We start from the raw sequence: 56,797 nt of genomic DNA, 5'->3' as shown, positions 1-56,797 counted from the left end.
ATATCCGAACCTCGAAAAACTGGCGAAAACCCAAGGTAACTTTCGCATGTCGGACGAGGCAGTAGAAAGCTACCTGGGCAAAAACGGGTACCTTCAGCCGATGCCTGTCAAATTTGGCCAATGGCTCGGCGTTCTGCCCGGCTGGACCCTCGAGGACGAAGGCGAAACGGTCGGCAAATGCTTTGCAAAAGGCACTCCCGAAGTGGAAAGACCTCAGTTTTGCGGCGTGTTGCAAGGGGATTGGGGGCAATCCACCGTCTTCAAAGACGATGTCGGAACCATCGTCGCCACCCGATTGGGGTTAACAGGTAAACTGATGTTCTTTGTCATGTTGGTCATGGTGCCTATGGCCTTGATCATCGGCGTGCTTGCAGGCATGCGCGAAGGCTCAAAGCTCGACAGGTCGCTGTCAACCTTTTCGATTGCCTCAACCGCTACGCCTGAATACGTGTCTGGCGTCATTTTCATAGCTATTTTCGCATCTTCAGCCTTTGGCTTGAAGTGGTTCAAGGGCTCTGCGACGTCGGCCATGGAAAACGTGACCTTCGAGAATTTCACTCTGCCGGTGATCACCATCGCGCTTTATGGGATGGGTTATATCGCCCGCATGACACGGGCATCGATGACCGAGGTGATGACCGCACAATACATTCGCACGGCGCGCCTCAAGGGTGTCAAATTCTCCGACATCGTCCTCAAACACGCGCTGCGAAACGCGCTGATCGCCCCTTTTACCGTGATCATGCTGCAATTTCCCTGGCTGTTGAACGGCGTTGTCATTGTCGAGACGCTCTTTAACTACAAGGGCTTTGGCTGGTTGCTGGTACAAGCGGCTTCAAACAACGACATCGAACTGCTGCTCGCGGTTTCGGTTGTCTCTGTGATCGTGGTGCTGGTGACCCAGCTGATATCGGATATCGGCTATGTCTACCTCAATCCACGCATCCGGATCGCATAAGGGAGGGCTGGTCATGGAAGAATTATCCTGGGGCGGCATTCTCGGTCGCATGTTTCTGCAGCTCGGTCCGGTCTGGATTGCCCTGATTGTCCTTTTCACGGTGTCGATCACCTTCAAACGGCGACTGGGCCTCTACGGCAAGCTCTTTGACAGCACCATCGGCATGATCGGTTTCGCACTTGTCATGTTCTGGGTTTTCGTCGGTGTCTTTGGAGGGCCGCTGGATATGCTGGTCACGCATGACCCGCTCAGCCAGGTATCGGGTATGAAGAACAAGCTTCCCGGCACGCCCATGCGCGGCGCGGAAGATGGCGAATATGCCTGGTTCCTGCTGGGCGGTGACAATCTGGCACGCGACGTCTTCAGCCGCCTGATCAAAGGCGCTTGGGTGGTCGTGCAGATCGCACCGATCGCCACACTCTTTGCCTTCATGGTGGGGATAACCCTGGGCCTGCCTGCCGGTTACTACGGCGGACGCCTGGACACGATCCTGTCGTTTCTGGCGAACCTCATCCTCGCATTCCCGGTTATCTTGCTCTTCTACCTGTTGGTGACCCCGGAAATCGTGTTGACGGGCATTCCCAATTACATGGCGCTATTCCTTTTTGTGTTTCCTTTGATCTTTGTGTGCATCCTGCTGAATTCCCGCTACTACACGCAACCGAAGGTTCGCACGCCGTTGCTCATCGGGGTCTTGGGCGGATTAGCATGGCTTTATCTCTCACTGGTATCCACAGATGGCACCGTGGTGGCAACGCCGAGTTACTCGATCCCGGGCATCCCGGCATTCATGGATCTGTTCGATATTGATCCGGGCATTCTGGTAGTCTTTGTTTCGGTGGTCTTTGTGAATTCACCCACGGTCTACCGTATCGTGCGGGGCCTCGCGTTGGACATCAAAACGCGGGACTATGTGGCCGCCGCGCAAACCCGGGGCGAAGGTCCATGGTACATCATGCTCTGGGAAATCCTGCCCAATGCGCGTGGGCCACTGATCGTCGATTTCTGTCTGCGCATTGGCTACACGACCATTCTGCTCGGCACATTGGGATTCTTTGGCCTTGGGCTGGAATCGGAAAGCCCGGACTGGGGCAGCACAATCAACGCCGGGCGACGTCTGTTGGCACTTTACCCGCATGCGGCAATTGCACCTGCACTTGCGCTTTTGACACTGGTGCTGGGCTTGAACCTGCTGGCCGATGGGCTGCGAGAAGAAAGTCTGCGCGATTGATAAAACATCAGGTCGGGGTTGCCCCGGTCTGACCCCGGTATTTCTGGCCAAAAGAAGCAAGACGCAACTGAGCGGCCCTCCTGAAGGAGACAACACATGCAAAAACCCGACTACGAAGGACCTATTCTCGAAATAGACAAACTGTCGATTTCGTTTTTCACCCGGTTGCGCGAAATCCCTGCGGTCATGGATTTTACGGTTCACGTCAAACCGGGCGAAGCGGTCGGGTTGGTGGGCGAGTCCGGTTGTGGAAAATCCACCGTAGCCTTGGGTGTCATGCAAGACTTGGGCAAGAACGGACGTGTCGTAGGTGGTTCAATCAAGTTCAAAGGGCGTGATCTGGGAGAAATGAGCGACGAAGAACTGCGCGACATTCGCGGGTCTGAGATCGCCATGATCTACCAGGAACCGATGGCATCCCTGAACCCGGCGATGAAGATCGGCAAGCAGTTGATGGAAGTGCCGATGATCCACCAGGGCATGAACGAGAAAGACGCCTATGAGCGCGCATTGCAGGTGGTCACGGATGTGAAACTACCAGACCCCAAACGCATCTTGAGCGCCTTTCCACACCAGCTATCCGGCGGGCAGCAACAACGCATCGTCATCGCCATGGCCTTGATGTCGGAGCCCTCGCTTTTGATCCTGGACGAGCCGACCACGGCGTTGGACGTCACCGTGGAGGCGGCGGTTGTGGAACTGGTCAAGGATCTGGGCAAGAAATACGGCACATCCATGCTGTTCATCTCGCACAACTTGGGCCTGGTACTGGAAACATGCGACCGGATTTGTGTGATGTATTCGGGTGAAGCGGTAGAGCGTGGCTCCATCGAAGATGTCTTCGACAAGATGCAACACCCTTACACGCAGGCGCTTTTTCGGTCGATCCCCTTGCCGGGAGCAGACAAAAACGCGCGCCCGCTTGTGGCCATCCCCGGCAATTTTCCCCTGCCCCATGAACGCCCCAAAGGCTGTAACTTCGGACCGCGCTGCGACTATTTTGAAGCTGGCCGTTGCGATGAGGGTTTTATCCCTATGCAACAGGTGGATCACGACGCGCGCCATGAGACCCGTTGTGTAAAGTTCCAGGAGATCGACTGGAAAGCGCCACTAGTACTGGCCGACGTGAAGACCAAAGGCGAAGTGGGCGATGTGGTCCTGAAGATGGACAATCTCAAGAAATACTACGAGGTGACAGCCAATGCGATCTTCGGCGGCGGTGGCAAGAAAGTCGTCAAGGCCAATGAAACACTCTCTTTTGAAGCGCGCGAATCCGAGACACTGGCCATTGTTGGCGAGTCCGGCTGCGGAAAATCAACTTTTGCCAAAGTCTTGATGGGCTTGGAGACCGCGACCGAAGGTGAAATCCTGCTTGGGAACAAGCCCATTCAAGACATACCCATCGAGGAGCGTGACACCAAGACGGTCTCGGACGTGCAGATGGTTTTCCAGAACCCATTTGATACGTTGAACCCCTCCATGACGGTCGGACGCCAGATTGTGCGGGCGTTGGAAATCTTTGGGATCGGTGAAAGTGATCGTGAACGCCGCGAACGCATGCTGAAATTGCTGGATCTGGTGAAACTGCCCCGTGAATTTGCGGACCGGATGCCCCGGCAGCTGTCAGGCGGTCAAAAGCAGCGCGTTGGGATTGCTCGTGCCTTTGCCGGTGACGCGCGCATCGTTGTGGCAGACGAACCAGTCTCGGCGCTGGATGTGTCGGTACAGGCCGCCGTGACCGATTTGCTCATGGAAATCCAGCGCGAGCATAAAACCACGCTCCTTTTCATCAGCCATGATCTCTCGATTGTGCGCTATCTCAGCGACCGGGTCATGGTGATGTATCTGGGCCATGTGGTTGAATTGGGCACAACCGATCAGGTTTTTTCCCCGCCCTACCATCCTTACACGGAAGCCTTGCTGTCTGCGGTACCCATCGCCGATACTTCGGTGAAAAAGAAACATATCGTACTTGAGGGTGACATTCCTTCGGCGATGAATCCTCCTCCCGGTTGTCCGTTTCAGACCCGCTGCCGCTGGAAAACAGAAGTTCCAGGTGGTCTTTGCGAAAAAGAAGTGCCGCCCGTACGTACGCTTGACGGCAATCATCAAATCAAATGTCATCTCAGCGACGCACTGCTGGCCGAGATGGAACCCGTCATCGAAGTCGGTGTGGCCGCGGAATAGCCTGACCAAAGTTCCGGGAAACGGCGCAGACAGGGGGAGTGTCTGCGCCGTTCTTTACGTCAGGCCACGGGGCGGCGACCTTCGGCAAAACCCTTACCGTCATCAAAACGGGTCACCGTTCTGATGACGGCTACTCGTTAAAACTGCGGTTAGCTGCCGGAAGAAACGTCTTCTTCGGGCACCAGTTCAATGACGCGGTCAGCGAATGTGGTCAGCATCGCTTGATAAAAATCTTCGTTGCTGGGCGGCACCGAAATGTAACCATCAGGCACAGACTGCGTGTCGGCATAGGCCGACAGCTTGATGGTTTCGACCACTTCTCGGCTCCCCCCCTGATAGGACAGAAAGCCTTCCAGCTCGTTGAATTCGGCGCTATCTGGCAGGATGGTGTCGCCATCCAGGCTCACGCGTTTGATCTTGATCGAAATCGTCGGGCCAGCCGGGTCATTGGTGGTATTTACTCGTTCGAGAATGGCACGGGTCAAATCACCTTCGATCGTGGGATAAAGGTCCAATGCGTTGCTGTCCTGCGGCGCTTCCAGCTTTGCCTGCACATCAATGTTGCTGACGCCCGTGCCCGCGACAACTGTGCCAGAAACCACGAATGCGGCTAAGCTGACGGTTGCGGCAAGGGATGTCTTCTTTAAAAAATCGAACATTGGAGTGCTCCTTTTAGTTCATTTCATAAGCACTGCAGTTCAATATCTGCGGTACTGGAGAATGAACAAAAGGCGCGCTGAAAAGGTTCCAAGATGCGTTTTTGAAAAGGTTTTACCGACTGAAACTAACGCTTCCTAAAACCAAAAATTTTAAATTAATATATTGTTTACAATGTTTTAATTGTAATTTCTCAACAAGCGGTTCCCCGCTTGTGTCAGCCTGGGTGGAATCCGTCATTGCGGCTTCAGATCACCATGGTGACAACCAATCCGGTCAAGTAGCTCAGAGAAAAAAGAGCGAACCCGGGCTTTTTGCTGGCCAGAAACAGGGAGGCAATCATCAGAATTGGTGCCAGAGCCAAACCACCCAATGCCGGGAGAAACAACATTTCATTGAGCGCAGTGCCCGGGCCCCAAAGCGCGTTTTCCGATGTCAAACCTGACAGGAGAACCGCCGCAATGCATCCCAGAACGGATCCGATAGCCATAGGTTGAAAGTGATCAAAAATGGCAAACCGTTTGGATGACCGGCGTTGCAGCGTCATAGCCACTGGTTGAGATTGCAAAGACCGGATCGGGGCCTTGGCGCGCATCGGCGCGAGGCCCTTATGCGCTTGGTTGATGCGTGCGATACGTGTTTCAAAGTTAGTTTTTGCCATGCGCATCTCCTGATCTTTGTGTCAGGATGAACTTTATACGGGATTCGGGCACGACTGTGGCGCGCTCAAGGAGCGATTGTGATCACCCCGTCATTTCGCTGCAATTATTGGGCCTCGCTTGGCGCACAAAACCAATCGACTTACTGCCCGCCAATTACTTTCACATAATTTCGGGTCTCTTTGAAAGGTGGCACTCCGCCGTATTTCTTCACCGCGCCCGGCCCTGCGTTGTAGGCCGCAAGCGCCAAACGCCAGGACCCAAATTCGCGGAATTGCTGTTTGAGGTAACGCGCCCCACCTTCGAGGTTTTGTTCTGGATCCAAAGGGTCAACCCGCAACAGACGCGCCGTGCTTGGCATCAACTGCGCCAGGCCCAAGGCTCCTTTGTGTGATTTGGCCGTAGGGTTCCAGTTCGATTCCTGCTTCACCAGCCGCAAAAAGAGATTTTCCGGCACCCCATGTTTGCGCGCGGCTGACCTGGCCATTTCGAGAAACTGACCTTTGTATTGACCATCATACTCCGGATTGGCCCATTTGCTGGGCGTATAGACCGTCGGTGGCTTGAGCCGGACCGAATTGTTGTATTGACCCGCCGCGCGGCTATCGAGAATGCGTGTTTGCGATGAAAACAGCTTTGCTCGGTTTTTGCTGGAAACGGTTTGCGCCTCTGCCGGCAAACTGACCGCGCCAACCGTCGCCGTTATCGCGCCGATGCAGACCATTCTGGTCGCTGTTTGGATCATCCTCTTCATCTCGACCGCAGATATACTGAAAACAGCTAGGTTTCCAGCATTTTGCGCGTAGCAAATGATGTTCAACCCACAGTTTAGCGAGTTTCAAATTCCAATCTGCAGGTATACATTCAGGCAAATTTGTAAAATCGGGATTCGCTCAGCGTCCGATGCACAAGGTGACAAGACATCAAAAGGGGGCACCATGGCAGGCTCAGTCAACAAGGTAATTCTCATCGGCAATCTGGGGCGCGACCCCGAAGTGCGCAGTTTCCAGAACGGTGGCAAAGTTTGCAATCTGCGCATTGCCACATCCGAAACCTGGAAAGACCGCAACACGGGTGAACGCAAAGAACGGACGGAATGGCACTCCGTGGCCATATTCCAGGAAGGACTTGTGCGTATTGCCGAACAATATCTGCGCAAAGGGTCCAAAGTTTACGTCGAAGGCCAATTGCAGACCCGCAAATGGCAAGATCAATCCGGTCAAGACCGATACTCCACGGAAGTTGTATTGCAGGGTTTCGGCGGCACCTTGACCATGCTTGATGGGCGCGACGGCGGCAGCGGTGGCGGTTATGGCGGCGGTGACGGTGGCGGTTCGATGGGATACGACGACAGAGGCGGCAGTGCGCCATCTGGCGGCGGCAGCCCTGCACCTTCGCGCGACTTGGATGATGAAATCCCGTTTTGAAGGCGCCGTAATCCGCCCGCTCAAGCAAGCGGATGCTGGCAAACTTGTCTCGCTTTATAATGAACTGACTTTTGGGCCCAAAGCGGCCCAATCGGAGAGCATATCGACTGTCATGGACCACCCGGGAACAGAGATTTACGGGGCTGAGGTCGATGATCAGATAGTCGCAATGGCTACGCTGCACGTGTTGCCAAATGTGACCTATAATGCGCGGCCTTATGCGCTGATCGAGAATGTGGCAACTGCGGCGGCGTATCAGATGCGTGGCATTGGCAAAGCGGTGATGCAATCCGCGATCAATGCGGCCTGGGATCAAAACGTATATAAAATCATGCTGTTAACGGGTCAAAAGCGCGGTGCGCGTGGATTCTACGAAACGCTCGGGTTTGGTTGCGAAGACAAGTTCGGCATGGTGCTGCGTCGCGATTAACCGCGCCCAGCCAGAGCATCCCGCAAAACCCCGCGCACAGCTTCCCCTGGGACATCGGAGGTGATAAACGCCGTGCCAATTCCGCGCGCCAGGATAAATCGCAAGGTGCCTTGCACCACTTTCTTATCCTGCCCCATAAGGTGCAAAAGACCTTCTGCGTCGGGCAGATCACCGGGAATATCCGCGATATCGGTTTTCATACCCATCGCTTTGAGATGCGCCCGTACGCGACTGGGATCTTCCTGCGCGCAAAGCCCCAAACGGGACGACAGTTCAAATGCCAGGGCACAGCCAATTGCGACGCCTTCACCATGCAGCAATCGGTCCGAGTAACCCGTTGCCGCCTCGAGCGCATGACCAAACGTGTGCCCCAGATTCAAAAGTGCACGATCCCCATGCTCTTTCTCGTCGCGGGTCACAATATCGGCTTTCATTTGCACAGACCAGCGCACGGCTTCCACACGGGCGGCCATGTCTCCGGCGGCCAATGAAGGCCCCTGCGTTTCCAGCCATTCGAAAAATGCGGCGTCGCCGAGCAATCCGTATTTGACCACTTCGCCGTATCCGGCCAGAAAATCGCGCGGTTCCAGCGTGCCCAGCACACCGATATCGGCAAGAACGAGCGAGGGTTGATGAAACGCCCCGATCAGATTTTTACCCTGCGACGCATTGATCCCTGTCTTGCCCCCAACCGAGCTGTCGACCTGCGCAAGCAAAGACGTGGGCATTTGAACAAATCGCACACCCCGGCGCAGAATAGCCGCAGCGAAACCCGCCAGATCGCCAATGACACCGCCGCCCAATGCAATGACAATATCGCCGCGTTCCACATGTTGGTCGAGCAGCCAACTGACACAGTGCTGCAATGGCCCCCATGCCTTTGTGGCCTCTCCGGCGGGCAAGGACAGTGCGTCTGCCGCAATACCTTCTGCAGCAAGTCCTGCTCTGAGCGCATCCAGATGCAATGCCGCTACTGTTTCATCTGTGATGATCGCCACTTTTGGTCGTGACAAAAGTGGCGCGATCTCAGCCCCGGCCCGTTCCAAGAGCCCGGTTCCGATCCGCACTTGGTAGGCGCGTCCCGGCAAATCCACATCAACGATTTCAAGCATCCAGACGTTCCAATACATCCGGCCTGGTCAATAGGACAGAGGCAACGCGCTCTGCCATTTTGTCCAGTGAAACTGGCGGCGCACAGGCCACCCGCAAATCTGCCTTGCTGTACTCAGGCACGCGCTTGGCAAAAAGTTCTGCTAATGTGGCTTTGGGGTCGGGCGTATGTAACAAGGGCCGCGTGTCGCGGTGGCGCACGCGGCTCCACAACAGCTCCAGATCCGCGTCAAGCCAGACCGCGACCCCGCTGCGCGAAATATTTTGCTGATTTTCCGGCGTCAGAAACGCACCCCCTCCGGTCGAGAGCACGCATTTCTGTTCGTCCAGCAAGCGTCGGATCACCTCCGTCTCACGCGCCCGGAAAAACGGCTCCCCATCGCGGGCAAAAATTTCCGGCACCGTCATATTGGCCGCCGTTTCGATTTCCTGATCCGAATCGAGAAAGCTGACATTGAGCAACTGCGCCAGTGTCCGGCCCACGGCGGTTTTGCCAGCGCCCATCATTCCCACCATCACAACAGTTTTCTTCAGCACAAACGGTCGAGTTTGGGACCCTTCGGCCACGGATTGCTGAATTTCGCTCATATTTCTCTGAATGACGTGATATTGGAAGAAAGGCCATATATAAGTTACGAAAAACCGGCAGGCAATCAAGGCAGTACTTACAATGATCCGTGTCTTTAAACTTTTGGTATATCTCATTGTTATCGCGTTGATCGGGCTGGTGGGCTATGCTTATATCGGCCCCTATTTTGGTGCCGATTTCTCAGCACCACAAAACGAGGTGCGCGTGCCTGTGACGCTGGATGCCAATTAACCCAACTGCATATTTGTCAGCGCTGACGTTCGGAATGGTGTGCGCCGCCGCTCTTGCGGCGCAGGATGGACAAGGCGAGCAGCCTTTGTCGGTCATTGACTGGGTCCGGCAAAACCCGGATCAGCCCGCACTGACGTCAGTAGCCCTTCCGGCGGGCGAACCACCTGTTGCCGCTTCTGGTCAGGTGCCTGCAATCGACGTTCAACCGCTCCAGGAAGATGCCATCAGGATCATTGGCCTGGCACCAGCGACGATTACAGGTCTGTCGCAGGACTTATGGCGCAACAGTGACCCTGCAGAACTCAGTGCAAGGCTGTCCAACCTTCCTGATTTTCGCTTGCCTGCAGCGCAGGCGCTTTTGTTTACAGCCCTTTTGACGGAGGCGCAGGGACCCGGACAGGATGCCGCAGAAGAAGACCTCTTTACGCTGGCACGGGTCGCAGCATTGCAGCGATTTGGCGCATTGGACCCAGCACTGGCGTTGATTGAGCAGGCGGATGTCACACGCGATGCAGCACATTTCTCCGCTTATATGGATCTGGCACTGCTTTCTGGAGAAGAGTGGGCCGCGTGCAATATACTGGCAGCCCACCTGTATTTGAGCCCGTCGGTCGGACATCAGATTTTTTGCGCGGCACGCAAGGGAAACTGGTCAACGGCAGCGCTGCTTTTTGACACGTCGCGCGCGCTGTCGATCATGTCCCCGGATGAAACCGCTTTGCTGGACCGCTTCCTGCACCCGGAACTTTTTGATGCCCAACCTCCTCTGACACCCCCCCGTCGCATAACGCCCTTAATGTTTCGACTTCATGAAACAATTGGCGAGCCTTTGCCTACCAGACTGTTGCCAAGGGCCTATGCGGTTGCGGACCTGCGCGATCTGGCCGGTTGGAAAGCCCAACTCGAGGCAGCTGAACGCCTCGCCAAAACCGGCGCATTGCCGGACAATCGCTTGTTAGGCCTGTATACCGAACGCCTGCCTGCGGCGTCAGGCAGTGTCTGGGACAGGGTTGAAGCTATCCAGCAATTGGATACCGCCCTTGACACAGGTTCCGCGGACGCCGTTTCGAAAACACTGCCAAAAGCATGGGCGGCCATGGAGGACGCAGAGTTGGAAACGGCTTTTGCGGGGCTTTTTTCAAATCGGCTAAACCGCTACGACTTAACCGGCAACGTCGCACGTATCGCCGAACGCCTGGCTTATTTGTCGCCCGAGTACAAAGAACAGGCCACGAAATCTGGCACGGACCTGCTGCGCGCGGTCGCCAACGGCGATCCGTCGGAGCTCGCCTCAAACGACCGGATCAGCAAAGCCATCATTGATGGTTTCGGGTCTGAAGCGGCACGTCAAGACCTTGTTGAAATGGCTGGAAAAGGCAAAATGGGTGAAGTGATTTTACGCACATTGATTTTGCTGGAAGAAGGCGCCGCCGGCGACACGTCAGCCCTGACCGAAGCATTGGGGACATTACGAGCCCTGGGTTTTGACGACACGGTACGTCGCGCAAGCCTTCAAATTCTGCTATTGGACAGGTTTGGCTGATGGCCACAAACCAATGGATTTCCGCGTTTCTCGAAGCACAGGCTGCGGAACTGGGTGCCGCGCGCAATACGCTTTTGGCTTACGGCCGCGATCTGCGAGACTATGAAAGCTGGCTTGCAAGCAACGAGACATGTTTTGACAGCGCCGCGAAATCCGATGTCGAAACCTATATGGTGCATTGCGATGATCAGGGTTTTTCCAAAGCCACCCGCGCCCGGCGTCTCTCTGCAATCAAACAACTTTACCGTTTTGCCTTCGAGGAAGGTTGGCGTTCTGACAATCCTGCGATTCAAATCTCGGGTCCTGGGCGCGCGAAGAAACTGCCGAAAACGCTCTCTGAAAGCGAAGTGGATCGCCTTTTGGAAGCGGCACGGGCCTCTGGACGGTCCGAGCAGGAAAGGGTGCGCAATACCTGCTTGATGGAACTGCTTTATGCCACAGGCATGCGGGTGTCAGAACTGGTAAGTCTGCCGGTAAGTGCCGCTCGCGGCGACCCGCGAATGCTGCTGATTCGTGGCAAAGGCGGCAAGGAACGCATGGTGCCGCTGTCTCCCCCCGCGCGGGAAGCCCTGGCGGAGTGGTTGAAACTGCGCGATGCATTGGAAGAAAAGCGCCGGCTAGAAGGCAAACCGGTCTCCAAGTTTCTATTTGCCTCACGGTCTGCCGCAGGGCATCTGACTCGGCACCGCTTCTATCTTCTCATCAAGGAATTCGCCGTCGCCTCCGATGTTTCTCCCGGCAAGGTGACACCGCACACTTTACGCCATGCTTTTGCAACACATCTGCTGGCAAACGGCGCTGACCTGCGCTCAATTCAGACGTTACTGGGCCATGCGGATGTCGCAACAACCGAAATCTATACCCATGTGCTAGAAGCCCGCTTGTCGGATTTGGTTTTGAACCATCACCCTTTGGCAAAGGACGACGCCACCACACACGGGCTGAAAAAACCGGCTAAAGACGCATAACAGCTGCACAACACAGCATGTCGATTGTGCCAAGATCATGATGCAAGGGTCGCTCTTCTCTTGATTGACAACCCTGCGGTCACCATAACGATAGTATTCCAACTCAAAGGCAACACTCTAAATGGAAACGGCGACAACAATGCTGGACAGCACGTTCTGGATGACCGGCGGTGTGATACTCTTTCTTCTTGTACTGTCCGGCTTTTTTTCGGGATCAGAAACCGCCCTTACGGCAGCCTCTCGCGGCAAACTTCGGGCGCAGGCTGACAAAGGATCGCGCGGGGCGGAACGGGCCCTGCAGATCACGGAAGACAATGAACGTCTCATCGGGTCGGTATTGCTGGGAAATAATTTGGTCAACATCCTGGCGGCTTCGCTGGCCACCTCGATCTTTACACGCGCTTTCGGCGAAAGCGGGGTTTGGATGGCGACACTGGTCATGACCTTGCTGGTGCTGATCTTTGCCGAGGTGCTGCCAAAAACCTACGCCATAACCAACTCCGAGAAGGCTGCGGCTCTGGTGTCCAGTCCGATCGGGCTGATTGTCACCATACTCTCGCCTATTGTTGCCGCTGTTCGCCTGTTGGTGCGCGGAGTGTTGAGCCTGTTTGGCGTCCAGATTGACCCCGACAGCAATATACTTGCCGTGCGTGAAGAGATCGCTGGCGCCTTGCAGTTGGGCCATTCCGAAGGGGTTGTGGAAAAAGAAGACCGCGACCGCATTTTGGGCGCGCTGGACTTGAATGACCGTGCCGTTGAGGAAATCATGTTGCACCGGTCAGGTATCGAAATGATCAATGCGGACGACGACCCGCAGAACATCCTTGAACAATGCCTGACGTCCAACCACACCCGCCTGCCCGTTTTCAAGGACGATCCGGAAAACATCATTGGCGTGATTCACGCAAAAGACTTGTTGCGCGCCATGTACAAAACCATTGGCGGCCCGGAAGGGGACGCCGCGCAGCTGCGCGACTTCAACATCATTGATGTGGCAATGAAACCGTATTTTGTGCCCGAGACTTCTACGTTAGACGAGCAAATGCGGCAATTTCTACGTCGTCACACACATTTCGCCTTGGTGGTTGATGAATATGGTTCGCTCCAGGGCCTGATCACTCTGGAAGATATCCTTGAAGAAATCGTAGGGGAAATCACAGATGAATTTGATCAGGACGCAAATCAGACGGTAACAAGCGGCGCGGATGGTCAGTTTGTCGTCGATGGAGCCATGACAATTCGCGATCTCAACCGCGCGACCGATTGGAGCCTCCCAGATGAAGAAGCAAACACGGTCGCCGGGCTGGTCATTCACGAAGCACAGATGATCCCCACTGCCGGTCAGGTATTCTCCTTTCATGGCTTTCGATTTGAAGTTGTGGCGCGGGATGGCAATCGCATTACCGAACTGAAGATACGACCACTCTCTTGATACCGGCCCCCGGCACGAAAGCGTTCAAGGGCCATCTCGCGAAGAAGTGCAAATTGCACACACTGCTGTGCTTTGATCAACTGTTTTGCAAACCACGGCAGGCCGCTTTGCAAACCTTTTTCTTCCGTTGCTTTGTCTGTGTCGAAAGTAGTTTAGTTTTCATCAACGGCGCAAACTTGGCGCCCTGCCAAGCACACGAAGCATATCGGTGGGCAGGTACGTGGCGGAGTGGCACGACCATTTGAGAAGATCGAGGTTCATGGGCAATCTGTTTCGGTCGAACGACTGATCCACTTACGCAGTCGCAATCTTGTTTCGTCGGGGTCGCGTTGGACATTCACCTCAAGCCCGAAGGCGCTTTCCCGACGGATCAAACGGCGGTTCGTGCAAAATGCGCGCCTTGTGCGGTTGTCCCAGGACCATCACTTCGACCGTATCGCCCGCAACTGCTCCTTTCACAAAACCGAGGGCCAGGCTCATGCCAACGGTGTGGCCATATGCCCCCGATGTGACCCGCCCTATTCCTTTGCCATCCTTGAAGATCGGCTCACCTCCGCTGGCGTCTGCGTTGGAGGTGTTCGTGTCCGAGGAGTCCAATGCCAGTAAAACAAGACGCTCACGCGGCTCGTTTGCCATTGTTTCCACCACGGCCGCTTTGTTCAAAAAAGCCTTATCCATTTTGCACAATCGATCCAAACCCACCTCTTGAGGCCAATACTCGGGCGAGTATTCGCGGCTCCACGACCCGTAGCCCTTTTCGATCCGCAAGCTCATCAATGCCCGCGACCCTACGAGGCTAGCGCCAAAATCCTTGCCCGATTTCAGCAGGGCTTCCAACAAACGGACCTGGTCATTGGCTGCGCAATGCAACTCCCACCCCAGATCTCCGGTAAAAGACACCCGCAACGCCAGCACGCGTATGTGCGCCAGCTCAATCCAATTCGACTGCATGAACGGGAAATCAACCGTCGAGAGCGAGGTATCTGTAAGACCTTGAAGCAGATCACGTGACTTTGGTCCCGCAACGTTAAATCCGCAAAACGCATCGGTCATACTCTCGAAATGCGTGCCTGCAGGCAGCGGTACGGCATTGAAGAAACGCTTGTGATAACGCTCCGCCATGCCGGACCCAATAATCCAGAATTCTTCCTCGCCAAGTCGCGTTACCGTAAAATCACCTGCAATCCCGCCGCGTTTGCCAATCAGGGGCGTCAGGCAGGACCGCCCGACATGCTTGGGCATGTGGTTTGCAAATATGCTATTCAACCAGGTTTCTGCTCCTGAACCTTTGCAAATGTATTTGGCGAAGTTTGCAATATCGATGATGCCCGCGTTTTCGCGCAGCATTTTGCATTCCCGGCCCACAGGTTTCCACCAGTTCTGACGGGTAAAGCCATCTGTGTCCTCGGCACCCGGCGCGTCGGAATACCACAAAGGGTGTTCCCAGCCGTAGGAAAGGCCAAAAACTGCTCCGTGTTCTTTTTGGATGTCGTAGGCGCTCCGTTTGCGTATAGGGCGACCTGCCGCGCGTTCTTCATTCGGGAAATGAATTTTGAATCTATTGGCGTATTGGTCCCCGACCCGCGCCTTGGTAAAGGCCTTGTCCGCCCAAGACCCAAATCGCGCCATATCCCATGCAAACATGTCATACCGGGTTTCGCCCGTCACAATCCAATCTGCCGCCAAGAGCCCCATGCCACCCGATTGGGAAAACCCAGGGATAATCCCGTTGCAACAGAAATAGTTCGATAACTCAGGCACAGGTCCGAACAGAACATTACTGTCAGGGGACCAGATCATTGGCCCATTGATCACCCTTTTTATGCCCGCAGTGCCAACAACCGGAACCCGGTCGATGGCGCGCATCATGTTCTCTTCGATACGCTCCAGATCATCGGCGAAAAGTTCATGCCCGAAACCCTGCGGCGTTCCCTCTTCAGCCCAAAAGCGGAGATCTTTCTCATAGGCACCAACCAGCAGACCCTGACCCTCCTGTCGCAGATAGTATTCCCCGTCGCGGTCCGCCACAGAAGGCAATCGCCGATCCAGTGATTCAATTTCCGCAATGGTTTCGGTGACGAAGTACTGATGCTCGGTCGGCTGCAATGGCAATTCAATCCCTGCCAAAGCCGCCACTTCTCGACCCCAGAGACCTGCAGCATTGATCACCCATTCGGTCGCGATATCGCCTTTGGGCGTGCGAACGATCCATGTCCCATCCGGTTGAGGGTCAGTACCTGTTACCGGACAAAACCGGATGATTTCCGCACCGTTCTGGCGTGCGCCGGCCGCGTAGGCATTGGTTACACCCGACGGGTCCACATTGCCGCCGTCCGGCTCCCACATGATGCAACGGACACCATCGAAATCCACCAAAGGGTGCAAGCGTTCTGCCTCATCACGGCTGACTTCATGAAAATTCATGCCGTAGAGTTTGGCCTTAGCAGCTTGAAGACGGAGTTGATGTTCCCGTTCGATCGTCTGCGCCAGATAGAGAGACCCTGGTTGAAAAACCCCGCAGCTTTGCCCCGTCTCTGCTTCCAACCCCTTGTAAAGGTTCATGGTGTAGTGCTGGATGCGGCTGATGTTCGTACTGTCGTGCAAACCGTGTATGTTGGCCGCCGCGTGCCAGGTTGAACCCGAGGTCAATTCATCGCGTTCCAGCAAGACTACATCGGTCCAACCCATTTTAGTAAGGTGATACAAAATGGAACAACCGATGACGCCGCCCCCGATGACGACGGCCTGAGCATGTGTACGCATGAGGAAAGGTCCTGTTTGGGTGTCCTGCCGGGCATATTGACCCAGAGAACGGCCGTCAGTTTGCGCATTCGCGACATGATCCGTCGCATGCGCACAACACAAGCGATTTCATGATATGACGCAAAATGGATTGAACAGCGACGCGAGACGCACACAAACCAATTTTTTCCAGCAGCAAGTCCCAAATACAAACCGACCGCAAAAAGCGAGCGCTGCACTTAGTACAGGCTCCCTTGAATGGTAAAAACTGTCCGGCTTAGGCGGTTACATCCACAACCACCCGGCCCTTGACCTGACCTTTGAGAATGTCACTGCCAAGTGTCGGCAAATCTGGGAGCGTGGCCAGCACAACCATCGCTTCGAGTTTGTCCATTGGCAAATCGGACGCGATACGCTGCCAGGCGCGGACTCGATTGCCGTAGGGTTGCATCACAGAATCAATGCCCAACAAATTGACCCCACGCAATAGAAACGGAATAACAGTCGCTGGTAGTCCCGCTCCTCCTGCAAGGCCTACAGCCGCGACCGACGCGCCGTATTTCATCTGACCGAGGACGCGGGCCAGCATCGCGCCGCCCACGGCATCCACGCACCCTGCCCAGGTTTCCGCTTCAAGCGGGCGTTTGACGGTTTCGTTGATCTCCTCACGCGCCACGATTTGCGACGCGCCCAGTCCTTTGAGGTAGTCTGACGTTTCCGGACGCCCGGTCACACCAGCAACTTCGTGCCCCAAGGCAGCCAGCAATGCCACCGCAACCGAGCCCACACCGCCCGCGGCACCTGTGACCAGCACAGGACCGTCTCCGGGTTTCAAACCATGATCTTCAAGAGCCATGACTGACAGCATTGCCGTGAAACCGGCAGTGCCAACCGCCATGGCCGCCCGCGTATCAAGCCCCTCCGGCAAAGGCACCAGCCAATCTGCCTTGACCCGTGCCTTTTGCGCATAGCCGCCCCAATGCGCTTCTCCGACGCGCCAACCGGTCAGAACCACCTTGTCGCCAACTTTGTAGCGCGCATCGTCAGAAGCTTCGACTGTCCCGGCAAAATCAATTCCCGGTATGTGCGGATAGTTGCGCACCAAGCCACCGCCTGGCCCAATGCATAATCCGTCCTTGTAATTGACCGTCGAGTATTCGACCGAAACCGTGACGTCTCCGGCGGGCAATTGATCTAACGTCATGTCTTGGACTGCGGCAGAGGTCTTGCCGGTTTCTTCGTCCTTGTTCACCACAAGTGCCTTGAACATCTCTGTCTCCATTCCGGGGCAATTCCCCTGTTCTGAAAGTATTACTGTTTTGCTACGCCCAAAAGCCTGGTTGCACCGTGGCCACACGCATGCCGTCAGGTGTTTCACATTCCAGTTTGGTGCCACTGTCCCAATGGGTCATCCGCACCATGCCGATGGCCACATTGGTGCTGAAATCGGGACTCCAGATCGCCGATGTGATCTGCCCGACGCGGCGACCGCCACCAAAAAGCGGCCAGACCCGATCGCAGGGCGGCACCGCATCGCCGTCAATTGCGATGGCCTGCACCTGTTGCACCGGGCCTTCCTTGGCTACGCGCAATAATGCGTCCCGTCCGATACAACCAATTGCCGTTTGCGTATCACAAAACCGGCCAAGCCCGCATTCATGCGGCGTGTTGTCATCTGTCATGTCGTTGCCATAGGACAGCAATCCGCCCTCGATCCGTTCAATCGCATTGGGACACCCTGCCCGTACGTTCAGATCTTCGCCTGCAGCGAAAAGCGCATTCCAAATTGGCATCGCCAGATCACCACTTGGTACGTAGATCTCATAGCCGCCTTGTTTGGAATAGCCCGATCGCGCAATGACCAGATCCCGACCCTGAAATTCGAAAAGACCAAAGCGAAAAAAGCGGACTTCACGAACAGATTCTCCGAAAACCCGAGCCATAAGTTCTTCGGCCTTTGGACCTTGCACGGCTAATGGCGAGACATCAGGCTCATCCACCAATACATCCAACCTGTAGCCGTTGGCGATGCCTTTGACCCAAAACAACAAGTCACTGTCGGCAATCGATATCCACCAACGGTCTTCAGCCAGTTTCACGGCAACCGGATCGTTCAGCATACCCCCGGTTTCATCCACAATCGGCACGTAGAAGCATCGCCCCGGCAACATGCTGCGCAGATCGCGCGGGGTCAGCATCTGCATCAGGCGCGCGGCATCCGGACCCCGCAATTCGACCTGGCGCTCCACAGAAACGTCCCAGACCTGAACATGGTTTTTGAGATGATGGTAGTCTGCCTCGACACTCTCAAACACTGTCGCCAAGAGCATGTGGTTGTACACGGTGTAAGATTTGACGCCGGCCGCCTCGACACCCTCCGAAAAATGGGTGCGCCGCAACCTGCGCGAAGGAGAAATTAGCGCCATTTCAGGCATCCTTTGGCATGAGAAGAAGGTCGCTCACCGGTGCCTTGTGGCCTGCTGCAGTGAGCATGGCGTGAATCTGGCCACGGTGATGGGTTTGGTGGTTGAAAAAATGAACGATGCTGGTGTCGACGGAGGTGGTTATTTCACGTCCGAACATTCCTGAGAAATAAGTCAGGTCACCTTTGAGATCCAATGCGCGCAACCCATCTGCCCAGAGCCGGATTTTACCATCCATGCGGAAGCGATCCGCGCCCCAGGATTGAATGGTCGGGTGCAGTTCGGTACTTTGCTCTGCCCCCACGGAGGGGGCGGGCACTGAGGGATCAAAACGGCTTAGCCAAATAGTATCGCCCCACAAAAGGTGATTTGCCGTAGCCATGATACTCTTGAAAAACGCGCCTCGATCTTTGTCTAACTCTGCTTGAGGCATCGCTTCAAGTATCAACGTCAATTGATTGTTCTGCCAAGTATTATACCTTGCCATTGTTCGAACGTAGGCCGGGTCGATCACGGTTTGGGACCTTTCCAATCGATCGGGCAGATCTCGGCGGACTTGCCGCCAAAGTCCCAGACACGGCCATAATCACGCACCCGACTTTTCAGACCGGTGGCCGCAATGATGTCCGCCCCCATCCAATACTTGGAATTGCTTACCATAACGGGATGTTCCGGATCTTTGCCAGCCAGCATTTCAATCTCACCCTGAATTTTGCGACCAATCATGATTGAACGGCGATTGCCCTCTCTTACGATCTCGACCGGGGCGCGTTCGGCACCTATGATCTCACTTACCAATGCGGTAAAAAGACCCGTTGTCCCGCCCGCAGCTCCACTGAAGATCTGCAAGATACCGTTATAGGCCTTGCCTGTCGCGCGTTCGTCCACATAAGCGGCAACTTTCCAGTTCCCCTCGCCCATACGCCCGGGAATATCCACCAGAAGGCCAATGTTCAGACCACTCAGATCCTCGCCCTCGTAGTGGCCCTCATCAATGGCAATCGCCATCCATGCATGGCAATGCCCTTCGGTCGGCGGGTGTGCGCCCAGGCTGACCACGCAGGGGCAGAACACGGTGCAGGAACAGTTGAGAAACAACTCGCCCTTGATCACCCAGTCCGTGGGCGTCGACTGCCGCCGTTTCGGGTTTGGCATCCGCTGATCGATCCGCTGGCTGATCGGCAGCTTATCGGCATCGGCGCGTTTATTCTTAGCCATGATCTTATCCTCCCATCAACAGAGGCCAGCCCATGACCGCGAGACCCGCGAGACACAAGGCAAAGCCCATTGGTTTCGTTACATAATGTCCAATTTGCGGCAGCTTCTCGAGAACCATAAACAGCGTGGCCATCCCCATCCACGCGAGGCTCATCACGCCGCCAACAAAGCCCAGTGCCATGAAACCCCAGCAGCAGGCAACACAGAAAGCACCCAGACCCAGACCCATCCGCAAACCGCCAGCGAAACCCGTCCGCCAGTGCCCTAGAAAATACATCGCTGGCGCGTGGCAGACACCGTGGCATATTTCCTTGGCGCGGGTAAATTGAAAGAGCCCCACAGCCAATAGCAATCCGCCCGCAAACCACGGCGATTTAGCGATGCCCAACATGTCCACCACACCACCAAATAGCAAGACAAGCTGCAGTCCGGAGATCAACGCCGCAAACCCCACCCAAACGATGAAATAGCCAAGCAGCACGCCCAGCCAGCCTGCGCGCGTGCCATTGGCGCTGATCATCAGGTCTTCGTAAGCGCGCAGGGTCGGCACAAGGGTCGGCAACATCATCGCCGCCATCATGATCGCCCACATCCAGAAAAGCGGCCCAAAACGGGCCATAGGCATATACATCGGCATACGCGGGTCCATCGCCGCCATGCGCGCGCCCATCTCCCCAGGACGGCCCAGCAGGTCCAGATCCATATCCATGCTCATGACATACATCACCCACCACGCCGCCAGAATGGCAGCGAAAAAACCGAGCCAGAGGGTGGATCGCAAAATACCGTGCACCAGGTGAGTCCTTATTCCTTGCCAATCAAATGCCAGACAATTAGAAATCGAGCAAACATTAAATGTAAGACATATGAAAATTGATCCTGACAGCCCCGCTGATCTTTCTGCCCAAATCGCCGCCGCGATCCGGGACGCAATTGTCGGGGGCTCTCTGATCGTCGACGAACGCCTGCCCTCAGAGGCGGAGCTTTCGGAGCAATTCGAAGTGTCGCGACCCACCGTGCGCGAGGCGCTGAAACGTTTGGCGGCTCAGTCTCTGATCCGCACACAGCGCGGCGCGACAGGTGGCGCATTCGTCAACCGTTTGAGTTTCGAGGACGCCTACCCTCAGCAGATCACCACATCGACTCTGTTGTTGAGCATGAATGCAGTCAGCTTCAGCACAGCCTGCGAAGCCCGCTATGCATTGGAACGCGCCTGTGCACCTCTGTCTGCGGCCCGCCGGACGGCGGATCATCTGGCCACGATGCGCGCGGAAATCCACCGTCAAAGCCAACCGGGACTGACAGACGAGGCCTTTTGTGCGTCTGACGTCGCCTTTCATCGCGCCTTGGTGGATGGCACCGGAAATCCGGTGCTGAGCTACCAGCTTGCCGGGGCCGTGGAGGCGATGCAGCCCCTTATGAACATGATCACATTCACCGCCCGCGATCGGGCCAGAATTGTAAGTCTGCACACGAATGTTACCGATGCGTTGGAAGCACAGGACGGAGCCGCCACCAGTGCGGCCCTGTCGGCTCTCGAAACAGAAACTCAAAAGCTTGCGGCCAGTGTCTTTGCCAAACGTTCCCGGCAATCGTCGATCAATACGTAATGCTCCCTTCGCTCGGACAACGGGTCACTTCCCGTCTGATTTGCCCATTTTCGATAAAGGTGTAAGCACGCCACGAATGGCTTCAGGGATTTCGTGGAACAGAGCGGCACCGCCCGCCAGAAGCCCTGCGGTCAGAAAGATGTCCGCGCCGCGAAACGCGACGCTTGTAAAAAAGTGATCACCAGGGGTCGCCATGGTTTCAAGCAGCCTGAACCCGGCGAGCGCCAATATCACACCAATGGCAAAACCCGCCTTGGTCGCATACGCGTTCGCCCGTTCCTTTGACTGCTCAGCGGCGACTTTGATCTGCCCCTCCAACTTTGGCATGTCAGTGCGGAGCGCGCCGTTGCGACCCGTCGCGTTCAAAAACACCTCCACCGATCGCTCGATCAAAACTGCCAAAACGCCAAGGTACTGCAACTGCGTCAACACATCGGCTACACCATCCACCTTCCAGGTAATCCCACTTGCAATGCGCGTACTGACAAAACCAATGATCAGGATAGCCACTGCTAACCATAGAATTTTCTGAACACGTTCAAACACTTATATCCCCTCCCTGTCGCACTATTTCCAGTGCAGTCGATCCCGCAGTGCTTGTGCAACGCTTCCAGTCGACCCACCAACCTACGAGAGAATTCATACCATGATTTATGGTTGTGCCGTCAAAAGTAATCTTTCGGACGACGATTAGGCGATTGGTCCTTACGGTGGAGCTTGCAACGATACACATGAATTTCCATCAAAGCATTGCAGATTTCACGCGCGCAGCTATCTACATGATAATATGGATATTTTAAATTTCTCAGCGACTTTACTTACGATTGGTTTCGGTCTCTTCGGTTTTCTTGCGCCGCGCTACACAGCTTCGGCACTTGATCTAGCACCCACGCATTCCACAATGGGATTATCCGAAATGCGTGCCTCCGTCGGTGGACTTTTTGTGGTGGCGGGCTGTGCGGCCTTGTGGATTGACGAGCCGGTTGCCTATGCGATGCTAGGGTTTGCCTTTGTCGGGGCCGCATTAGGCAGGGTTCTGTCCTTGTTTTTTGATCATCCCCCACGGAAAAAAGTGCTTTTGTTCGGCGGCATCGAAGCCGTGCTGGCGGCGTCATTTTTGATTGCCAATCCGTTGTGATGAGCAAGTAGCACCTTGATGTCCTTATATCAGAATGACCAGTTTTCCTTTTGTTATAAATATATTGCTTAACCTAGATTAGGTAATACTTTAATAAATACACGTTACTTTATGATATTAAATTTATTTCCTGCTTTGTCCTTCATTCGAAATTAAATCTAACTCACCTTCCCCCTTGAGAAATCAATGCCAGTGCCTTATGTCTTCCTTGTCCCTCGGGACTATGAACATAAACGCGCTCGTAATAAGCGGATCGGACCCGGGGGCGGTACCCGGCGACTCCACCAAATATCCTTCATTTGAGGATCATGGGGTCGAAACAGGATCGACGAACGTCTAAAGGGGTTTGCTTTGTTTCGGCTGTCTGCTACCGTTATCGGCGAAATATGTACAATTGCAAATGACAATCGTGCTCCAGTAGCAATGGCCGCGTAAGCGACCGGAGATACTGAAATCTAAGTCCTTTCGCTTTGCAGCGACTGGCGGGGTTCGCAGGCACCTGGCAACAGAAGCCTGCACTTTTCACAAAATCCTCTTAATGAAACTTGTTAAGCCTTTCGAAACAGCCCTGTCGTTAAGATGTTTTCGAACACCCAAGGGGATTGTTTTGACCAAGGCTGAAATACTGGACCGGTGGTACAAAGACGTCTGGGAGGATGGCAAACTTGACGTCATCGAGGATTATTTCATTCCCGAGGAAGACATGGAACACACTGCAGCCAACTTCCGCATTGTACCGAGCGAAATACGAGAATGGGTCAGTATTTTGCGAAGCTTTGTCACCGACATCAAAGTAAAAATGCTACACAGCATTGAAGACGATGAATGGCTAAGCGCCATGTTGGAAATCAAATGCACAAACGCCGCCACCGGTGCGCCAGTGAAAGTCTACCAACAAATCATGCTGCGCTTTGAAGGGAATCTCAAAGCGGAAAGCTATCCTGCTTTCGATTTCATTCGATTTTTTGAACAACTCGGACAATTGCCGGAAGACACCCATGCTCTTTTGCTCAGCGGAACCAGGCTGCACTGAGTCCATTCTCCTGTTGACGATCTCCACTCTTTCATGTCACCCCTTGCTGTATGGGGATTTCGCGATCGCCCCGTGAGGCTCTGGCCCAAGTATCGCATCCTGTTTTGACGACATAAGGATGCACCCATGGCTGATTTTGCCTCGATAAACCCAATTTCTTTGATGCGCTTGATCGGAACGCCGCAAGCTCCGATCGTGATCGACGTTTGCGTTGATGCGGATTTTGAAGATGACCCATATTTGATCCCGACGGCGCGCAGATGCCCACACCGCTCCATCGATAAACTGGCTCCTGACCTTGTCGGCAAACATGTGGTCATCGCCTGCAAAAAGGGCCTGAAGCTTGGTCACGGTGCCGCCGCCCTTCTTCGGAATTTTGGTGTTCGCGCAGAAGCCCTTGAGGGAGGAAATGTGGCATGGCGGGCCGCCGATTTGCCGAGGGTAAGGGCCGATCGTCTTCCTGCGCAAGGTAGTGGCACGCAGTGGGTCACCCGTTGGCGCCCCAAAATCGATCGGATCGCCTGCCCCTGGCTGATCAGGCGCTTTTTGGATCCAAAAGCACAATTCCTCTTTGTGCCCGCGTCCGAGGTCAACGCTGTTGCCGAAAGATTCGACGCAGTCGCCTATGATGTGCCTGGTTCTCCCTGGACCCACCATGGACCTTTGTGCACATTCGACGCGATGGTCGATGGTTTCGGGTTGCAAACACCTGCCTTGAACGCGATGGCCAAGGTCATCCGGGGCGCGGATACCAATGATCATACTCTCGCGCCGGAATGCGCCGGTCTTTTGGCGCTTTCGGTCGGATTATCGCGCGGCCATCGCGACGACCTGGCGCAACTGGAGGCTGGCATGGTCCTCTATGACGCCCTGTATCGCTGGGCGCGGGACGGGCAAAACGAGTCCCATGACTGGCAGGAGGTACCTGCGTGACAGTTCCCTCTACTCATGAGCTGATCCGTGTTTTCGGGCGCATTGGCCTGCTGTCATTTGGCGGTCCGGCAGCGCAAATCGCGCTCATGCACCGTGAGTTGGTCGAGACAAGAGACTGGCTGACTGAACAGGGGTTTTTGCGGGCCCTGTCACTATGCATGTTACTACCAGGCCCAGAGGCCATGCAGCTTGCGACCTATGCAGGCTGGCGTTTGCACGGGATCAAGGGGGGGTTGATCGCCGGGTTGTTATTCGTTGTTCCCGGCGCGTTGATCATTTTGCTACTGGCCTTGGGCTATGCCCTCTATGGACAGGTGCCCTTGGTACAAGCCGCCTTTGTCGGGGTGAAAGCCGCAGTCATTATCATTGTTCTTCAGGCCCTTCTCAAAGTCGCCCGCAAAGCCTTGACGACCCACCATGCCTGGATCCTGGCGAGTGCTGCATTTCTGGCTCTCTTCGTCTTTGGTCTACCTTTTCCCCTCATCATCGTGGGTGCCGCAACCTATGGCGCATTCCTACGAAACACCTCCGCAACGCCACTTACAATCTCCACACAAACAGCACCCAGCACTCTGATCACACTGGTTATTTGGGGCAGCCTTTGGGTCCTGCCAATCGCAGTTCTATGGCTCACTGACCAAACATTCCTGACCCAAATTGCACTCTTTTTCTCCAGGCTAGCAATTGTCACCTTTGGCGGTGCTTACGCGGTTCTGGCTTATATGACCCAGACTGTTGTTCAGGACTTCGGCTGGATCACCACAGCACAGATGATGGATGCACTGGGTCTGGCGGAAACGACACCTGGCCCACTGATCCTTGTGACTGAATTTGTTGCGCTGATGGCAGGCTTTGCGCAGGGCGGTATTGGTCTGGCTCTTTCAGCAGGGGCAGTTGCGCTATGGGTAACATTCACGCCGTGCTTTTTATGGATATTCTTGGCGGGCCCTTACCTTGACGTCATCTCCGCCAAACCAAGGCTCTCTTCAGCACTTTCAGCGATCACTGCTAGTGTCGTCGGCGTCATTTTGAACCTCGCAATCTGGTTCGCAATTCACCTGCTGTTTGCACAGATCAGCACGGCAAACAGCCTTGCGGTGCCTGTTCCCGAGATCACATCCCTGGATTTAAAGGCTGTGAGCCTGACAATTCTGGCAGCGGGTCTTTTGCTGGGATTGAAACGCGGCATGGTAGAAACGCTTGGTATTATGGCCCTGGCGGGCCTTATGGTGAGTCTGATCTAAAAGGCTGACAGATTCCGTGCGCAGCCTCTTTCTTCTGCCCGGGAATCGGCTATGGTTTGAGAACCCAACCCAGACAGCTCAGAGGAACACGATGAGCCGCAGTATCGATTATGGCAACCTGATGCATGAGGCTATGCGCGGCCTTATCAAGAATGTTCTTGAGGATGTATCCGCCAACGGACTGCCCGGTGCTCATCACTTTTTTATCACCTTCGACACCAGTCACCCAGACGCCGAACTGGCGGATTGGCTGTCCGACCGGTATCCCGGTGAAATGACTGTGGTCATGCAGCATTGGTATGAAAATCTCGAGGTTGGTGTTGACGGATTTTCCGTCACATTGAATTTCGGCGATGCACCTGAGCCATTGTACATCCCCTACGATGCCATCAAGACATTTGTTGACCCGTCAATAGAGTTTGGTCTGCGCTTTGAGACTCAAGACGGCAGCGAGGTCTCCGCGCCTTCTACCGAACTCGCAACCTTGCCGAAGACACCGGTTCCTGCCGTTACGCCGACAGAAAAGTCCGAGAACGTTTTGGAAGAGACAGAAAAAGATGATGGAAAAGACGCTGAGGTCGTCTCTTTGGACAGCTTCCGCAAGTAGATCGGCCAGCAACGGACCCTCTGTGCTTCCAGTCTATTCCTTCCTCAAAAAGGTCGAGACCGTGCGCTGTATTTCGCCATTTCGGACGCTTTGGTATTCCAGCTTTAAGCCGCCATCAGCCAGAGTCCGGTTGAACTGTTGGATTTCGTAGCCGCCGTCTTCAGCCACAAAAAGTGAATACACACTGAGCGTTTCCCCATCTATGCGGCTCCAGACATAGGGTTCGCCCTTCATCGGGTCCAGTTGCACGTCATGGCCAAACACATTGCGTTTCATTGCAGAGGCGTAGACATCGCCGCGATCCGAAGGCACAAATTCAATCGAATATGATTTGGCTTTGCTGGACCCGTCCGGACGATACGTTGTCGATGTCCAGTTTACTTTGAACCCATCATCCGTCTCAAATATTTCGACGTTCATGTCGCGCTGCCGTTGACTGCCATCTGCAGAGGTCACGGCGGCTGAGCCTTCGTAACTCCCGACGAAACGTGAGATATCCGCCAGAGCCACGTTGACAGTTGTCAAAATGCCGACCACCAGCACAACCTGAAAAACGAACCATCTGATCGCCCGGTCAGTTAGTACCATTGGAAGCTGTCCTTTTGACGTCGCTGTCTTGCGTTTCATTGGGGTCGAAACGAACATTCGCTTGTTTCAAGATAACACCATACCCGATCTATTCAATGATGGTTTGCATTTGCACACGCACATGTTGTGCCTCAGCAGTTGCAGGGATACACCTTAGGCAGCTCAAAAACATGGAAGACATCATGGCTCAGACTCGCACCGAAACCGACAGCTTTGGCCCCTTGGAAGTTCCCGCAGAAAAATACTGGGGTGCGCAGACGCAACGATCCATCATCAACTTCCCCATTGGTTGGGAAAAACAACCCGTAGCGATCGTACGTGCGTTAGGTGTGATTAAGCAAGCCTGCGCTCAAGCCAATATCGCCTTGGGAAAGCTCGATGCAACACGCGGCGACGCGATTGTGGAGGCCGCAGGCGAGGTGGTTGCGGGCAAATTTGACGATAATTTCCCGCTTGTGGTCTGGCAGACCGGGTCCGGCACCCAATCGAACATGAACGCCAACGAGGTCATCGCCAATCGTGCAATTGAAATCCTGGGCGGCGTGATTGGATCAAAAGATCCGGTGCACCCAAATGACCATTGCAACATGGGACAGTCTTCCAACGACACTTTCCCTACTGCCATGCACATCGCCAGCGCGATGACGGCAAGGGATGTTCTGTTGCCCGGATTGGAAAAACTGCATGCCGCTCTACAATCTAAAGTCGAAGAATTCGATGGGATTATCAAAATCGGGCGTACCCATACACAGGATGCGACGCCGCTGACATTGAGCCAAGAATTCTCTGGCTATACGCATCAGGTTGCAATGGGCATCCAGAGGATCAAGGACGCATTGGGCCGTATTTATGAGTTGGCGCAGGGCGGCACGGCAGTTGGCACAGGGCTCAACACCCCAAAAGGCTGGGACGTCACGGTCGCAGCGAATATGGCCGACATTACCGGCCTGCCCTTTATCACCGCGCCGAACAAGTTCGAGGCCTTGGCTGCCCATGATGCAATGGTCGAAATCTCAGGCGCTTTGAAAACCGTGGCAGCCTCGCTGTTCAAAATCGCGAACGACATCCGATTGTTGGGGTCCGGACCCCGATGCGGTCTTGGTGAACTGGTTCTGCCGGAGAATGAACCAGGGTCATCGATCATGCCCGGAAAGGTCAATCCAACACAATGTGAGGCGCTTACGCAGGTCTGCGCACATGTTTTTGGCAACGACGCTGCCGTTGGGTTTGCCGGGTCGCAAGGGCACTTTGAGTTAAATGTCTACAAGCCAATGATGGCTTATAACGTGTTGCAATCCATGCAATTACTGGGGGATGCAGCGTCCGCCTTTACCGATAATCTGGTGGTCGGTTTAAAAGCCGACCCGGACCGGATAGAACGCCTGATGCGCGAGTCGTTAATGCTGGTGACCGCACTGGCCCCGGAAATCGGCTATGACAACGCAACCAAAGTCGCCAAAACGGCCCACAATAACGGCACGACTCTCAAAGAAGATGCCATTGCTCTTGGGTTTGTCGACGCTGAGACCTTCGAGCGTGTGGTACGCCCTGAAAACATGATCGGACCCAAATGAGTTCACCAATCAACCTCAACAAGGCCAGAAAAGAACGCAACCGGACTTCGCGCAAGGCTCAGGCGGATGAAAACGCCGTCAGCTTTGGCCAAACCAAAACCCAAAAAGAGTTGCTTAAAGCCAAGGCCCAAAAAATATCGCGCAATCTGGACGCGCATAAACGAGAGACATGAGCGGGCGACCTGCAAAACATTCGGTGACCTTGAAGGGTCACCGTACGTCGGTTTCGCTTGAGGATGAATTCTGGCAGGCTTTCCGCGAGATGGCATTTGAGAAACAAAGGCCGATCAACGATTTAATCGCCGAAATTGATGTAGATCGCGGCGACACAATGGGTCTGGCATCCGCGATCCGTCTCTATGTATTGCGCAACTTGCAGGAGCGTTTGGCGGGCTCTTAGATCGACGCGCGGTAAATCTTGTCAATGTTACCACCGAGAGCGGCCCCGAACTCCGCATCCGACATTTTCACGTTCAAACCCTCTGTCAAAGCGCGGCTGAAACTCGCGATCATATGTTTGTTGTGGGACAGTTTCTCGGAAGCGACGTCAGTTGAGTACCCACCCGACAGTGCCACGACCCGCAGTACACGCGGATGTGCTGCCAAGCCATCATAAAGACCGGGTTTGTTGGGTAGTGTCAGCTTAAGCATAACATCAACGCCTTCCTCCAACATATCGAGATGCTTTTCAATTTCAGCTTCCAGCATGTTTTCGGCTTCGGCTTTTGTTTCGGAGTGAATGTTAACTTCGGGCTCCAGTATTGGCACAAGACCTGCAGCGATAACGGTGCGCGCGACATCAAACTGCTGTGCCACAATATCGGCCACGCCTTTTGCGTTGGCCTCGTTGATCACGGAGCGTTCCTTGGTGCCAAAAATCCCTTTGGACTTGGCGTCGGCCAGCAATTCTTCAAGACCGGGCATCGGTTTCAACAGCTGAACACCGTCGGCCTGATCTTCCAACCCTTTGTCGATTTTCAGAAAAGGCACAATGCCGCGGTCTTGCCACAAAAGTTCTGCCACCGGTTTGTCATTGATGGTGTCATGCATCGTGCGCTCAAACAGAATCGCACCAATAACTTTCGTGCTGGTGAAATCGTCAGCAAGAATAATCCGGGCGCGCATATCATGCATCGCGGCAAACATTTCGGCATCGCCAGAATAGTCTGAAGGTTCAACACCATAGAGGCTCAAGGCTTTTGGGGTAGATCCCCCTGACTGATCTAAAGCTGCGACAAACCCCGCACCAGATTGCATTTGTTCGCGCATCGCATTGTGGTCTGACATATGTGATTTATCCTTGTGATTCCGGCTCTTGGGCAATCTTTAAAACAGGCGGACGCAAGATGGTACATGTTAGCGCCGGACAATGCGCAACCAAATGCCATCCTGCGACCGGACTGTGAGGTGAGCGACCGGAACAGGCGGCGCATGACCGGTCAACTCAACACGTAGATCGCGCAAGATAAAGGCCAGCATCATGACCCCTTCCATCATGGCAAATCCTGCGCCGGGGCAGACACGCGGCCCGGCACTGAACGGCAAATACGCATCCCGTGCGCAGGTCTTGCCGTTCTCAGTGTCCCACCGTGTCGGATCAAAAGCATCCGGTGCGTCCCAAAGACGGGTTTGCCGGTGCAGATGCCACGGGCTCAGCACCACCTGCGCCCCTTTTTTGACACTGCGGTTTCGAAAAACCTCTGGTTTTTGCGTCTCTCGCACCATCATCGGGACAGGCGGATAGAGCCTCAGAGTTTCGCGAAAGACGTCTCTCGTCACTTTCAGCTTTGACATTTGACCAAAATCACGCAGATCCACAGACCGGGCTTCGTCGGCGACGCGTCTCTGCCATTCCGGGTGAAGCGCCAGAAGATAAAGAGCCCACGCCAAGGCAGATGCGCTTGTCTCATGCCCGGCCAGAAAAAAAATCGCCACCTGATCTACCATTTCGCCCAGGTCGAAAACCATACCCGTCTCGGGATCGCGCGTTGTCATGATCTTGGTAGCAAGGTCATTTGGTGCCGTTCCTGCGTCGATCTCTGCTTGACGCGTCTGCGTAAGTCCCTGGATCAACGCGCGAATATGTGCTGCACTCTGACGGGTCCGGCGCCTATAGCCGCGCGGCATCCACTGCGGCAACGGTACAAAAGCGGAGAGGTTCAAGATTGGCTGGCTGCGCTGGTATGTCTTGAAGGCCTGAAAAACATCCTGCGCGACATGGGCCTCGATCGGCATGGAAAACAGGGTCCGAAAGATCACATCGGCCGCTGCATGGCTTGTCTCGGACTCGATCTCAACGTCTTGATCCATGCGGTTCAGCAACCGTGCCACCGTGGTTTCCGAGGCATCACAGATCGACGGGAAGCTCTGGCGCAGGCGACCGCCTTCGAATGCCGGGTCAATGATGCGCCTTTGACGCTCCCAATGATCCCCATTGGTCAGGAATACAGAGTTCCCCAGCAAGGGCCGCAACCCCGACCCAACACGGTTGGATTTGGGAAAATCCCTGGGTCGCTCTTTCAAAACCGTTTTGATCAAGTCGGGATCATTGATCATGTAACTGCGAAAAAAAGGTGTGCGGAACTCGGCCATCCAAGCCCGGTAGAGCCGTTCAGGTTGTGAGGAAAGGATGTCACGCCGGAACAGACGCAGGTAGCGCCAGAATGTCACCTTCTCCGCGCGGCTGGACGGTTTGGGTGGAAGTGTCATGACGCGGTGGCGGTGAATTTGGTCACGGAGCGGGTGATACGGGACGGCGATTGCGGCCTGCCCTTGTAGCGCTCTGCCAGGGTCAAAGCGCCACCTGTGATCTGGAAGTAGTCATAGTCTTTTGGCTGATCGAACGCACAAAGATACTGAAAATGAAGTCTGAAAAATCGCCATCTGAGCGCGCGCCATCTCTCTGGCGAAAGGCTTTGGGTGAAGGCCGCAGACATCACCAGAGGCGACTGTTTTTGCGGTGTGGTCTGACCGGAAACTCCGACAGGATCACATAAGGCAAAGGAACATCCATCCCCCGGGGCCGTCACATCCACCCATGTGAGGTCACTGCGGGTAGACAGAAACCGCAAGTCACGCCTCAATTCATCTGCGGCTGGCAAAAATGACACCATGGGGACCACATGACCAAGAGACAGAAAGCTCAATGCCGACTTTTGAGCGGCATCGGTTTGACGCATAACTTGCGCAAGCGCCGTCACCGCCAAATGCGCGCCCGATGAATGGCCTACAACCAGAACTTCATCCACTTCCGTTTCCAAGGCCGCCGAAATCTGATCGGAAAAAATCTTCAAACGTTCAGAGAGTTGATCTGGATAAGCGCCCAGTTTGGATGCGCTGTAGGCAAAATCAAGCATCAGGTAATGGGCGAAGACTTTACCGTCATGCTTTTGAAACATGCGCAGTATCCAGACCGCGCCGAGTATGGCAACGCCATATACCAAGACCTCCACCGTACTTCTCGCAACCCAACCGAAGGCGACAAGCCCATCGTTCGCGAGGGCCAATGCGACTTTGGAAACCCACCAAGTCAAACCAACCGAACCCGCCAGTTGCAATAGCAGCACCAGAACCGGGTAAAACGCCGCAATGACAGGCCCCTTGCGCAATCGCATCAGGCGCCAAATCGCACCTGTCGAGAAGTAGACCCATGCGGTTCGCACCATAGCCCAATAAGTCATCCAGACCGCGCTGCCGAAACTGTCCTGCACGATGTCAGACCAGACCAGCACTTCGATCTCAGTCTCAGTAACCGCGCCATCGATCTCCATGTCGACACACCAGCCAAAGCCGTCGCCGGCAAGACCATGGGTCATCGACAGATGGTAACCGGACAAAGCTGCCTGAGACGCGCCTTCGCTGCGATAGAGCTCACGGTATCGGCGCGGTGGAAACGGGTCATACCCCGGAATGTAGAATACCTTGCGGCGCTTGACAGAAACTTCGGACGTGCTGCGCATGACCAGACCTTTTTCGCGCCCGGCAGCTTAGCAGGGGTTGAAAACAGTTTAAGTCGATCAGCCCAGCGTTGCCAAGGCCGGGAAACGCTCCAACAGCCACCACGAAAATGTTGTGAAGGCGCCCGTGACCAGTGCAAGACCCACTATGACCAACAATCCGCCCATCACCCGTTCAATCATTTTCATGTGCCGCTTGAGGCGGTTCATCAAACCAACGGCACGGGTAATGAACATCGCTGTCACTAGAAAGGGGATGCCCAAGCCCGCGGCATAGATCCCAAGAAGCAACGTCCCACGGCTGACTGAGGCCTCTGACGCCGCAAGCGACAGGATCGCCCCCAGTTGGGGGCCGATACAAGGCGTCCATCCGAAAGCGAAGGCCAGACCCAGTACATAGGCGCCAAAGCTTGATCCGCCTTTGTCGCCTGCATCCAAACGCGCTTCCTGGTCGAGAAAGGGAATGCGGAAAAGCCCCAGAAAATGTAGCCCGAAGACAATCACAACGAGCCCGGAGGCCTGCGCAAAGAGCACCTGATTTTGTAGGAAAAACGCCCCAAACACCGATGCGGTGAATCCGAGAATCAGAAAAACCGTGCTCAACCCAAGAACAAAACATAACGCGGCGATCACCGCGCGACGCCGTGCGACCGCCTCGCCGGACATTTCATTCAGGGTAACGCCGCTCATGTAAGCCAGATAGGGCGGCACGATGGGCAGTACACAAGGGCTTAGAAAGCTGATGATCCCCGCCAAAAGGGCCACAACCATGGCAGGGACGAGGCCTGCGTCGATGATCTCAATTCCAAACATCGCTCACTCCTAGCCCATAAGAATTGGCAGGTCACGCGACCCTTGGTCACAACCTTGTGGACAGACTGAAACATCACGCCTATCTGGAGCGTATGAGCGATGCCGAAAACACATTGGATGCCACCGGGCTGTTATGCCCCCTGCCCGTTCTCAAAGCACGTAAACGCCTGCAATCCCTGGCGTCAGGCGACACACTCACGGTGCACGCGGATGATCCTGCCGCGGTCATAGATGTGCCGCATTTCTGCGCAGAGGCGGGCCATACTCTGGTCAAGACGGACACAGACGGGTCTGTTCAGATTTATATTATCCGCAAGACCTAACCGCACAAAAAAGGCGCGCTCCGAGGCACGCCTTTTTCTTGATCAAAAACCTTGGTCTAACCGCCAAGAGACCACCACCCTCGACGTTTAGGTTTGGCTGGTTCCGGTTCCGCAGCAACAGGCTGCGCGGCCACCGGTTCCGCGGCTCTGGGTTCTGCAGCCACAGGTTCAGGTTCCGCGATTGGCTCTGGTTCTGGCGCTGCCGGTGTTTCGGGTACCGCAGCTTCGGGGACATTTTCAGGAGCAACAGAAACCTCCTCAGGAACAGTTTCTGCAGCCACAACCTTAGGCTTCTTGGCACGACTCGCACGCTTTGGTTTCGGTTTCGGTGCAGGTTCGGTATCCTCCGACGCGGCGGCCACGGTCTGTGTTTCAACCGCCTCGGCATCTTTGGGAGACGCATTTTCCGCTTCAGCCTTGGCCTTTGTGGACCGCGACCGACGCTTTGGCTTGGGTTTCTCTGCTTGAGGTTCTGGCGCCGCTTCGACAGCCGCTTCAGGGGTCGGTTGCGCCTCGGTTTGCGCATCAGCTCCGTGTTCGGCAGGTTGAGTTGGCTCGCTCGGTTGCGGCGTATTTTCCGCGTTTTCTGCTGTTTGTTCCCCGTCAGAGCCATTATTCTTGTTACGGCTGCGACGGCGACGGCGACGGCGGCGTTTGGGCTTGGTTTCACCCTCCCCCTCGTCGCTTGTGGGGCGCGATTGCTCCGACACTTGCGGCTCGGGGGCTTCCTCAGCTACAACTGATGCATCATCATCCGCATCCACCTGATCCATCAGAGATGTATCTACTGACACCACGTTCGATGATGCCACCGGCACAACACGGGTCGCTGTCTTGAACTTCTCAAGGCTGAAATCCGGGCTCACCAGCATGGGGTCCCCTTCGATTCGCACCGACAGTCCATAGCGCCCTTCGATCTGAGCGATATGTTCGCGCTTCTGGTTCATCAGGAAGTTGGCAATACCAACCGGCGCTCGAACAAGCACTTCACGTGACCGTTTGCGCGTGCCTTCCTCTTCGATCTGGCGCAAAATCGACAGCGCCAGATTGTCATCTGAGCGGATCAACCCGGTGCCATGGCAGGCCTGACAAGGCTGCGTCGTCGCCTCAATCATGCCCGGACGCAGACGCTGACGGGACATTTCCATCAACCCAAACCCGGAGATTCGGCCCACCTGGATACGCGCACGGTCAGTCTTGAGCTTGTCCTTCATGCGCTTTTCGACGGCAGCGTTGTTCTTGCGCTCGTCCATGTCGATAAAGTCAATTACGATCAGCCCGGCCAAATCCCGCAAACGCAATTGGCGCGCAACCTCATCAGCAGCTTCAAGGTTAGTCTTGGTGGCGGTTTGCTCAATCGACCCTTCCTTGGTGGCCCGGCCCGAGTTGACATCGATAGCGACGAGCGCTTCGGTCACGCCGATCACGATGTAGCCACCCGATGGCAGTTGTACGGTCGGATTGAACATACCCGCCAGGTAGCTTTCCACCTGATAGCGCGCAAAAAGCGGCAGGCTCTCCGCATAAAGTTTCACGTTCTTGGCATGACTAGGCATGATCATTTTCATGAAGTCCTTAGCGATGCGATAGCCACGCTCGCCTTCCACGAAAACCTCATCAATGTCACGGTTATAAAGGTCACGGATCGATCGTTTGATCAGATTGCCTTCTTCATAGATTTTTGCAGGCGCAACGGACTTCAGCGTCAGATCGCGGATCTGTTCCCACAAGCGCTGCAGATATTCATAATCGCGCTTGATCTCCGCCTTGGTGCGTTTTGCCCCGGCGGTACGAACAATCAACCCGGCGCCTTGTGGCACCTCGATCTCGTTGGCGATTTCCTTGAGCTTCTTGCGATCCACGGCATTGGTGATTTTCCGCGAAATGCCGCCGCCCCGCGCAGTATTCGGCATTAGCACGCAATAGCGACCGGCAAGGCTCAGGTAGGTGGTCAGAGCCGCGCCTTTATTGCCACGTTCTTCCTTGACGACCTGTACCAGCAGGATCTGCCTTACCTTGATGACTTCCTGAATCTTGTACCGACGCGGGCGTGGTTTACGCACTGGGCGGATGTCTTCATGGTCGTCTTCATCTGCTACAGATTCGATAGAATCATCTTTCGAGGATGCATCGGATTTGCGCGTTGGCGCATCGTCATCTTCGTCGTGCTCTTCATCAGCAGCGTCATCAGATGCGTCTGTCGTTTGATCGTCGGCAAGAGCCTCGACAGGAATGTCTTCATCCCGGGCAAGAGCTTCACCTGACGCTTCTTCACCATCCTGAATGGCATCAGTCTCAGGCGTGTCCAAAGGTTCTTCTACGGGTGTTTCGGCCACCCTCTCCATCGGAGAAGAGCCCTCTTCGTCATCAAGGTCGATGGTCTCCATGCCGCCGATCTGATCCGTATCTACATCACGGGATACGGTCGCATCTTCGCTGGTTGTTTCCGCCGCTTTGGACTTGGATCGACTGCGGCTGCGTGACCGACGCTTGGGTTTTTCGTCTTCATCTTCCTTGGCCTTTTGCGCTTCGGCCTCGGCGCGTTCTTCTTCCATCAAGGCCTGACGATCCGCAACAGGGATTTGATAATAGTCAGGATGAATTTCAGAGAACGCAAGGAACCCGTGACGATTGCCGCCATAGTCCACAAAAGCCGCCTGTAAAGACGGTTCGACCCGCGTTACTTTTGCAAGGTAGATGTTGCCAGCAAGCTGGCGTTTATTCTCGGATTCAAAGTCAAATTCCTCAACTTTGTTTCCGTCCACCACCACAACGCGAGTTTCCTCGGCGTGGGTGGCATCGATAAGCATTTTCTTAGCCATAGTTCCAATGTGCACAGCCGCGATTCCGCTGTCCCTGGAGGATCAGTCAGATGCGGATTATGTCTTGTCAGGGCGATCTGTGACGCACGGCGTTCCCGGCCCGAATGGGCCATGGCGTATCTGCTCAATGCATCTGCGCGCGTCATCGCGTTTCTTCTCCGACACGGGCGCGTCATAGCAGCCTCGTATCCATTATTTAGCTGAGTGTTTTGGGGCTCTTCGCCTTGTGCCACATCAGCAGTTCGTTGGCCGTTCCCGGCCCAATCGGCCTGCTTTGGTGGTGTGATACGTCCCACACCGCGCCCAAAGCAGCGAAACTCATAAAGAGACGATGCGTCAGCTTATGACGTGTCTCTACATTCTTAAATAATGCGAGAGTGCCGCAAAACACAATGGGCAATGTGACGGAGCGCGCATAAATTGCCCCTATCCTCCCGGTTTCACGACATTTTTCGTTTTCGATGCCCGTAAAAAGACCAGCTAGAGGTAGTCCGAACGCTGCAGACCGTATTTTGCCATCTTCTCGTTTAACGTGCGGCGCGGCAGGCATAACTCGTCCATGACACTGGCAATGGATCCGCGATGGCGTCGCATGGTGTTATCGATGAGCATGCGCTCAAATGCTTCAACATATTCCTTGAGCGGCTTGCCTTCAGTGGTCATGACGGGTTGCATGTCTTCGTGATCGTTCATCAACAACGACGCGATGGTGCCGGAACCACGACGGGATTGCAAAACCGCGCGCTCAGCCACATTGATCAACTGGCGCACATTCCCGGGCCACGGAGCTTGCAGCAGTTGTGCGGCTTCCTGAGCGGAGACTTGCGGCGCGTCGCAGCCGTATTCGTCGGAAAACTGTTCGCTGAGGCGTGTAAACAGCGTCAGAATATCCTCGCCACGCTGGCGCAGGGGCGGCACAGTGATCCTCAAAGCCGCCAAACGGTAGAACAGGTCGGCGCGCAGCGCATCTTCGGAGGTGCGTCCGGCCTCTTGCAGATTGGAAATGGCGACGATGCGGGTCTCTGCAGGCGCACCTTGCTCGTTGATCACACTCAAGAGGCGCGCTTGCAGGGTTTCGGTTAAAGCTTCAACGTCTTCCAATACCAAAGTGCCGCCACGCGCCTCTTCAATCGCGGGCAATTGCGCATCCTCAGGGTTCATCGGGCCGAAAAGCCTTTTGCTCAACGCTTCCTCTTCGTAGGCCCCGCAGCTGACCAAAACGAATTTCTTGCCTGCCCGCGAACCCACTGCATGCAAAGCATGGGCAACCAGTGTTTTACCAGTACCTGTTTCCCCGTCGATCAGCACGTGACCGTCAGCTTGCCCTAAATCGAGGATGTCTTCCCGCAGGCGTTCCATGACCGGGCTTTGCCCGATCAGTTTCTTCATCAACTGACCGCCATCGCTGAGTTCACGTCGCAGCACGCGGTTGTCCATCACCAGACGTCGGGCGCCCGTGGCTTTTTTGGCCAGCTCGTTCATGCGATCCGGATTGAATGGTTTTTCCAGAAAATCAAAAGCGCCAACACGCATGGCTTCAACCGCCATCGGCACATCACCGTGTCCAGTGATCATTATGACAGGCAACGCGCTATCATTTCCCATCAGTTTCTTGAGAAATTGCATTCCGTCCATGCCCGGCATCTTGATGTCGGAAATGACAATTCCAGGGTATTCCGGACCAAGCACTTTGAGCGCGTCCTCCGCGCTGCCAAAAGTCTCTGTGTCATACCCGGACAGCGCCAGCCACTGGCTGATCGACTGTCTCATGTCTTGTTCATCGTCCACGATCGCGATTTTCATTGCTTGAGTCATGGGTTACTCCGCCGCTTGTGTGTTTTGCGCGCTATCCAGTATCGGTAGCTGCATCTCAAAGACGGCACCGCCCGCTTGCCCATTTCGCGCGGTCAGCCGTCCTCCTAGATCGTTTACAATACCCGAAGATATGGCAAGACCCAACCCGACGCCGTCGCCAGGTTGCTTCGTCGTATAAAATGGCTCGAACAACTGGTCCAAGTCCTCGATACCCGGGCCGTTGTCGCGCACCGTCAATGTCGCCGTCTCTCCCGCCGAAAGCATGATATCCACCTTTGGGTTCATCTCAGATTTGGTCGCATCGAGCGCATTGCGCAAGAGGTTCACCATAACTTGTTCAATCCTCAAGCGGTCCCCAAACACTTCCACCGGAGCATCCGGCACCATTCGGGTGATTTGTACATGCCGCTGACGCAATTGCGGCTCCATCATTGAAAGTGCCGAGGCGAGCGCATCGCTTACATCGACCGACGAAAACGCCTCCTGGCCCTTGCGCGCATAGGATTTGAGCTGACGGGTAATACCGCCCATGCGTTCGATTAAATCATCAATACGTCCAAAGGATGACAGTGCCTCCTCTTGACGGTTTCTGCGCAGCAAAAGCCGCGCACCTGCCAGGTAAGTTTTCATAGCCGCCAAAGGCTGATTCAACTCATGGCTGACGGCGGCAGACATCTCGCCCAAAGCGGCGAGTTTACTTGATTGTTCAAGCGTTTGCTCAGCGACTGCCAATGTTTCCTGAACCCGTTTTCGTTCGGCGATTTCTCGCTGCAGGGCCACATTCAAGGCGCGCAGCTCGGCAGATTCGCGCTGAAACAATGCCATGCGAAGAGCATTTCTGCGGCTCAGTGCATAAAAACTGAGCGCCAAGAGAATCGCGAAACCCATGATTTCGAGAGCGAGCACCCCGTTTACCCGTTCACGGACCGACGCATAGGTCGTGAAAGATGCCATTCGCCATCCCCGAAACGGGATACGCGACTCCAATCGCATCACCGCTTCGCCTTCCAGATAAGCATCCGGTGGCAGCGCTGTCCAATCTGCCGTCGCCTGAATGGCCCTTTGGATCGCGCTGGCAGGGGTTTGTCGCGCCAACGCTTCTTCTTCGGTACGCCCGCGCCAACGCGGTTCCGTGGTGAGGATGATCTCTCCGGTGCTGTCAGTTACGATGACCGCATCCGAGATGCCCGCCCAGGACCGGCCAAATTTCTGCAAATCCACCTCAACCGCAATGACGCCCAAAGTATCCTGACCAGACTGGACGCGGCGCGAGTAAACAAAGCCGTATCCACCAGATTCCTTTTTCGCGACGGTGAAAATCGTTCCATTCGAACGCAGAGCATCGACAAAGTACATTTCATTGCGATGCAGTGAGCCCAACCGATTGCGATCTGTCGCCGCCACCGTGCGGCCATCAATATCGAACAAGATCAGCGAAGCTGCGCCAATCTCTTCCACAAAGGAGATGAGACGGCGCGTGGACGCGGTGTAATCAGCCGAATTCAATGCGCCAATCAGCTCGGCATCGCGGGCAAGCAACTGTGGCACAATCGCGTTTTGCCTCAGCTCGGAAAGCAAGTTGCCGCTGTAGAGCGCCAAACGCAATTCGGCCCTATTTCGTGTGCTTTCCGTGAATCGGTCAGTCAGCAGCTTGTTGGTCACGGAGACCACAACAACTGCCAAAGCGAGCAGAAGTCCCAAGGCGACGCGCACCCGCCAATTTACGGGTTGGGCTTTGGTTTCTGAACTGACCTGTCTTTCCATAGGAATAGACTACGCGAAAGCGCTGTCCGTGCTCAAGTCACGCAGTCACAAAAGCGTTTGTCAATGCGCGGAAGAGCGCTTGCCCATCCGTGCCTCCGTGGCCGACGTCCGCCGCCCGTTCCGGGTGCGGCATCATGCCAAGTACACGGCGGTTTTCAGACAGGATGCCTGCGATGTTCGCCCGGGCGCCATTGGGGTTGTCGGTATAGGTGAAAGCGATGCGATCCTCCCCCTGCAAGCGCAGGATGGTGTCGTCATCGGCGTAGTAATTGCCATCGTGATGCGCAATCGGAATATTGACAACGTCACCGGCGTTGTACCCATTCGTAAAAACTGAATCAGAGGTTTCCATCTTTAAACCAACGGTTTGACAGATGTACTTCAATCCAGCATTGCGCAAAAGCGCCCCTGGCAGCAAACCTGTTTCCGTCAACACCTGAAATCCATTGCACACCCCTAACGCATAGCCACCGCGATGAGCGTGATCGGCCACGGATCGGCATATCGGAGAGTTTGCAGCAATCGCGCCGCAGCGCAGATAGTCCCCGAAGGAAAACCCCCCGGGAATGCCAACAATATCAACATTCGCGGGCAACGCGCTGTCTTTGTGCCAGACCAAACTGACCTTTGCACCAGCGGCCTCAAAAGCGACAGCAAGATCACGATCACAGTTCGATCCGGGAAAAACGACAACTGCGGCGTGCATCAGGCCATCTCCACCGAATAAGATTCGATCACCGTATTTGCCAGCAGCTTTTCACACATGGCGGTCACATCTGCCTCGGTGGCGCCCTCCGCGAGGTCCAGTTCGATGACTTTGCCCTGCCGTACACCATTAACACCCTCAAAGCCCAAGGCTCCTAACGCGTGCCTAACCGCCTCACCCTGAGGGTCCAATACACCGTTTTTCAGCATGACATGTACCCGTGCTTTCATCGCGATTTCCATTCCTGCTCTTGTTGGTCAATAAAAGTTACGTCTGAATTTGGTCAATTGATCAATGTAGGCTTGCTGATTGGGGCTGCATTTTTCGGCATGACACCCAAACGGCGCGCCACTTCCGTGTAGGCATCTTTGAGGTCACCCAAGTCGCAACGGAACACGTCCTTGTCCAGTTTCTGGCCTGTTTCGATATCCCAGAGGCGGCAGCTGTCGGGGCTAATTTCATCCGCCAGGATCAATCGCTGAAAGTCGCCGTCATAAATGCGGCCGACTTCGATTTTGAAATCCACCAAGCGAATTCCAACGGCCATCATCACACCAGACAGAAAATCATTGACCCTCAGAGCAAGGCTCAAGATGTCTTCCATGTCTTGCTGGCTGGCCCACCCGAAGGCTGCGATATGCTCTTCGGTCACCAGCGGGTCGCCCAGAGCATCATCCTTGTAGCAATATTCAACAATCGGACGCGGCAACTGTGTGCCTTCTTCAATGCCCAGCCGGGTAGACATGGTGCCAGCGGCGTAATTGCGCACAATGATCTCCAGCGGTACGATCTCGACCTGGCGCACCAATTGCTCGCGCATGTTCAGACGTTTGATGAAATGGTTTGGGACCCCGATTTGGCCCAAACCTGTCATGAAAAATTCCGACAGGCGGTTGTTCAACACGCCCTTGCCTTCAATCACGGCCTTTTTTTCGGCGTTGAAGGCAGTTGCGTCGTCTTTGAAATATTGCACGATTGTCCCGGGTTCGGGGCCTTCATACAGTATTTTCGCTTTACCTTCGTAGATTTTTTTGCGCCGGGCCATAGGCGTCCTTTCGCACTCGTGCCGCAGATATTGCGGTCTGTAATGCGCCCCTCTTAGTGCATGCCCTATGCCGCTGCAAGCCAGCGGGACTTGCGCAATGCGTTATGAAACCGCATATCAAACATAAGTTCCATACGTTCATCAGGAGACCGCCACATGACAACCTTCGACGATCGCGAAAACGCTTTTGAAAACAAATACGCGCATGATGCAGACATGCAGTTTCGCGCAGAGGCGCGCCGGAACAAGCTGCTGGGCTTGTGGGCAGCAGAACTGATGGGAAAATCCGGCGACGATGCCGCCGAATATGCCAAAGAGGTGGTGAAATCGGATTTCGAGGAAGCCGGGGACGAGGATGTCTACCGCAAAGTCTCGGGCGATTTAGGCACCAAAGCCGACGAAGCTACAATCCGGGCCAAAATGGTCGCGTTGATGACAGAAGCCAAAGCGCAAATTATGCAGGAAGTCTGAGACTTTTCAATGTGAAGCGCACCGGTTGTGGACGTCGTCGCGGCCGGTTGCGATAGCCTATCCTTAGCAAACTCATAACCAAGATGAAATTTATGAGTTTGCTAAGAGGGTGCCCGCGTGCAAAAGCAAGGTCTGTTCTGCTGCGCGAGGCTCGATATGACAAATCCCCTGATGACGCTCTTAAACGAGAAGGGCACCCTGCTCGCAGATGGGGCCACGGGGACCAATCTGTTCAACATGGGGCTCATGTCGGGTGATGCACCGGAGTTGTGGAACACCGAAGAACCCAAAAAGATCAAAGCGTTGTACAAGGGCGCGGTGGACGCGGGCAGCGATCTTTTTCTGACCAATTCCTTCGGCGCCAATGCCTCGCGCCTCAAATTGCACAATGCTGAAAAGCGCACCCACGAGTTGGCGCGGGTCTCTGCAGAAATCGCACGCGACGTCGCAGATGCTGCAGGAAGACCGGTCATTGTCGCAGGTTCCGTTGGCCCGACCGGAGAGATCATGGAGCCCGTAGGCACGTTGAGCCATTCATTGGCCGTGGAAATGTTTCACGAGGCGGCGGACGGTCTGAAATCCGGTGGGGCTGACGTGGGATGGCTCGAAACCATCAGCGCTCCCGAAGAATACCGCGCGGCGGCAGAGGGTTTCAAACTGGCCAACCTCGCATGGGCAGGCACCATGAGCTTTGACACGGCCGGTCGCACCATGATGGGCCTAACAAGCGCCGATATGGTGAAAATGGTAGAAGACCTGGATGACCAGGCACCGCTTGCCTTTGGTGCAAACTGCGGCACGGGTGCCTCAGACCTTTTGCGCACTATTCTGGGGTTCTCTGCACAAGGCCCCGAACGCCCGATCATTGCCAAGGGCAACGCGGGTATTCCCAAATATGTTGACGGTCATATCCACTATGATGGCACACCGGAGCTGATGGCGGATTACGCCGTGATGGCGCGCGCTTGTGGTGCCAAGATCATCGGCGGGTGCTGCGGGACAATGCCGGATCACCTGCGCCACATGCGTGAGGCATTGGACACCCGCAGCATCAATCATCCACCTGCTCTTGAAGAAATCGTGGCATGTCTCGGCGCGTTTTCTTCAGAAAATGATGGCACAGGCGAAAATGCAGCCCCGGCTCGCCGCAACACACGCCGCCGCCGCGCCGCAGTCTGAGCAATCTAGCGTCCTGCTGAGGCGTCCAACACCGCGCAGGTTACGGCCATCAGAAAATCCCAGTCGTCCAAATCCTGGGCTTCTACCTTGTTTTTCTTGTCGATACTCAAGAACGCGTGCCCATGCACACTGGTCCACAGGATGTAGGCCGATAACACAGCCGCCTTGCTATCTGCGCCTTTTCCCAGACAAGCCGCGCACGCGGTTTCGACAATCTCGCGACAGTCATTTCCCTTTTGCTGGATGGCGTCGTCATCCTCGTGTCCCTCCGTCAGGCTGAACATGAGCCGGAAGATGCCTGGCTCTTCTTTGGCAAAATTGACGTAGGCCTGACCGATTCCCGCGACGGCCTCATAGGTTCCCGCTGGATAGCGGTCCCGCTCGCGCGCCATATGCATCGCCAGACGGTCCATGGCATCCGACACAAGCGCGTTCAAAAGATCCGTGCGATCTTTGAAATGTTTGTAAGGCGCGGCAGTGCTGACTCCAGCCCTGCGCGCGGCTTCTGCGACAGAAAATCCTTCAGGACCATGCAGTTCCACAAGATCTCGAACAACGCTGAGCAGTTGCCCACGCAAGTCGCCGTGATGATATGAGGTCCGCTGATCCTGAACCGGCGAGAGAGAATCTGACAAAAAACGCTCCTTTGCGCTTGATTAAGTAAGAGCCTGTAACATATGTAAGTGACACTTACTTCGCAAGTGAGGCTTTGCATCATGACGACAACCGATCATCATAAACCTCTTTGGCGCCGCACATTACGACAAGGCGCAACGATAGTCTTCACCCTTTTGGCGATTGCAGCCGCGGTGGGCATGATCGTTGTCGGGCAAACCGTGCTGGCAGATCGCGCCGCAGACGTGTCGGCGCCTGAAGCCCCGCCGCCGATGCAAGTTCGAACCGCCAGGCTGACACTTGAAGACGGATATGCGGTGTCGCGCCAATTCCCGGGTCAGATACAAGCAGCCCAACGCACCGAAATGGCCTTTGAACAGGGCGGCACCATTGCGCAGATGTTGGTCGACGAAGGCGACACCCTGGCACCGGGCGCCGTGATCGCGCTTTTGGATACGCGCTTGATCGAAGCGGAACAGACACGGCTGATCGCCAACCGGCGCGCGTTGGAAGCACAGGCAGAACTGGCCAGACGTACCGCCGACAGGCAAACAGAGCTCAAAGACCGGGGATTTGCATCGATCCAAGCCGTGGACAACATCGCCTTGCGTCTGGTTGAGCTCGAAGCGAGAATTGCCGAAGTTGACGCGGCTCTCGTCTCCGTGGATCTGCAATTGGAGAAATCACGGCTTTTTGCACCCTTTGCCGCTACCGTTTCTGCGCGTCTTGTAGATACGGGTGGTACGGTAAGTGCTGGACAGACTATCGTATCCCTGGTGGAAACCACGGGTCATCAGTTTCGTGTCGGATTGACGCCGGGCATGATCGGCGCGCTGACCACCGACGCCGCGTTTCACGCGCAATTCAACGGTCAAAGCTACCCGTTGCGGTTTGACTCGCTTTTGCCCGAACTGGACAGCGCAACCCGTACCCGTACTGCCGTATTCACCTTTGAGGGCTCAACATTGCCGCCACTGCGCGAAACAGGTGTTTTGGTGCTGAAGCAGCATGTGGTCGAGCGTGGCGCCTGGGTTCCGATATCGGCTCTGCAAGACGCCCCCCGTGGCTTGTGGCGCTTGCTGACGCTGCCGGATGACGGGGCGAAGGTCGTGCAAAGCGAAGCGGTTGAGGTCTTGTTCTCTGATGCACAGCGCGCCTATGTGCGCGGCACCTTCATCCCAGAAACCCGCTACATCACCGACGGACCTCATCGCGTGGTCAAAGGGCAAGCCGTGCGTATCGCAGGCGAGGCTGGCTGATGGAGACCTTGACTTTCCGCGAACCACGCATTGTTGCGCTGGCCTTGCTCGTCATTATTGCGGCGGGTCTTTCTTCCCTGTTGGCCATCGGGCGGCAGGAAGACCCGACCATCACCAATCTCTTTGCTACCATCACAACGCCCTACCCCGGTGCAGACCCGGCACAGGTAGAAACGCGGGTGACAGCGGAGATCGAAGAAGTCTTGCGCGAAATTTCTGAAGTCGATGAAATCACTTCCACCTCATCTACCGGGATCTCCATCGTTCAGGTCGAATTGCAGGACACCCTGGGGGATGATGAAATCGAGCAGGTCTGGTCCGAGATCCGCGATGTCCTGGGGGATGCCGAGGCCGAATTTCCGCAAGGTGCGCAGACGCCTGATTTTTCGTCAGACGGAGCGGGTACCTTCGGCGCGATCGTTGCTTTATCAGCCACACATAACGATGTGCCCTTGTCGATCATGGGACGCTTCAGCGAAAGCCTTGCTGATGACATCCGCAGCCTGTCCGGCACCAAGCAAGTTGAGACGTTCGGCGCGCCTGAAGAAGAGGTGCTTGTCACGCTCGACCCGATCAAAGCCGCCGCCCTGGGTCTGACTGCGGATGATGTGTCCGCGGCCATTGCGCGCGCGGACAGCAAAGGTCAGGCAGGCCGCGTGCGCAGCTTTTCCAATGAGTTGATCATTGACATAAACGGCGACATCACGGCGCTGGACCGGGTGCGCGAGATGATTATCCGCGAAGGACCCAACGGTCAGGTGACCCGCATTGCGGATGTGGCCGAGATCAGCCGTGGGCCGCGCCTGCCGCTCACCGAACACGCAGTACACAATGGGGCAGCAGCCGTGCTGGTTGCGGCCAAATTGGAAGAAGGTCTGCAGGTCGACGCCTGGATGGCACGTGTCACCGGAGCGCTCGAGGCGTTCCAATCCGATGTTCCCTCCAGTATCAGCGCCGAGCTCATCTTCGACCAAAGCCGCTACACAGCTGATCGCCTCGCGGAGGTCGGCGGCAATATGGCACTCGGTGTCGCGCTGGTCGTCGGCGTTTTGTTGATCACGATGGGGGTGCGCGCCGCGCTCATCGTGGCCCTCATTCTGCCGCTGGTCTCCCTGGCCACACTGGCCACAATGAATTTCATTGGCCTTGCCATCCACCAAATGTCCGTGACCGGATTGATTGTCGCCCTGGGGCTGCTGGTCGATGCTGGCATTGTGATGACCGACGCGGTCGGGCAACGCATAGCGAAGGGTCAAAGCCGGATTGCCGCGGTCAAAGGCGCCGTACGCAGGCTGATTGCCCCACTCTTTGCCTCCACCGTGACGACCGCTTTGTCCTTTACACCAATGATTTTGCTGCCGGGACCCGCCGGGGACTTCGTAGGGTCCATCGCGATCGCGGTGGTGACAATGCTAATGTGGTCTTTTGTAGTCGCTATCACCTTGACCCCTGCCATCGCCGGATGGGCCATGCCGGCAGCTGGCAAAAATGGCATTCTGGCAAGTGGCTTGAAATGGCATGGCCTGCAAGTTGCTTTTGCTGCCACGCTCAGCTGGTCCCTGCGCAATCCGGTGCGTGCCGTTGCCTTTTCGCTGGTCTTGCCCGTCCTGGGTTTTATGTCGATGCCGCTTTTGACGGCCCAGTTCTTTCCTGGCGTCGACCGCGACCAGTTCCACATCGAAGTGGACCTGCGGCCCGGCGCTGCCATCGGACAGACAGCGGCCGTCGCGGACAGGTTGGACACCCTGCTGCGGGCTGCACCCGAGGTCAAACAGGTCTCCTGGGTGATCGGCAAATCCGCACCTGCATTTTACTACAATATGGTCAGCGCGCGCGACAACGCAGCGCGGTTCGCCCAAGCCCTCGTAACCACCCATTCTCCGGGTGCAACAGAAGACCTGATCGCGCGGCTGGAACGTGAGATCGGCGCGGCAGCGCCTGAGGCTCAGGTTCTGGTGCGCGGCCTAGTGCAAGGCCCGCCGGTGGATGCGCCGGTCGAACTTCGCTTGGTCGGCCCAGATATTGCCACCCTGCGCGACGTGGGCGATCAGATGCGCCGCATCATTTCCGAGGTTGATGCGGTCACCCTGACCCGTGGTACCATCACAACCGGCGCCCCGGAAGTCACCATCGACGTGGATGAGGCCAAAGCCCGTCAGGTCGGATTGGATCTGGCCAGTGTCGCCCGACAGCTGGAAGCAGGGCTTGAAGGTGTCCTGGGCGGCTCGCTTTTGGAAGGGCCCGAAGAACTGCCCGTCCGCGTCCGCTTTGGTGATGCAACGCGGAGCGATCTGACTGCAGTGGCCGATATGATTCTCTTGCCACCGGACGCTGGCGCGATGTCCCTGAGCGGAGGCTTTCCCGGCTTCCCGCTCTCAAGTCTGGCAGAGATCACTTTGGCTCCAAGCGAACCCATCATCACCCGGCGTAACGCCGAACGTGTAAACACGATACAGGCTTTTATCTTGCGAGATGTACTGCCCGAAGAAGCATTGCTGCAGGTCCAGGATGCCCTGGAGGCCGAAGGCTTTCGCCTGCCCGCAGGATACCGTCTTGAAATCGGCGGCGACAGCGATGCGCGTGCGGATACGCTGGGCAATCTTCTGGCATCTCTGGGTCTGATCGTGACGCTGTCTATTGCGACCATCGTTATGACCTTCAATTCCTTCCGGTTGACTTTCATCGCGCTTATGGTCAGCGGATTGTCTGCCGGCCTCAGTATTCTGGCTCTTGCGATTTTCCAATATCCGTTTGGTATCAACGCGATCATCGGCGTTATTGGTTCAATTGGGGTGTCCATCAACGCCGCCATCATCATCATGACCGGTCTACGCGACGACCCGGCCTCCCGTGCTGGAGACACAAACGCAATGGTCGATGTATTGATGGGGTCCAGCCGACATATCTTCAGCACGACCATTACAACCTTCGGGGGTTTTTTGCCGTTGATCCTGGCCGGTGGTGGCTTCTGGCCGCCCTTCGCAATGTCGGTGGCGGGCGGCGTTTTGCTCTCAACCGTGGTTTCGTTCTATTTCACACCGCCAATGTTCGCACTGCTCTACGCTCGAAACCCGAATGCACGAGCCTCTGACACAGCCAGTTTTCCAGACCGTCAAGGCCAGTTAAAATTGGTTCAGGCTGCAGAGTAACCCCACCTTAAACTATACAACATTATGAGAAAGTTTCGCGTGCGGAACATGTGCCTAAGGTTGTACAGGGAATTGTATAAACATAAGAAATAGCGGCATCGCGTCGCACAACGTAACCCGCGTGTCGCAATTTGAAAAGTCGTATCCGGTCGTTATGTCACAAGAGAATATAGATTACGCCCGCCTCACGGCGTGGCAACAAAGGGAAAGCGCATGTCGGAAGAAGACGATATCATCCTCTCTGAGTTGGACGACGAAGAGCTTGTTCAACAGATGTTTGATGATCTTTACGACGGCCTGAGAGAAGAAATCATCGAAAGCGTCGAGATTCTTCTTGAACGCGAATGGGCGCCCTATGACATCCTGACCAAGGCCCTGGTGGGCGGTATGACCATCGTTGGCGCCGATTTCCGCGACGGTATCTTGTTTGTGCCTGAGGTCTTGCTTGCCGCAAACGCCATGAAGGGCGGCATGGCCATCCTCAAACCTCTACTGGTGGAAACCGGCGCACCCCGCGTCGGAAAAATGGTCATCGGCACCGTCAAAGGCGACATTCACGATATCGGCAAAAACCTTGTGGGGATGATGATGGAAGGTGCCGGTTTCGAGGTGGTCGACCTCGGGATCAACAACGCCGTGGACTCCTACCTTGACGCCATGGAAAAAGAAGGCCCCGACATTCTGGGCATGTCCGCGCTTTTGACCACGACGATGCCCTATATGAAGGTTGTGATCGACACCATGGTAGAACAAGGCATCCGCGATGACTACATTGTTCTGGTCGGGGGCGCACCGTTGAACGAAGAATTCGGCAAAGCCATCGGCGCAGATGCCTATTGCCGCGATGCTGCGGTAGCCGTGGAGACAGCAAAAGAATGGGTCGGCCGCAAACACAATCAAAAATCCGCCTGATATCCCAACACCGGATTATCGGCCTGTGTCGGAACACCGGCATGGGCCGTTTTTGTGAAAGGCTGACATGCAGGACCTGAACGACAGCAAACTGACAGATGCAGGCCTGCCCCTGGCAAGGCCTTCTGGCAAGGTGCTGTTAATAGCATGCGGTGCCTTGGCGCGTGAAATTCTGGACCTCAAGGCGGCAAACGGCTGGTCTCATCTGGACCTCACCTGCCTACCAGCCAAATTTCATCTCCACCCTGAAAAAATCACGCAAGCGGTGCGCGATACTGTGGCCAAACACCGAACCGACTATGACAAAATCTTCATCGTCTACGCAGATTGCGGCACGGGCGGTCAGCTGCAGGCGGCCTGTGACGCGCTTGGCGTCGAAATGATCGCCGGGCCGCATTGCTATTCCTTTTTCGAAGGCAATGACCGGTTTGCGACGCATCTGGACACGGAGATTACCGCCTTTTATCTGACAGACTTTCTTGTACGTCAGTTCGAGGCCTTTGTTGTAAAACCCATGGGCCTCGACCGTCATCCCGAGTTGCGCGACATGTACTTTGGCAACTACGAGAAACTCGTTTACCAGGCACAGACGGATGATCCTGAGTTGACACAAAAGGCAAGAGACTGCGCCGCCCTGCTCGGGCTTGATTTCGAGCGGCGGTTTACAGGCTATGGCGATCTGTCCAAAGCCCTCGGCAAGCTTTAACCCCCCACATACAAGACGGACCAACACTGACGGCTGCACGCCAATTTCCGCCAGGAAATTCAAATAATGGCGTGGCGTCTGTGTCGCCTCATTTGGATCACGTGGAAGATGCGACCAGTCGGATCCGGTCGATCATCGCGCGCAGGCCATTCGATCGCTGCGCCGACAGGTGGTCGTTCAAGCCCAAACGCCCCATGGCCTCACGGGCATCAACGGCCAAAACCTCGCCTAAAGGCAAGCCGTTGTAGAGCTTTCTGAGCACCGCAATCAAGCCATTCACAATCATCGCGTCGCTTTCGCCATCAAAATGCAGAACACCGCCTTCCGTCGAGGCATGTAGCCAGACCTGACTGGCACAGCCATCTACTTTGGTGGCAGGCACTTTCAAAGCGTCGTCTAGCGCCGGCATGGCCTTACCCTCTTCGATCACCAAACGGTACCGATCTTCCCAATCCTCAAGAAATTCGAAATCTTCAACCAATTCTTCGAAAGCCGCTTGCGCCATAGTCACCCTCTCTTGCTTCCCCTCAGGTAGGGTCTCGCGGCAAAAAGGTCCAGCGACCTTGACGCTTTTAACCGGGGCTAAGATAAGATACGTCAAAACCGAAAAGAATTGATGGCAGGCCGCATGCGCAAGACAGTTTCCGCACTTTTGATGTCCACTCTCGCGGTTTCTGCCTGCGGGACCAAAGCCAACCCATTCAATTGGTTCGGCGGTTCACGTTCAGCGGCGGCCCCCGTTTCGGTTGAAAGCGGCGACGTCAATCCACTCATCCCTACGCGCACTGGCGTATTCAATTCAGACGAAGAAGAAATTGCCTATTACGGTCAACTTCTCGACACCGTCAGCACCCTTGTGGTCGAGCGTGTGCCCGGTGGTGCTATTATCCGCGTGACGGGAGTTCCGGCACGCCAAGGCGTTTACGCAGTCAACCTGACGCCCGTAAACAGCGATAACACCCCCGTTGAGGGCGTATTAACCTTCAGACTTGAGGGGCTGCAAGGCCCCAGCGCTGGGGCAGGTTCACCGGCCTCCCGCGAAGTCGCAGTGGCACTCAAACTGTCAAATCAGGCGTTAGAAGGCACGCGCACAATCCGCGTGGAAGCGGCGCAAAACGCCCTGCAAGCCCGCCGATAGGTGCCATAACGCCAGGCTGACGTGTCAGTCGAGCGCAACAATACGGACGTCGGACCCATCGGCAGTCAATGCGATTTTGCCTTCGCACAACCGTAACGCATCGCGGCCAAAGACTTCTTTGCGCCAACCCGACAGGGCGGGCATGTCACGCAAGCCAGCGGCAATGGCGTCAAGATCAGCTGTTGGCGCAATAAGTTTTGCAGCAACGCCTGCACTTTCGGTCTTGGCTTTCAGCAACACGCGTAACAGGTCTGCCAGCGCCGGATTTACTTGTAGTTTGTCCCGCGATCTGTCGGGTTTCGGCATCTGATCTGGCGGGCAATCCACACCCGCTGCAACGGCTTTGAGAATCCCGTCGGCGATGTCGCCGCGTCGGGCTTCGCGGAGCAGCAGCCTGGCACGGCTCAACTCCTCATTGTTCTTGGGCTTGTTTGAGGCAAGCTCCACCAAGGCATCATCCTTGAAAACCCGGTTTCTGGGAATGTTGCGATCTTGCGCAAAACTCTCGCGAAAGGCCGCAAGTTCGCGCACAACCGACAAGAATTTTGGGGAGTTCGTGCGAGTTTTCACACGCCGCCACGCTTCACTGGGCGGGATGATGTAGGTGTCCGGGCTTGTCAGAACTGTGAGTTCTTCGGTGACCCAGCGGCTTCGTTCGGTTTCGGCAAGTTTTTTGGCAAGGTATTCATAGATGTCGCGCAAATGCGTAACGTCTGCCAATGCGTAGGTTTTTTGCGCATTAGTGAGTGGGCGCCGCGACCAATCGGTAAAGCGCGATGTTTTGTCGAGTTGCTGCTTGGCGATCCGACGGACAAGCGTTTCATAGCCTACCTGCTCACCAAAACCGCAGACCATCGCCGCGACCTGGGTATCGAAAAGAGGTTCGGGGAAGACCTGCGCATCGACATAAAAGATCTCAAGATCCTGCCGCGCTGCGTGGAAAACCTTGACCACCGATGTATCCTTGAAGAGCGCGTAGAGTGGCTCCAACGAAAGGTCATCGGACAGAGGGTCGACCAGAACGGCAGTGCTGTCATCTGCACCGGGCATCGCCAGCTGGATCAGGCACAGCTTGGAATAGTAAGTCCGTTCGCGCAAAAATTCGGTATCAACTGTAACATAGTCATGTTCTGCCGCTTCTGTACAAAAAGTGGCGAGTTCCTCAGTCGTTGTGAGTGTTTTCATTCGGGCGTTTCTTTTTTCTTCTGGCGTTCATCATACCCAGTCCAAAAACTGTTACACGACGTCCACAGCTTTGACCAGAACCCTGAACGAAGCCTTAACGCAGCATAACAAGACGATTATCGCCACCAGCAAACCGGCGTAAAACGGCCGGATAGAGCAAGTGTTCCTGCGTCAAGACGCGCGCTGCGAGACGGTCGGGGGTGTCATCGGGAAGAACCGGTATCTTAGCCTGCCCCAGAATGGGCCCGCCATCCAGTTCCGGAGTTACTTTATGTACCGTGCAGCCATGAAACTTATCACCGGCAGCCAAGGCGCGTTCATGAGTGTGCAGGCCTTTGTATTTGGGCAACAGTGACGGATGAATATTCAGCATTTTGTCACGCCACGGATCCACAAATTCCGCGGTCAACTTACGCATGAAACCGGCCAAGCAAATGATATCAGGCGCATGCGGCGCCAGCACGCCGGAAAGCGCATGTTCAAACGCCCGCCGGTCGCCCTTGAAAGGCTGATGGCGCACAACTTCTGTCGGCACCCCACGCGCTTCAGCAATTTCCAGCCCGCGCGCGTTCGGATCATTGGAAACAACCACACAAGCGCGCGCCGGATGATCGTCCGTCATGCTCTCCAGCAATTTGAGCATGTTCGATCCGCCACCGGAAATAAAGATGGCAACGCGTTTGGTCACAAAAGCGTACCTTGGTAAGCAACGCCTGCTGTTTCGGATACACGACCGATGCGGGTGACGTCTTCACCATGGTTGGCCAAAACCGACGTCAGAGCATCCGCTCGATCCGGCGCTACCACCAGGATCATGCCCAGACCACAATTGAAGGTCTTGAGCATTTCTGCCTCGGCTATGTTGCCGGTGCGCGCCATCCAACTGAACACATCAGGCGGCGCCCAGGTGCCAAGTTCAATCGACGCTCCCAAGTTATCGGGCAGAACACGCGGCAGGTTTTCGGTCAAACCGCCGCCGGTAATATGAGCCAGCGCATGCACCCCACCGGTTCTAATAGCCGCCAAAGCCGGCTTCACATAAAGCTTGGTCGGGGTCAGCAAGTCCTCTCCAAGGGTCAGTTCGGACCAGGGGCAACTGTCCGCCCATTTCAAACCGGATACGTCCACCAGTTTGCGTACGAGACTGTACCCGTTCGAATGAACGCCATCCGAGGCCAGCCCAAGAAGGACGTCGCCTGCCACCACTCCGGAGGGCAGGTCTTCCCCCCGTTCCATCGCACCAACAGAAAACCCAGCGAGGTCGAAGTCACCGGCTGGGTACATCCCCGGCATCTCTGCTGTCTCACCGCCGATCAAGGCGCAACCGGCCTGTTCGCACCCCAAAGCAATGCCTTCGATGATGCGGGCGGCCTTGTCGGTTTCCAAAGCGCCCGTCGCGAAATAATCAAGAAAGAACAGGGGCTCAGCCCCCTGACACACCAGATCATTGACGCACATCGCCACCAAATCCACACCCACGCCGTCTACATGCCCAGTGTCAATTGCGATGCGCAGCTTGGTGCCAACACCGTCTGTCGCGGCTACAAGAATGGGATCGGTGTAGCCGGCTGCTTTGAGATCGAACAATGCGCCGAACCCGCCAAGACCGGCCATCACACCAGAGCGGTTTGTCTTTTTTGCAGCAGGCTTGATTCGGTCGACCAGAGCATTTCCCGCATCAATATCGACACCCGCGTCGGCATAGGTGATCCCGTTTTTGGGCAGTGGCATGATGCAGTCTCCGCGCGACAGAAGTGTTGATTGCGGGTTAGAGCATTCGTAAGGGGCATGCAACGCCCGCCATTGGTGTGATCGGCCTCTTGACGCGGGTTTCTCGGCGGCTTAGCACGGGGACACGGCGGGCCTGTAGCTCAACTGGTTAGAGCAGAGCGCTCATAACGCTTTGGTTGCGGGTTCAAGTCCTGCCGGGCCTACCGTCCTTCACCCTCGCCGATGCTTTGAGACTACCGCGCAATCACAATATCCGCGCGCAAACCGCCCAACCTGTCCGAACTGCTGAGACGCAAGACACCGCCATGCGCGCGCGCAATATCGGTGGCGATCGCAAGTCCCAAACCAACGCCGCCGCCTTTGTCCTGATTGCGAGATAAATCCAATCGCGTGAAGGGTCGCGTCGCCTCTGCTCTGCGTTCCTCCGGAATACCCGGGCCATCATCTTCCACGCGGATTCTCAGCGTTTTATCCGTATATAGAACTGAAACCTCTGCCATCGCGCCGTAGCGCACCGCATTTGAAATCAAGTTGTCGAGAGCTCGGCGCATCGCCAGCGCGTTTAACTTGATCGTGCCGGTTCCATCGCCTTCGGCAGGCATTAGCGTCACGTCACGACCTGCACGAGTTGCATCCTCCACAACGCCCGCGACCAAATCGTGCGGATTGATCGATTCAGCCTCGCCTTCGCCGGCTGTTTTCACAAAATTCAAGAACGCGTCCAACATGTTTTGCATGTCGTCTACATCTTGTTCGAGCATCACCCGCTCATCGTCTTCGAGCATCGACAGGCTTAAACGCATCCGTGTCAGGGGCGTGCGCAGATCATGACTAACCCCGGACAGCATTAACGTGCGCTGCTCGATCTGACGTTCAATCCGCGTGCGCATATCAAGAAACGCATTGCCGGCCGCGCGCACTTCAACCGCACCGGCAGGTGAATAAGGTTCGTGACGCCCACGTCCGAAGGCTTCGGACACCTGAGCCAAACGCTTGATCGGACGCAGCTGATTGCGCAGATAGAGAATTGCAATAACAGTGATCAGCCCACCGAAAAACAGCATATTTACAAATAGTTGGTGCGGGTTTGAAGCAGATATGCGCCGTCTATCAAAACTGATTTTAGCAGGCCCGAAACGCGTGTCGGCGTAAACGTGAACCCGTCTGTTTTCAGTCAGATCGATGCTGATAACTTGTCTTATCTCAGCGGGCAATCTCTTTACAATCACCCGGCCGGAAAAGTCATACCAAGACCGCATGTTTTGCTCTGGTACTTCCGCCTGCCCTACAGGTTCTAACGTTATCGCCAATTGAGATGCTTCCGAAATGACGGCCGCACTGGTAGATCCCCTGTCCGATGCTTGATCAGCAATTGAGAGAACCAATCGCAACTCGCGCGCAACCGTATCCGTCATCTGCTGGGTGACGTCTTCGAAATGGCGTGTCAAAAAGAGAACTGTGACCACCAGCTGCAAAAACACAACCGGCAACAACAGGATCAAAACAGCTCGCGCATAAAGTCCGCGCGGCATATAGCCTTTGAGCCAACCGAAAAACATGCGCCAAACCCTAACCAGCTGTCTGCGCATTAGAAAGAGTGAAAGACGATGCCTGCAACAGATGATTTCAATCCGCTCATTGGGAGCCCACAAACATTGCTTCCCGGGTTGCGCAGGATCGTGGCTGCAAACCCTTCACCCATGACCTATCGTGGCACCAATACCTATTTATTGGGCGAAAAAGACATTGCCGTGATTGACCCCGGACCGACCCAATCTGCGCATTTGGATGCAATTCTAAGCGCCCTTACGACAGGTCAACGGATCACGCATATTATCGTGACCCATGCGCATCTTGATCATTCCCCTCTGGCGCAACCACTGAAAGACCACTGTGGAGCCCAGATCTACGGATTTGGTCGCGCCGAGGACGGCCGTTCGGATATCATGAATGTTCTGGCACAAAGCGGGTTGGCAGGCGGCGGCGAAGGGATCGACACCGAGTTTCGACCTGACGTATCGGTCAAGGATGGGGATAAAATCAGTGCGCCGGGCTGGCAAATTGACGTTCTGCATACCCCAGGGCACATCGGAAATCACATTTGCCTCGCATGGGGCGACCACTGCTTTACTGCGGACCATGTCATGGGCTGGGCCAGTTCTTTGGTGTCGCCGCCAGACGGTGATCTGACTGATTTCATGACTTCTTGCAACCGCCTGCTAAAGCGTGACTGGCAATCGTTTTTCCCGGGTCATGGGGATGTCATAGCAGCCCCGATAGAGCGTTTGAATTGGCTGATTTCACATCGCAAAAGCCGGGAAAAGGCCATCTTGGACATTCTGCAAAAAGAACCATCGAATGCACACAGCCTTGCTCGCAAGATTTATCGAGAAACACCAGAGAATTTGCTACCCGCGGCGGAACGGAATGTTTTGGCTCATCTTATTGATCTGATGCAAAAAAAATTGGTGACGCCAGAGTTACCATTACGCGCTCAATCGGTGTTTGGGTTGATTTGAGCCCAGAACAGGCAAATTGCCTTTTTTCTCCTAAATCCTCTGGACGACGCAAATCACCACTGCTATATCGCCCGAACCGTTCCGGCGTAGCTCAGCGGTAGAGCAGTTGACTGTTAATCAATTGGTCGTAGGTTCGATCCCTACCGCCGGAGCCAAA

At 55.4% G+C, this 56,797-nt stretch carries 56 protein-coding genes, 2 tRNA genes and 1 other RNA gene (1 of these 59 cut by a window edge); 30 read left to right on the top strand and 29 right to left on the bottom strand.

The features are described from left to right. The 3 genes from AB8B75_RS19330 to AB8B75_RS19320 form a co-directional block, all read left to right on the top strand. Positions 1-958 carry the 3' portion of an ABC transporter permease gene (locus AB8B75_RS19330; protein WP_405364454.1) on the top strand. It extends 86 nt beyond the left edge of the window, so only the last 958 of its 1,044 coding nucleotides appear in the window; its start codon lies off the left edge, out of view; the stop codon is at positions 956-958. A 13-nt stretch (positions 959-971) separates the two neighbouring features. Next, complete coding sequence (locus tag AB8B75_RS19325) at positions 972-2,189, top strand: ABC transporter permease (RefSeq protein WP_405364453.1); 1,218 nt, start codon at positions 972-974, stop codon at positions 2,187-2,189. A 96-nt stretch (positions 2,190-2,285) separates the two neighbouring features. Further along, positions 2,286-4,376, top strand: coding sequence for a dipeptide ABC transporter ATP-binding protein (locus tag AB8B75_RS19320; RefSeq protein WP_405364452.1), 2,091 nt, complete (start codon positions 2,286-2,288; stop codon positions 4,374-4,376). Positions 4,377-4,525: 149 nt separating this feature from the next. On the opposite strand, the gene AB8B75_RS19315 is transcribed toward AB8B75_RS19320, so the two are convergent. The 3 genes from AB8B75_RS19315 to AB8B75_RS19305 form a co-directional block, all read right to left on the bottom strand. Then, a complete protein-coding gene (locus AB8B75_RS19315; RefSeq protein WP_405364451.1) occupies positions 4,526-5,035 on the bottom strand; it encodes a hypothetical protein in 510 nt (169 codons plus the stop codon). A gap of 245 nt (positions 5,036-5,280) precedes the next feature. After that, positions 5,281-5,694 (bottom strand): hypothetical protein, encoded by a 414-nt coding sequence (locus AB8B75_RS19310; RefSeq protein ID WP_405364450.1) that lies wholly within the window; start codon positions 5,692-5,694, stop codon positions 5,281-5,283. A gap of 140 nt (positions 5,695-5,834) precedes the next feature. Then, positions 5,835-6,416, bottom strand: coding sequence for a lytic transglycosylase domain-containing protein (locus tag AB8B75_RS19305; RefSeq protein WP_405364506.1), 582 nt, complete (start codon positions 6,414-6,416; stop codon positions 5,835-5,837). A gap of 214 nt (positions 6,417-6,630) precedes the next feature. Here AB8B75_RS19305 and ssb point away from each other — a divergent pair, with 214 nt between their 5' ends. After that, a complete protein-coding gene (gene ssb, locus AB8B75_RS19300; protein WP_405364449.1) occupies positions 6,631-7,119 on the top strand; it encodes a single-stranded DNA-binding protein in 489 nt (162 codons plus the stop codon). Continuing rightward, complete coding sequence (locus AB8B75_RS19295) at positions 7,100-7,549, top strand: GNAT family N-acetyltransferase (RefSeq protein WP_405364448.1); 450 nt, start codon at positions 7,100-7,102, stop codon at positions 7,547-7,549. The genes ssb and AB8B75_RS19295 overlap by 20 nt, the downstream gene beginning before the upstream one ends. On the opposite strand, the gene aroB is transcribed toward AB8B75_RS19295, so the two are convergent. Together aroB and AB8B75_RS19285 are read right to left on the bottom strand one after the other, a co-directional pair. Then, on the bottom strand, positions 7,546-8,661 hold the full coding sequence (gene aroB / locus AB8B75_RS19290) for a 3-dehydroquinate synthase (RefSeq protein ID WP_405364447.1): 1,116 nt from the start codon (positions 8,659-8,661) through the stop codon (positions 7,546-7,548). The genes AB8B75_RS19295 and aroB overlap by 4 nt on opposite strands. Beyond that, positions 8,654-9,247 carry a shikimate kinase gene (locus AB8B75_RS19285; RefSeq protein ID WP_405364446.1) on the bottom strand — a complete coding sequence of 198 codons (594 nt, stop codon included), beginning with the start codon at positions 9,245-9,247 and terminating at the stop codon, positions 8,654-8,656. Before AB8B75_RS19285 ends, aroB begins: the two co-directional genes overlap by 8 nt. A gap of 82 nt (positions 9,248-9,329) precedes the next feature. Between AB8B75_RS19285 and AB8B75_RS19280 the strand changes: the two genes are divergently transcribed. The 4 genes from AB8B75_RS19280 to AB8B75_RS19265 all read left to right on the top strand — a co-directional run bounded on the left by AB8B75_RS19280 (position 9,330) and on the right by AB8B75_RS19265 (position 13,422). After that, the gene (locus tag AB8B75_RS19280; protein WP_405364445.1) at positions 9,330-9,479 is read left to right on the top strand and encodes a hypothetical protein; all 150 of its coding nucleotides are present in this window, start codon (positions 9,330-9,332) and stop codon (positions 9,477-9,479) included. Further along, the gene (locus AB8B75_RS19275; RefSeq protein WP_405364444.1) at positions 9,469-11,022 is read left to right on the top strand and encodes a hypothetical protein; all 1,554 of its coding nucleotides are present in this window, start codon (positions 9,469-9,471) and stop codon (positions 11,020-11,022) included. The genes AB8B75_RS19280 and AB8B75_RS19275 overlap by 11 nt, the downstream gene beginning before the upstream one ends. Next, entirely contained in the window at positions 11,022-11,990 is a 969-nt protein-coding gene (locus tag AB8B75_RS19270) for a site-specific tyrosine recombinase XerD (RefSeq protein ID WP_405364443.1), read from the top strand. Before AB8B75_RS19275 ends, AB8B75_RS19270 begins: the two co-directional genes overlap by 1 nt. Positions 11,991-12,111: 121 nt before the next feature. Next, positions 12,112-13,422 carry an HlyC/CorC family transporter gene (locus AB8B75_RS19265; protein ID WP_405364442.1) on the top strand — a complete coding sequence of 437 codons (1,311 nt, stop codon included), beginning with the start codon at positions 12,112-12,114 and terminating at the stop codon, positions 13,420-13,422. Positions 13,423-13,764: 342 nt separating this feature from the next. Here the strand turns inward: AB8B75_RS19265 and AB8B75_RS19260 are convergent, their stop codons facing one another. The 6 genes from AB8B75_RS19260 to AB8B75_RS19235 form a co-directional block, all read right to left on the bottom strand. Then, positions 13,765-16,185 carry an FAD-dependent oxidoreductase gene (locus AB8B75_RS19260; protein WP_405364441.1) on the bottom strand — a complete coding sequence of 807 codons (2,421 nt, stop codon included), beginning with the start codon at positions 16,183-16,185 and terminating at the stop codon, positions 13,765-13,767. A 256-nt stretch (positions 16,186-16,441) separates the two neighbouring features. Then, on the bottom strand, positions 16,442-17,434 hold the full coding sequence (gene acuI, locus AB8B75_RS19255; RefSeq protein ID WP_405364440.1) for an acryloyl-CoA reductase: 993 nt from the start codon (positions 17,432-17,434) through the stop codon (positions 16,442-16,444). Between the two features lie 52 nt (positions 17,435-17,486). Next, positions 17,487-18,590: a dimethylsulfoniopropionate demethylase gene (locus tag AB8B75_RS19250; RefSeq protein ID WP_405364439.1), complete on the bottom strand. Its 1,104-nt coding sequence runs from the start codon at positions 18,588-18,590 to the stop codon at positions 17,487-17,489. A gap of 1 nt (position 18,591) precedes the next feature. Further along, entirely contained in the window at positions 18,592-19,074 is a 483-nt protein-coding gene (locus tag AB8B75_RS19245; protein ID WP_405364505.1) for a DinB family protein, read from the bottom strand. 23 nt (positions 19,075-19,097) lie between these two features. Further along, positions 19,098-19,805: a DUF1326 domain-containing protein gene (locus tag AB8B75_RS19240; RefSeq protein ID WP_405364438.1), complete on the bottom strand. Its 708-nt coding sequence runs from the start codon at positions 19,803-19,805 to the stop codon at positions 19,098-19,100. A 4-nt stretch (positions 19,806-19,809) separates the two neighbouring features. Then, positions 19,810-20,598, bottom strand: a complete 789-nt coding sequence (locus tag AB8B75_RS19235) for a DUF2182 domain-containing protein (protein WP_405364437.1) — start codon at positions 20,596-20,598, stop codon at positions 19,810-19,812. A 73-nt stretch (positions 20,599-20,671) separates the two neighbouring features. Between AB8B75_RS19235 and AB8B75_RS19230 the strand changes: the two genes are divergently transcribed. Next, positions 20,672-21,415, top strand: coding sequence for a FadR/GntR family transcriptional regulator (locus tag AB8B75_RS19230; protein ID WP_405364436.1), 744 nt, complete (start codon positions 20,672-20,674; stop codon positions 21,413-21,415). 24 nt (positions 21,416-21,439) lie between these two features. On the opposite strand, the gene AB8B75_RS19225 is transcribed toward AB8B75_RS19230, so the two are convergent. Then, on the bottom strand, positions 21,440-21,961 hold the full coding sequence (locus AB8B75_RS19225) for a hypothetical protein (protein ID WP_405364435.1): 522 nt from the start codon (positions 21,959-21,961) through the stop codon (positions 21,440-21,442). A 241-nt stretch (positions 21,962-22,202) separates the two neighbouring features. On the opposite strand from AB8B75_RS19225, the gene AB8B75_RS19220 reads away from it, so the two are divergent. The 6 genes from AB8B75_RS19220 (at position 22,203) to AB8B75_RS19195 (ending at position 26,370) form a co-directional block, all read left to right on the top strand. Beyond that, on the top strand, positions 22,203-22,553 hold the full coding sequence (locus tag AB8B75_RS19220; protein WP_405364434.1) for a DUF4345 family protein: 351 nt from the start codon (positions 22,203-22,205) through the stop codon (positions 22,551-22,553). Positions 22,554-22,724: 171 nt separating this feature from the next. After that, positions 22,725-23,073: a transfer-messenger RNA gene (gene ssrA / locus AB8B75_RS19215) on the top strand. Between the two features lie 87 nt (positions 23,074-23,160). Then, the gene (locus AB8B75_RS19210) at positions 23,161-23,586 is read left to right on the top strand and encodes a hypothetical protein (RefSeq protein ID WP_405364433.1); all 426 of its coding nucleotides are present in this window, start codon (positions 23,161-23,163) and stop codon (positions 23,584-23,586) included. A gap of 126 nt (positions 23,587-23,712) precedes the next feature. After that, the gene (locus tag AB8B75_RS19205; RefSeq protein ID WP_405364432.1) at positions 23,713-24,519 is read left to right on the top strand and encodes a chromate resistance protein ChrB domain-containing protein; all 807 of its coding nucleotides are present in this window, start codon (positions 23,713-23,715) and stop codon (positions 24,517-24,519) included. Further along, positions 24,516-25,763 carry a chromate efflux transporter gene (gene chrA, locus AB8B75_RS19200; protein WP_405364431.1) on the top strand — a complete coding sequence of 416 codons (1,248 nt, stop codon included), beginning with the start codon at positions 24,516-24,518 and terminating at the stop codon, positions 25,761-25,763. Before AB8B75_RS19205 ends, chrA begins: the two co-directional genes overlap by 4 nt. 91 nt (positions 25,764-25,854) lie before the next feature. After that, a complete protein-coding gene (locus AB8B75_RS19195; RefSeq protein WP_405364430.1) occupies positions 25,855-26,370 on the top strand; it encodes an SspB family protein in 516 nt (171 codons plus the stop codon). 33 nt (positions 26,371-26,403) lie between these two features. On the opposite strand, the gene AB8B75_RS19190 is transcribed toward AB8B75_RS19195, so the two are convergent. Further along, positions 26,404-26,958, bottom strand: a complete 555-nt coding sequence (locus AB8B75_RS19190) for a hypothetical protein (protein WP_405364429.1) — start codon at positions 26,956-26,958, stop codon at positions 26,404-26,406. 182 nt (positions 26,959-27,140) lie between these two features. Here AB8B75_RS19190 and fumC point away from each other — a divergent pair, with 182 nt between their 5' ends. Genes fumC through AB8B75_RS19175 form a run of 3 tightly spaced genes read left to right on the top strand, consistent with a single transcriptional unit; the run spans position 27,141 to position 28,932 of the window. Further along, positions 27,141-28,532, top strand: a complete 1,392-nt coding sequence (gene fumC, locus AB8B75_RS19185) for a class II fumarate hydratase (protein WP_405364428.1) — start codon at positions 27,141-27,143, stop codon at positions 28,530-28,532. After that, on the top strand, positions 28,529-28,705 hold the full coding sequence (locus AB8B75_RS19180) for a DUF4169 family protein (protein WP_405364427.1): 177 nt from the start codon (positions 28,529-28,531) through the stop codon (positions 28,703-28,705). The genes fumC and AB8B75_RS19180 overlap by 4 nt, the downstream gene beginning before the upstream one ends. Then, a complete protein-coding gene (locus AB8B75_RS19175; protein ID WP_405364426.1) occupies positions 28,702-28,932 on the top strand; it encodes a ribbon-helix-helix domain-containing protein in 231 nt (76 codons plus the stop codon). Before AB8B75_RS19180 ends, AB8B75_RS19175 begins: the two co-directional genes overlap by 4 nt. Here AB8B75_RS19175 and AB8B75_RS19170 read toward each other — a convergent pair. From AB8B75_RS19170 to AB8B75_RS19155, 4 genes are all read right to left on the bottom strand, one after another. Continuing rightward, positions 28,929-29,819, bottom strand: a complete 891-nt coding sequence (locus AB8B75_RS19170; protein ID WP_405364425.1) for a fructose bisphosphate aldolase — start codon at positions 29,817-29,819, stop codon at positions 28,929-28,931. The genes AB8B75_RS19175 and AB8B75_RS19170 overlap by 4 nt on opposite strands. Before the next feature lie 69 nt (positions 29,820-29,888). Further along, a complete protein-coding gene (locus AB8B75_RS19165) occupies positions 29,889-31,241 on the bottom strand; it encodes a cytochrome P450 (protein WP_405364424.1) in 1,353 nt (450 codons plus the stop codon). Next, positions 31,238-32,491 (bottom strand): hypothetical protein, encoded by a 1,254-nt coding sequence (locus tag AB8B75_RS19160; protein WP_405364423.1) that lies wholly within the window; start codon positions 32,489-32,491, stop codon positions 31,238-31,240. The genes AB8B75_RS19165 and AB8B75_RS19160 overlap by 4 nt, the downstream gene beginning before the upstream one ends. Positions 32,492-32,548: 57 nt before the next feature. Continuing rightward, entirely contained in the window at positions 32,549-33,301 is a 753-nt protein-coding gene (locus AB8B75_RS19155) for a cytochrome c biogenesis CcdA family protein (protein ID WP_405364422.1), read from the bottom strand. Between the two features lie 92 nt (positions 33,302-33,393). Between AB8B75_RS19155 and AB8B75_RS19150 the strand changes: the two genes are divergently transcribed. Next, on the top strand, positions 33,394-33,624 hold the full coding sequence (locus tag AB8B75_RS19150; RefSeq protein ID WP_405364504.1) for a sulfurtransferase TusA family protein: 231 nt from the start codon (positions 33,394-33,396) through the stop codon (positions 33,622-33,624). A gap of 56 nt (positions 33,625-33,680) precedes the next feature. Here the strand turns inward: AB8B75_RS19150 and AB8B75_RS19145 are convergent, their stop codons facing one another. The 6 genes from AB8B75_RS19145 to purC all read right to left on the bottom strand — a co-directional run bounded on the left by AB8B75_RS19145 (position 33,681) and on the right by purC (position 41,776). Beyond that, complete coding sequence (locus tag AB8B75_RS19145; RefSeq protein ID WP_405364421.1) at positions 33,681-36,446, bottom strand: Rne/Rng family ribonuclease; 2,766 nt, start codon at positions 36,444-36,446, stop codon at positions 33,681-33,683. 480 nt (positions 36,447-36,926) lie between these two features. After that, complete coding sequence (locus tag AB8B75_RS19140) at positions 36,927-38,261, bottom strand: sigma-54-dependent transcriptional regulator (RefSeq protein ID WP_405364420.1); 1,335 nt, start codon at positions 38,259-38,261, stop codon at positions 36,927-36,929. A 3-nt stretch (positions 38,262-38,264) separates the two neighbouring features. Next, positions 38,265-40,025, bottom strand: coding sequence for an ATP-binding protein (locus AB8B75_RS19135; protein WP_405364419.1), 1,761 nt, complete (start codon positions 40,023-40,025; stop codon positions 38,265-38,267). A 37-nt stretch (positions 40,026-40,062) separates the two neighbouring features. Further along, positions 40,063-40,731, bottom strand: a complete 669-nt coding sequence (gene purQ / locus AB8B75_RS19130; RefSeq protein ID WP_405364418.1) for a phosphoribosylformylglycinamidine synthase subunit PurQ — start codon at positions 40,729-40,731, stop codon at positions 40,063-40,065. Beyond that, positions 40,731-40,961 carry a phosphoribosylformylglycinamidine synthase subunit PurS gene (gene purS / locus AB8B75_RS19125; RefSeq protein WP_405364503.1) on the bottom strand — a complete coding sequence of 77 codons (231 nt, stop codon included), beginning with the start codon at positions 40,959-40,961 and terminating at the stop codon, positions 40,731-40,733. Before purS ends, purQ begins: the two co-directional genes overlap by 1 nt. Before the next feature lie 53 nt (positions 40,962-41,014). Beyond that, positions 41,015-41,776 (bottom strand): phosphoribosylaminoimidazolesuccinocarboxamide synthase, encoded by a 762-nt coding sequence (gene purC / locus AB8B75_RS19120; RefSeq protein WP_405364417.1) that lies wholly within the window; start codon positions 41,774-41,776, stop codon positions 41,015-41,017. Positions 41,777-41,932: 156 nt separating this feature from the next. Here purC and AB8B75_RS19115 point away from each other — a divergent pair, with 156 nt between their 5' ends. Together AB8B75_RS19115 and bmt are read left to right on the top strand one after the other, a co-directional pair. Next, positions 41,933-42,247 (top strand): DUF1476 domain-containing protein, encoded by a 315-nt coding sequence (locus AB8B75_RS19115; protein ID WP_405364416.1) that lies wholly within the window; start codon positions 41,933-41,935, stop codon positions 42,245-42,247. 156 nt (positions 42,248-42,403) lie between these two features. Beyond that, positions 42,404-43,426, top strand: coding sequence for a betaine--homocysteine S-methyltransferase (gene bmt / locus AB8B75_RS19110; RefSeq protein ID WP_405364415.1), 1,023 nt, complete (start codon positions 42,404-42,406; stop codon positions 43,424-43,426). Between the two features lie 5 nt (positions 43,427-43,431). Here bmt and AB8B75_RS19105 read toward each other — a convergent pair whose 3' ends face one another. Then, positions 43,432-44,061: a TetR/AcrR family transcriptional regulator gene (locus tag AB8B75_RS19105; protein ID WP_405364414.1), complete on the bottom strand. Its 630-nt coding sequence runs from the start codon at positions 44,059-44,061 to the stop codon at positions 43,432-43,434. A gap of 81 nt (positions 44,062-44,142) precedes the next feature. Here AB8B75_RS19105 and AB8B75_RS19100 point away from each other — a divergent pair, with 81 nt between their 5' ends. From AB8B75_RS19100 to AB8B75_RS19085, 4 genes are all read left to right on the top strand, one after another. After that, on the top strand, positions 44,143-45,300 hold the full coding sequence (locus AB8B75_RS19100; RefSeq protein WP_405364413.1) for an efflux RND transporter periplasmic adaptor subunit: 1,158 nt from the start codon (positions 44,143-44,145) through the stop codon (positions 45,298-45,300). Further along, positions 45,300-48,449, top strand: coding sequence for an efflux RND transporter permease subunit (locus AB8B75_RS19095; protein WP_405364412.1), 3,150 nt, complete (start codon positions 45,300-45,302; stop codon positions 48,447-48,449). The genes AB8B75_RS19100 and AB8B75_RS19095 overlap by 1 nt, the downstream gene beginning before the upstream one ends. 213 nt (positions 48,450-48,662) lie before the next feature. Beyond that, entirely contained in the window at positions 48,663-49,361 is a 699-nt protein-coding gene (locus tag AB8B75_RS19090) for a corrinoid protein (protein ID WP_405364411.1), read from the top strand. A gap of 67 nt (positions 49,362-49,428) precedes the next feature. Next, positions 49,429-50,067 carry a DUF1638 domain-containing protein gene (locus AB8B75_RS19085; protein WP_405364410.1) on the top strand — a complete coding sequence of 213 codons (639 nt, stop codon included), beginning with the start codon at positions 49,429-49,431 and terminating at the stop codon, positions 50,065-50,067. Positions 50,068-50,164: 97 nt separating this feature from the next. Here the strand turns inward: AB8B75_RS19085 and AB8B75_RS19080 are convergent, their stop codons facing one another. After that, positions 50,165-50,572 (bottom strand): SufE family protein, encoded by a 408-nt coding sequence (locus tag AB8B75_RS19080; protein ID WP_405364409.1) that lies wholly within the window; start codon positions 50,570-50,572, stop codon positions 50,165-50,167. A 123-nt stretch (positions 50,573-50,695) separates the two neighbouring features. Here AB8B75_RS19080 and AB8B75_RS19075 point away from each other — a divergent pair, with 123 nt between their 5' ends. Next, complete coding sequence (locus AB8B75_RS19075; protein WP_405364408.1) at positions 50,696-51,205, top strand: hypothetical protein; 510 nt, start codon at positions 50,696-50,698, stop codon at positions 51,203-51,205. A 24-nt stretch (positions 51,206-51,229) separates the two neighbouring features. Here AB8B75_RS19075 and rnd read toward each other — a convergent pair whose 3' ends face one another. From rnd to purM, 3 genes are all read right to left on the bottom strand, one after another. After that, positions 51,230-52,390 carry a ribonuclease D gene (gene rnd, locus AB8B75_RS19070; RefSeq protein ID WP_405364407.1) on the bottom strand — a complete coding sequence of 387 codons (1,161 nt, stop codon included), beginning with the start codon at positions 52,388-52,390 and terminating at the stop codon, positions 51,230-51,232. 94 nt (positions 52,391-52,484) lie between these two features. Then, entirely contained in the window at positions 52,485-53,078 is a 594-nt protein-coding gene (purN, locus tag AB8B75_RS19065) for a phosphoribosylglycinamide formyltransferase (RefSeq protein ID WP_405364406.1), read from the bottom strand. After that, positions 53,075-54,121 (bottom strand): phosphoribosylformylglycinamidine cyclo-ligase, encoded by a 1,047-nt coding sequence (purM, locus tag AB8B75_RS19060; RefSeq protein WP_405364405.1) that lies wholly within the window; start codon positions 54,119-54,121, stop codon positions 53,075-53,077. The genes purN and purM overlap by 4 nt, the downstream gene beginning before the upstream one ends. Positions 54,122-54,250: 129 nt before the next feature. On the opposite strand from purM, the gene AB8B75_RS19055 reads away from it, so the two are divergent. After that, positions 54,251-54,324: transfer RNA gene (locus AB8B75_RS19055), tRNA-Ile, on the top strand. 30 nt (positions 54,325-54,354) lie between these two features. Here the strand turns inward: AB8B75_RS19055 and AB8B75_RS19050 are convergent. Beyond that, positions 54,355-55,680, bottom strand: coding sequence for an ATP-binding protein (locus AB8B75_RS19050; protein WP_405364404.1), 1,326 nt, complete (start codon positions 55,678-55,680; stop codon positions 54,355-54,357). Between the two features lie 48 nt (positions 55,681-55,728). Between AB8B75_RS19050 and AB8B75_RS19045 the strand changes: the two genes are divergently transcribed. After that, positions 55,729-56,640 (top strand): MBL fold metallo-hydrolase, encoded by a 912-nt coding sequence (locus tag AB8B75_RS19045; protein WP_405364403.1) that lies wholly within the window; start codon positions 55,729-55,731, stop codon positions 56,638-56,640. 80 nt (positions 56,641-56,720) lie between these two features. After that, positions 56,721-56,795, top strand: a tRNA-Asn gene (locus AB8B75_RS19040). The last annotated feature ends 2 nt before the right edge of the window (positions 56,796-56,797 follow it).

The sequence above is a fragment of the Roseobacter sp. genome (assembly GCF_045106495.1).
Lineage (GTDB): Bacteria > Pseudomonadota > Alphaproteobacteria > Rhodobacterales > Rhodobacteraceae > Roseobacter.
Note: the sequence above shows the minus strand (reverse complement) of the source record. Positions and strands in the feature narration are given on the sequence as shown.

Bases quoted from the DNA above. Each gene is read 5' to 3' on its own strand.
- AB8B75_RS19175 (WP_405364426.1), top strand. From the start codon at position 28,702: ATGAGCGGGCGACCTGCAAAACATTCGGTGACCTTGAAGGGTCACCGT.
- AB8B75_RS19170 (WP_405364425.1), bottom strand. From the start codon at position 29,819: ATGTCAGACCACAATGCGATGCGCGAACAAATGCAATCTGGTGCGGGG.
- AB8B75_RS19115 (WP_405364416.1), top strand. From the start codon at position 41,933: ATGACAACCTTCGACGATCGCGAAAACGCTTTTGAAAACAAATACGCG.
- AB8B75_RS19240 (WP_405364438.1), bottom strand. From the start codon at position 19,805: ATGGCTAAGAATAAACGCGCCGATGCCGATAAGCTGCCGATCAGCCAG.
- purS (WP_405364503.1), bottom strand. From the start codon at position 40,961: ATGAAAGCACGGGTACATGTCATGCTGAAAAACGGTGTATTGGACCCT.
- AB8B75_RS19195 (WP_405364430.1), top strand. From the start codon at position 25,855: ATGAGCCGCAGTATCGATTATGGCAACCTGATGCATGAGGCTATGCGC.
- AB8B75_RS19100 (WP_405364413.1), top strand. From the start codon at position 44,143: ATGACGACAACCGATCATCATAAACCTCTTTGGCGCCGCACATTACGA.
- AB8B75_RS19080 (WP_405364409.1), bottom strand. From the start codon at position 50,572: ATGGCGCAAGCGGCTTTCGAAGAATTGGTTGAAGATTTCGAATTTCTT.
- AB8B75_RS19050 (WP_405364404.1), bottom strand. From the start codon at position 55,680: ATGTTTTTCGGTTGGCTCAAAGGCTATATGCCGCGCGGACTTTATGCG.
- AB8B75_RS19285 (WP_405364446.1), bottom strand. From the start codon at position 9,247: ATGAGCGAAATTCAGCAATCCGTGGCCGAAGGGTCCCAAACTCGACCG.
- AB8B75_RS19250 (WP_405364439.1), bottom strand. From the start codon at position 18,590: ATGGCGCTAATTTCTCCTTCGCGCAGGTTGCGGCGCACCCATTTTTCG.
- AB8B75_RS19160 (WP_405364423.1), bottom strand. From the start codon at position 32,491: ATGCGCAGCACGTCCGAAGTTTCTGTCAAGCGCCGCAAGGTATTCTAC.
- rnd (WP_405364407.1), bottom strand. From the start codon at position 52,390: ATGAAAACACTCACAACGACTGAGGAACTCGCCACTTTTTGTACAGAA.
- AB8B75_RS19165 (WP_405364424.1), bottom strand. From the start codon at position 31,241: ATGACACTTCCACCCAAACCGTCCAGCCGCGCGGAGAAGGTGACATTC.
- AB8B75_RS19265 (WP_405364442.1), top strand. From the start codon at position 12,112: ATGGAAACGGCGACAACAATGCTGGACAGCACGTTCTGGATGACCGGC.
- AB8B75_RS19135 (WP_405364419.1), bottom strand. From the start codon at position 40,025: ATGGAAAGACAGGTCAGTTCAGAAACCAAAGCCCAACCCGTAAATTGG.
- AB8B75_RS19245 (WP_405364505.1), bottom strand. From the start codon at position 19,074: ATGGCAAGGTATAATACTTGGCAGAACAATCAATTGACGTTGATACTT.
- AB8B75_RS19320 (WP_405364452.1), top strand. From the start codon at position 2,286: ATGCAAAAACCCGACTACGAAGGACCTATTCTCGAAATAGACAAACTG.
- AB8B75_RS19295 (WP_405364448.1), top strand. From the start codon at position 7,100: ATGATGAAATCCCGTTTTGAAGGCGCCGTAATCCGCCCGCTCAAGCAA.
- purQ (WP_405364418.1), bottom strand. From the start codon at position 40,731: ATGCACGCCGCAGTTGTCGTTTTTCCCGGATCGAACTGTGATCGTGAT.
- AB8B75_RS19270 (WP_405364443.1), top strand. From the start codon at position 11,022: ATGGCCACAAACCAATGGATTTCCGCGTTTCTCGAAGCACAGGCTGCG.
- AB8B75_RS19095 (WP_405364412.1), top strand. From the start codon at position 45,300: ATGGAGACCTTGACTTTCCGCGAACCACGCATTGTTGCGCTGGCCTTG.
- AB8B75_RS19190 (WP_405364429.1), bottom strand. From the start codon at position 26,958: ATGGTACTAACTGACCGGGCGATCAGATGGTTCGTTTTTCAGGTTGTG.
- AB8B75_RS19205 (WP_405364432.1), top strand. From the start codon at position 23,713: ATGGCTGATTTTGCCTCGATAAACCCAATTTCTTTGATGCGCTTGATC.
- AB8B75_RS19280 (WP_405364445.1), top strand. From the start codon at position 9,330: ATGATCCGTGTCTTTAAACTTTTGGTATATCTCATTGTTATCGCGTTG.
- AB8B75_RS19230 (WP_405364436.1), top strand. From the start codon at position 20,672: ATGAAAATTGATCCTGACAGCCCCGCTGATCTTTCTGCCCAAATCGCC.
- AB8B75_RS19305 (WP_405364506.1), bottom strand. From the start codon at position 6,416: ATGGTCTGCATCGGCGCGATAACGGCGACGGTTGGCGCGGTCAGTTTG.
- bmt (WP_405364415.1), top strand. From the start codon at position 42,404: ATGACAAATCCCCTGATGACGCTCTTAAACGAGAAGGGCACCCTGCTC.
- aroB (WP_405364447.1), bottom strand. From the start codon at position 8,661: ATGCTTGAAATCGTTGATGTGGATTTGCCGGGACGCGCCTACCAAGTG.
- AB8B75_RS19145 (WP_405364421.1), bottom strand. From the start codon at position 36,446: ATGGCTAAGAAAATGCTTATCGATGCCACCCACGCCGAGGAAACTCGC.
- AB8B75_RS19260 (WP_405364441.1), bottom strand. From the start codon at position 16,185: ATGCGTACACATGCTCAGGCCGTCGTCATCGGGGGCGGCGTCATCGGT.
- purM (WP_405364405.1), bottom strand. From the start codon at position 54,121: ATGCCACTGCCCAAAAACGGGATCACCTATGCCGACGCGGGTGTCGAT.
- AB8B75_RS19155 (WP_405364422.1), bottom strand. From the start codon at position 33,301: ATGTTTGGAATTGAGATCATCGACGCAGGCCTCGTCCCTGCCATGGTT.
- AB8B75_RS19325 (WP_405364453.1), top strand. From the start codon at position 972: ATGGAAGAATTATCCTGGGGCGGCATTCTCGGTCGCATGTTTCTGCAG.
- AB8B75_RS19085 (WP_405364410.1), top strand. From the start codon at position 49,429: ATGCAGGACCTGAACGACAGCAAACTGACAGATGCAGGCCTGCCCCTG.
- fumC (WP_405364428.1), top strand. From the start codon at position 27,141: ATGGCTCAGACTCGCACCGAAACCGACAGCTTTGGCCCCTTGGAAGTT.
- AB8B75_RS19310 (WP_405364450.1), bottom strand. From the start codon at position 5,694: ATGGCAAAAACTAACTTTGAAACACGTATCGCACGCATCAACCAAGCG.
- AB8B75_RS19220 (WP_405364434.1), top strand. From the start codon at position 22,203: ATGGATATTTTAAATTTCTCAGCGACTTTACTTACGATTGGTTTCGGT.
- AB8B75_RS19090 (WP_405364411.1), top strand. From the start codon at position 48,663: ATGTCGGAAGAAGACGATATCATCCTCTCTGAGTTGGACGACGAAGAG.
- AB8B75_RS19140 (WP_405364420.1), bottom strand. From the start codon at position 38,261: ATGACTCAAGCAATGAAAATCGCGATCGTGGACGATGAACAAGACATG.
- AB8B75_RS19150 (WP_405364504.1), top strand. From the start codon at position 33,394: ATGAGCGATGCCGAAAACACATTGGATGCCACCGGGCTGTTATGCCCC.
- AB8B75_RS19315 (WP_405364451.1), bottom strand. From the start codon at position 5,035: ATGTTCGATTTTTTAAAGAAGACATCCCTTGCCGCAACCGTCAGCTTA.
- AB8B75_RS19180 (WP_405364427.1), top strand. From the start codon at position 28,529: ATGAGTTCACCAATCAACCTCAACAAGGCCAGAAAAGAACGCAACCGG.
- ssb (WP_405364449.1), top strand. From the start codon at position 6,631: ATGGCAGGCTCAGTCAACAAGGTAATTCTCATCGGCAATCTGGGGCGC.
- AB8B75_RS19275 (WP_405364444.1), top strand. From the start codon at position 9,469: ATGCCAATTAACCCAACTGCATATTTGTCAGCGCTGACGTTCGGAATG.
- AB8B75_RS19075 (WP_405364408.1), top strand. From the start codon at position 50,696: ATGCGCAAGACAGTTTCCGCACTTTTGATGTCCACTCTCGCGGTTTCT.
- acuI (WP_405364440.1), bottom strand. From the start codon at position 17,434: ATGTTCAAGGCACTTGTGGTGAACAAGGACGAAGAAACCGGCAAGACC.
- purC (WP_405364417.1), bottom strand. From the start codon at position 41,776: ATGGCCCGGCGCAAAAAAATCTACGAAGGTAAAGCGAAAATACTGTAT.
- AB8B75_RS19045 (WP_405364403.1), top strand. From the start codon at position 55,729: ATGCCTGCAACAGATGATTTCAATCCGCTCATTGGGAGCCCACAAACA.